At 61.2% G+C, this 57671-nt stretch carries 49 protein-coding genes, 1 tRNA gene and 1 other RNA gene (1 of these 51 running past the window's edge); 25 read left to right on the plus strand and 26 right to left on the minus strand.

Features of this window, described 5'->3' with window-relative positions:
• The first annotated feature begins 269 nt into the window (after window positions 1–269).
• Window positions 270–345 (plus strand) — tRNA-Val (locus RQ865_RS04215).
• A 71-nt stretch (window positions 346–416) separates the two neighbouring features.
• Here the strand turns inward: RQ865_RS04215 and RQ865_RS04220 are convergent.
• Both RQ865_RS04220 and zapE read right to left on the minus strand, forming a co-directional pair.
• A complete protein-coding gene (locus RQ865_RS04220; protein WP_311477810.1) occupies window positions 417–770 on the minus strand; it encodes a hypothetical protein in 354 nt (117 codons plus the stop codon).
• Between the two features lie 106 nt (window positions 771–876).
• On the minus strand, window positions 877–1932 hold the full coding sequence (zapE, locus tag RQ865_RS04225) for a cell division protein ZapE (RefSeq protein ID WP_311477812.1): 1056 nt from the start codon (window positions 1930–1932) through the stop codon (window positions 877–879).
• Window positions 1933–2138: 206 nt separating this feature from the next.
• Between zapE and RQ865_RS04230 the strand changes: the two genes are divergently transcribed.
• From RQ865_RS04230 to RQ865_RS04240, 3 genes are read left to right on the plus strand one after another with little or no spacing between them, the layout of a single operon-like run.
• Window positions 2139–3062 (plus strand): sulfurtransferase, encoded by a 924-nt coding sequence (locus RQ865_RS04230; RefSeq protein ID WP_311477814.1) that lies wholly within the window; start codon window positions 2139–2141, stop codon window positions 3060–3062.
• A gap of 36 nt (window positions 3063–3098) precedes the next feature.
• Window positions 3099–3527, plus strand: a complete 429-nt coding sequence (locus RQ865_RS04235; protein WP_311477816.1) for a SufE family protein — start codon at window positions 3099–3101, stop codon at window positions 3525–3527.
• A complete protein-coding gene (locus RQ865_RS04240) occupies window positions 3524–4270 on the plus strand; it encodes a dihydrofolate reductase family protein (protein ID WP_311477817.1) in 747 nt (248 codons plus the stop codon). Before RQ865_RS04235 ends, RQ865_RS04240 begins: the two co-directional genes overlap by 4 nt.
• Before the next feature lie 16 nt (window positions 4271–4286).
• On the opposite strand, the gene RQ865_RS04245 is transcribed toward RQ865_RS04240, so the two are convergent.
• Window positions 4287–5501, minus strand: coding sequence for an alpha/beta fold hydrolase (locus tag RQ865_RS04245; RefSeq protein WP_311477818.1), 1215 nt, complete (start codon window positions 5499–5501; stop codon window positions 4287–4289).
• Between the two features lie 133 nt (window positions 5502–5634).
• Here RQ865_RS04245 and RQ865_RS04250 point away from each other — a divergent pair, with 133 nt between their 5' ends.
• Genes RQ865_RS04250 through RQ865_RS04265 form a run of 4 tightly spaced genes read left to right on the plus strand, consistent with a single transcriptional unit; the run spans window position 5635 to window position 10913 of the window.
• Window positions 5635–6252, plus strand: a complete 618-nt coding sequence (locus RQ865_RS04250; protein ID WP_311477819.1) for a DUF3000 domain-containing protein — start codon at window positions 5635–5637, stop codon at window positions 6250–6252.
• Window positions 6239–7465, plus strand: coding sequence for a ribonuclease D (locus tag RQ865_RS04255; protein ID WP_311477820.1), 1227 nt, complete (start codon window positions 6239–6241; stop codon window positions 7463–7465). Before RQ865_RS04250 ends, RQ865_RS04255 begins: the two co-directional genes overlap by 14 nt.
• A 58-nt stretch (window positions 7466–7523) precedes the next feature.
• The gene (locus RQ865_RS04260; protein WP_311477821.1) at window positions 7524–8744 is read left to right on the plus strand and encodes a thiolase family protein; all 1221 of its coding nucleotides are present in this window, start codon (window positions 7524–7526) and stop codon (window positions 8742–8744) included.
• Window positions 8745–8750: 6 nt separating this feature from the next.
• Window positions 8751–10913: a 3-hydroxyacyl-CoA dehydrogenase NAD-binding domain-containing protein gene (locus tag RQ865_RS04265; RefSeq protein ID WP_311477823.1), complete on the plus strand. Its 2163-nt coding sequence runs from the start codon at window positions 8751–8753 to the stop codon at window positions 10911–10913.
• Window positions 10914–10989: 76 nt separating this feature from the next.
• On the opposite strand, the gene dxs is transcribed toward RQ865_RS04265, so the two are convergent.
• The 5 genes from dxs to dut all read right to left on the minus strand — a co-directional run bounded on the left by dxs (window position 10990) and on the right by dut (window position 17992).
• The gene (gene dxs, locus RQ865_RS04270) at window positions 10990–12981 is read right to left on the minus strand and encodes a 1-deoxy-D-xylulose-5-phosphate synthase (protein ID WP_311477825.1); all 1992 of its coding nucleotides are present in this window, start codon (window positions 12979–12981) and stop codon (window positions 10990–10992) included.
• Window positions 12982–13140: 159 nt separating this feature from the next.
• Window positions 13141–15849 carry an aconitate hydratase AcnA gene (gene acnA, locus RQ865_RS04275; RefSeq protein WP_311477827.1) on the minus strand — a complete coding sequence of 903 codons (2709 nt, stop codon included), beginning with the start codon at window positions 15847–15849 and terminating at the stop codon, window positions 13141–13143.
• Between the two features lie 43 nt (window positions 15850–15892).
• Window positions 15893–16693: a DUF3159 domain-containing protein gene (locus RQ865_RS04280; RefSeq protein WP_311477829.1), complete on the minus strand. Its 801-nt coding sequence runs from the start codon at window positions 16691–16693 to the stop codon at window positions 15893–15895.
• The gene (locus RQ865_RS04285; RefSeq protein ID WP_311477831.1) at window positions 16693–17505 is read right to left on the minus strand and encodes a DUF3710 domain-containing protein; all 813 of its coding nucleotides are present in this window, start codon (window positions 17503–17505) and stop codon (window positions 16693–16695) included. The genes RQ865_RS04280 and RQ865_RS04285 overlap by 1 nt, the downstream gene beginning before the upstream one ends.
• Before the next feature lie 46 nt (window positions 17506–17551).
• Window positions 17552–17992 carry a dUTP diphosphatase gene (dut, locus tag RQ865_RS04290; RefSeq protein ID WP_311477833.1) on the minus strand — a complete coding sequence of 147 codons (441 nt, stop codon included), beginning with the start codon at window positions 17990–17992 and terminating at the stop codon, window positions 17552–17554.
• Window positions 17993–18082: 90 nt separating this feature from the next.
• On the opposite strand from dut, the gene RQ865_RS04295 reads away from it, so the two are divergent.
• Window positions 18083–18538 (plus strand): DUF3093 domain-containing protein, encoded by a 456-nt coding sequence (locus tag RQ865_RS04295; protein ID WP_311477835.1) that lies wholly within the window; start codon window positions 18083–18085, stop codon window positions 18536–18538.
• A gap of 54 nt (window positions 18539–18592) precedes the next feature.
• On the opposite strand, the gene RQ865_RS04300 is transcribed toward RQ865_RS04295, so the two are convergent.
• Window positions 18593–18889 (minus strand): DUF4193 domain-containing protein, encoded by a 297-nt coding sequence (locus RQ865_RS04300; protein WP_311477837.1) that lies wholly within the window; start codon window positions 18887–18889, stop codon window positions 18593–18595.
• A 246-nt stretch (window positions 18890–19135) separates the two neighbouring features.
• On the opposite strand from RQ865_RS04300, the gene sepH reads away from it, so the two are divergent.
• Complete coding sequence (gene sepH, locus RQ865_RS04305) at window positions 19136–20377, plus strand: septation protein SepH (RefSeq protein WP_311477839.1); 1242 nt, start codon at window positions 19136–19138, stop codon at window positions 20375–20377.
• 43 nt (window positions 20378–20420) lie between these two features.
• On the opposite strand, the gene RQ865_RS04310 is transcribed toward sepH, so the two are convergent.
• A complete protein-coding gene (locus RQ865_RS04310; protein WP_311477840.1) occupies window positions 20421–21551 on the minus strand; it encodes an alkaline phosphatase family protein in 1131 nt (376 codons plus the stop codon).
• Window positions 21552–21610: 59 nt separating this feature from the next.
• Between RQ865_RS04310 and RQ865_RS04315 the strand changes: the two genes are divergently transcribed.
• From RQ865_RS04315 to RQ865_RS04330, 4 genes are all read left to right on the plus strand, one after another.
• The gene (locus tag RQ865_RS04315; RefSeq protein WP_311477842.1) at window positions 21611–24088 is read left to right on the plus strand and encodes a DNA topoisomerase IV subunit A; all 2478 of its coding nucleotides are present in this window, start codon (window positions 21611–21613) and stop codon (window positions 24086–24088) included.
• Between the two features lie 289 nt (window positions 24089–24377).
• The gene (locus RQ865_RS04320; RefSeq protein ID WP_311477844.1) at window positions 24378–25307 is read left to right on the plus strand and encodes an ABC transporter substrate-binding protein; all 930 of its coding nucleotides are present in this window, start codon (window positions 24378–24380) and stop codon (window positions 25305–25307) included.
• Window positions 25294–26283: an amino acid ABC transporter permease gene (locus RQ865_RS04325; RefSeq protein WP_311477846.1), complete on the plus strand. Its 990-nt coding sequence runs from the start codon at window positions 25294–25296 to the stop codon at window positions 26281–26283. Before RQ865_RS04320 ends, RQ865_RS04325 begins: the two co-directional genes overlap by 14 nt.
• Window positions 26280–27062, plus strand: a complete 783-nt coding sequence (locus RQ865_RS04330) for an amino acid ABC transporter ATP-binding protein (protein WP_311477848.1) — start codon at window positions 26280–26282, stop codon at window positions 27060–27062. The genes RQ865_RS04325 and RQ865_RS04330 overlap by 4 nt, the downstream gene beginning before the upstream one ends.
• A gap of 76 nt (window positions 27063–27138) precedes the next feature.
• Here the strand turns inward: RQ865_RS04330 and RQ865_RS04335 are convergent, their stop codons facing one another.
• Together RQ865_RS04335 and RQ865_RS04340 are read right to left on the minus strand one after the other, a co-directional pair.
• Window positions 27139–27654, minus strand: a complete 516-nt coding sequence (locus RQ865_RS04335; RefSeq protein ID WP_311477850.1) for an N-acetyltransferase family protein — start codon at window positions 27652–27654, stop codon at window positions 27139–27141.
• 55 nt (window positions 27655–27709) lie between these two features.
• Window positions 27710–29797 carry a DNA topoisomerase IV subunit B gene (locus RQ865_RS04340; RefSeq protein ID WP_311477852.1) on the minus strand — a complete coding sequence of 696 codons (2088 nt, stop codon included), beginning with the start codon at window positions 29795–29797 and terminating at the stop codon, window positions 27710–27712.
• A gap of 153 nt (window positions 29798–29950) precedes the next feature.
• On the opposite strand from RQ865_RS04340, the gene RQ865_RS04345 reads away from it, so the two are divergent.
• Entirely contained in the window at window positions 29951–30958 is a 1008-nt protein-coding gene (locus tag RQ865_RS04345) for a sugar-transfer associated ATP-grasp domain-containing protein (protein ID WP_311477854.1), read from the plus strand.
• Window positions 30959–31054: 96 nt separating this feature from the next.
• Here the strand turns inward: RQ865_RS04345 and RQ865_RS04350 are convergent, their stop codons facing one another.
• The 5 genes from RQ865_RS04350 to RQ865_RS04370 form a co-directional block, all read right to left on the minus strand.
• Window positions 31055–31774, minus strand: a complete 720-nt coding sequence (locus RQ865_RS04350; protein WP_311477855.1) for a coenzyme F420-0:L-glutamate ligase — start codon at window positions 31772–31774, stop codon at window positions 31055–31057.
• Window positions 31775–31787: 13 nt separating this feature from the next.
• On the minus strand, window positions 31788–33044 hold the full coding sequence (gene ectB / locus RQ865_RS04355; RefSeq protein ID WP_311477857.1) for a diaminobutyrate--2-oxoglutarate transaminase: 1257 nt from the start codon (window positions 33042–33044) through the stop codon (window positions 31788–31790).
• A 32-nt stretch (window positions 33045–33076) separates the two neighbouring features.
• On the minus strand, window positions 33077–34729 hold the full coding sequence (locus RQ865_RS04360) for an RNA polymerase sigma factor (protein WP_399521800.1): 1653 nt from the start codon (window positions 34727–34729) through the stop codon (window positions 33077–33079).
• A 135-nt stretch (window positions 34730–34864) separates the two neighbouring features.
• The gene (locus RQ865_RS04365; protein WP_311477861.1) at window positions 34865–36244 is read right to left on the minus strand and encodes an MFS transporter; all 1380 of its coding nucleotides are present in this window, start codon (window positions 36242–36244) and stop codon (window positions 34865–34867) included.
• Entirely contained in the window at window positions 36241–37152 is a 912-nt protein-coding gene (locus tag RQ865_RS04370; RefSeq protein WP_311477863.1) for a PAC2 family protein, read from the minus strand. Before RQ865_RS04370 ends, RQ865_RS04365 begins: the two co-directional genes overlap by 4 nt.
• Before the next feature lie 145 nt (window positions 37153–37297).
• On the opposite strand from RQ865_RS04370, the gene RQ865_RS04375 reads away from it, so the two are divergent.
• The 3 genes from RQ865_RS04375 (at window position 37298) to sucB (ending at window position 42163) form a co-directional block, all read left to right on the plus strand.
• Window positions 37298–38752, plus strand: a complete 1455-nt coding sequence (locus RQ865_RS04375; RefSeq protein WP_311477865.1) for a leucyl aminopeptidase — start codon at window positions 37298–37300, stop codon at window positions 38750–38752.
• A gap of 221 nt (window positions 38753–38973) precedes the next feature.
• Entirely contained in the window at window positions 38974–40347 is a 1374-nt protein-coding gene (gene lpdA / locus RQ865_RS04380) for a dihydrolipoyl dehydrogenase (RefSeq protein ID WP_311477867.1), read from the plus strand.
• Window positions 40348–40390: 43 nt separating this feature from the next.
• On the plus strand, window positions 40391–42163 hold the full coding sequence (gene sucB / locus RQ865_RS04385) for a 2-oxoglutarate dehydrogenase, E2 component, dihydrolipoamide succinyltransferase (RefSeq protein WP_311477869.1): 1773 nt from the start codon (window positions 40391–40393) through the stop codon (window positions 42161–42163).
• 90 nt (window positions 42164–42253) lie between these two features.
• Here the strand turns inward: sucB and RQ865_RS04390 are convergent, their stop codons facing one another.
• Complete coding sequence (locus RQ865_RS04390; protein ID WP_311477871.1) at window positions 42254–43756, minus strand: hypothetical protein; 1503 nt, start codon at window positions 43754–43756, stop codon at window positions 42254–42256.
• 156 nt (window positions 43757–43912) lie between these two features.
• Here RQ865_RS04390 and RQ865_RS04395 point away from each other — a divergent pair, with 156 nt between their 5' ends.
• On the plus strand, window positions 43913–44620 hold the full coding sequence (locus RQ865_RS04395; RefSeq protein ID WP_311477873.1) for a DUF4191 domain-containing protein: 708 nt from the start codon (window positions 43913–43915) through the stop codon (window positions 44618–44620).
• Between the two features lie 66 nt (window positions 44621–44686).
• Here the strand turns inward: RQ865_RS04395 and RQ865_RS04400 are convergent, their stop codons facing one another.
• On the minus strand, window positions 44687–45103 hold the full coding sequence (locus RQ865_RS04400; RefSeq protein ID WP_311477875.1) for an RDD family protein: 417 nt from the start codon (window positions 45101–45103) through the stop codon (window positions 44687–44689).
• Between the two features lie 156 nt (window positions 45104–45259).
• Here RQ865_RS04400 and glnA (RQ865_RS04405) point away from each other — a divergent pair, with 156 nt between their 5' ends.
• Window positions 45260–46684: a type I glutamate--ammonia ligase gene (gene glnA, locus RQ865_RS04405; RefSeq protein ID WP_311477877.1), complete on the plus strand. Its 1425-nt coding sequence runs from the start codon at window positions 45260–45262 to the stop codon at window positions 46682–46684.
• A 109-nt stretch (window positions 46685–46793) separates the two neighbouring features.
• On the opposite strand, the gene RQ865_RS04410 is transcribed toward glnA (RQ865_RS04405), so the two are convergent.
• Window positions 46794–49760 carry a bifunctional [glutamine synthetase] adenylyltransferase/[glutamine synthetase]-adenylyl-L-tyrosine phosphorylase gene (locus tag RQ865_RS04410; RefSeq protein ID WP_311477878.1) on the minus strand — a complete coding sequence of 989 codons (2967 nt, stop codon included), beginning with the start codon at window positions 49758–49760 and terminating at the stop codon, window positions 46794–46796.
• 14 nt (window positions 49761–49774) lie between these two features.
• Complete coding sequence (gene glnA / locus RQ865_RS04415) at window positions 49775–51109, minus strand: type I glutamate--ammonia ligase (protein WP_311477880.1); 1335 nt, start codon at window positions 51107–51109, stop codon at window positions 49775–49777.
• Between the two features lie 125 nt (window positions 51110–51234).
• On the opposite strand from glnA (RQ865_RS04415), the gene panB reads away from it, so the two are divergent.
• On the plus strand, window positions 51235–52062 hold the full coding sequence (panB, locus tag RQ865_RS04420; protein WP_311477882.1) for a 3-methyl-2-oxobutanoate hydroxymethyltransferase: 828 nt from the start codon (window positions 51235–51237) through the stop codon (window positions 52060–52062).
• A gap of 12 nt (window positions 52063–52074) precedes the next feature.
• Here panB and RQ865_RS04425 read toward each other — a convergent pair whose 3' ends face one another.
• Complete coding sequence (locus RQ865_RS04425) at window positions 52075–52287, minus strand: SPOR domain-containing protein (RefSeq protein WP_311477884.1); 213 nt, start codon at window positions 52285–52287, stop codon at window positions 52075–52077.
• A 95-nt stretch (window positions 52288–52382) separates the two neighbouring features.
• Between RQ865_RS04425 and map the strand changes: the two genes are divergently transcribed.
• Together map and ppgK are read left to right on the plus strand one after the other, a co-directional pair.
• Window positions 52383–53267 (plus strand): type I methionyl aminopeptidase, encoded by an 885-nt coding sequence (gene map, locus RQ865_RS04430; RefSeq protein ID WP_311477886.1) that lies wholly within the window; start codon window positions 52383–52385, stop codon window positions 53265–53267.
• A 10-nt stretch (window positions 53268–53277) separates the two neighbouring features.
• Window positions 53278–54069, plus strand: coding sequence for a polyphosphate--glucose phosphotransferase (gene ppgK / locus RQ865_RS04435; protein ID WP_311477888.1), 792 nt, complete (start codon window positions 53278–53280; stop codon window positions 54067–54069).
• 22 nt (window positions 54070–54091) lie between these two features.
• On the opposite strand, the gene rnpB is transcribed toward ppgK, so the two are convergent.
• From rnpB to RQ865_RS04450, 3 genes are all read right to left on the minus strand, one after another.
• Window positions 54092–54440, minus strand: an RNA gene (gene rnpB, locus RQ865_RS04440) — RNase P RNA component class A.
• Between the two features lie 56 nt (window positions 54441–54496).
• Window positions 54497–55234 carry a hypothetical protein gene (locus tag RQ865_RS04445; protein ID WP_311477890.1) on the minus strand — a complete coding sequence of 246 codons (738 nt, stop codon included), beginning with the start codon at window positions 55232–55234 and terminating at the stop codon, window positions 54497–54499.
• Between the two features lie 34 nt (window positions 55235–55268).
• On the minus strand, window positions 55269–56102 hold the full coding sequence (locus RQ865_RS04450; RefSeq protein ID WP_311477893.1) for a Nif3-like dinuclear metal center hexameric protein: 834 nt from the start codon (window positions 56100–56102) through the stop codon (window positions 55269–55271).
• A gap of 74 nt (window positions 56103–56176) precedes the next feature.
• On the opposite strand from RQ865_RS04450, the gene RQ865_RS04455 reads away from it, so the two are divergent.
• A complete protein-coding gene (locus RQ865_RS04455; RefSeq protein WP_311477895.1) occupies window positions 56177–56686 on the plus strand; it encodes a PH domain-containing protein in 510 nt (169 codons plus the stop codon).
• 78 nt (window positions 56687–56764) lie between these two features.
• Complete coding sequence (locus RQ865_RS04460) at window positions 56765–57295, plus strand: adenine phosphoribosyltransferase (RefSeq protein ID WP_311477898.1); 531 nt, start codon at window positions 56765–56767, stop codon at window positions 57293–57295.
• 81 nt (window positions 57296–57376) lie between these two features.
• Here the strand turns inward: RQ865_RS04460 and RQ865_RS04465 are convergent, their stop codons facing one another.
• Window positions 57377–57671, minus strand: partial view of a cytochrome c oxidase subunit 4 gene (locus tag RQ865_RS04465; protein WP_311477900.1) — the 3' portion only. It continues 125 nt past the right edge of the window; 295 of the gene's 420 nt are visible here — the last part of the coding sequence; its start codon lies off the right edge, out of view — the gene reads right to left on this strand; the stop codon is at window positions 57377–57379.

Below are 57671 nucleotides of genomic sequence, written 5' to 3' on the forward strand. Positions count from 1 at the left end.
CTCGCGACCCTCACCTTGGCAAGGTGATGCGCTACCAACTGCGCTACATCCGCACTGCTCTGCACGACACGTTGTTGCGATGTCGCTCAGCGCGTAGATGACTCTAACGCAACTTTTGCGAGAAACACAAATCCCCCACACCTTCCGGCGCGTTGCGCATGGCGCCAGCGAACACGCCAGCCTTCGAGGCAACCGCGTCGATTCACGCCGTTACGACAGCACGATTTGCACTCGCCCACAATTGTGTGGCAGCATTGCTCCTTGTCTACGGGCGATTGGCGCAGCTGGTAGCGCGCTTCCTTCACACGGAAGAGGCCGTCGGTTCGAGTCCGGCATCGCCCACCAACAAGTTGAGGCGCTGGTGTTCACCAGCGCCTCAACTGCTTTCGAGCGGAACCTACCCAGCGCAGCTGCGGCTAGTTCTTCCCCATGACCTCAGCCAAGCACTTTTCGCTGGCTTCACTGGCTACCTTCTCGGCGAGTTCTTTCTCTTCCTCGCTGCTGTAGGCGGTGCGGCTCTTACCCGCCTCGGCGTCCTTCACCATGTCGCTCAGCGTCTTGTCTGAGATTTCCGACCCGTGAAGCTCCTTCGCAATGCATTCAAACATCTGGTCGAGCGCCTCGGGGTCACCCGCGGCTGAGTCACCTGCTGCTGTGTGGAAAGCCTGCTTGATTTCTTCAACCGAGGGCCGCTGAGCGCCAGCACACGCGGTCAGCGCCAGTGCCGAAATAAGTGCGGGAATAATGGCAACTTTGCGCCACTGTTTCATGAAGATCTCCTCTAGATACGTGAACTACGTAGCCACCCTAGCCTAGTGAAGGTGTTGGTGCTCACGCTCGTTTGCACATCCCAAACAAAACGGGATGCGCCTGTTGCTACTGGTCTGGGTTGGAGTCGACTGCAGCTCCGGTCGACGCGATCAGGCGCGACACCGAACGCAAATATTTCTTGCGGTAGCCACCGTCGATCATGCCGCCACCGAATATGCCATCAAGGGATTCTCCCGAGGCAATGATTGGAATCTGCGCGTCATAGACCCGGTCGATGAAGGCCACAAAGCGCAGTGCTTCCGACTGATCGGTGAGTTCACTCACCGCATCGATAACGAGCGCATCGACACCGTCGATAAGCTTCACATATCGCGAGGGATGCACCTTGGCAAGGTGGTCGATGAGCTCACGGAATCCGTCGCGCGCAACCGTCTGCCCCGCGGCCACGCGCGCTTCGGTGAGTCGCTCAAGCTCAGCGGCTGCGGTGACCGTGGCCCGCCCCTCAACGGCACGACGCCGATAGTCGACCCCGTCAATACGCACGGTGCGAAACACATCCGCGAGCTTGGTAATTTCGCGCAGGAAGTCTTGAGCGGCAAATCGCCCCTCGCCCAGCGCATTCGGTGGGGTGTTCGAGGTAGCGGCAACGCGGGTGCCGGTAGCAACCAGCTCACCCAGCAGCTTCGACATCACCATGGTGTCGCCGGGGTCATCGAGCTCGAACTCGTCAATCGCGATGAGTTTGGTACCGGTAAGTGCCTTCACCGCGTTTTGGTAGCCGAGCGCCCCCACCAGCGAGGTGTATTCGATGAAGGTTCCGAAATACTTCCGTCCGCGAGCTGCGTGCCAGGTGGCTGCCAAAAGGTGAGTCTTCCCCACCCCGAAACCGCCATCGAGATAAACACCCGCCTTAATATGGCCGTCTTTGCGCGGTAATAGTCGCGAGAAAAACCCTCGGCCGGTTTGCTGGCCGCCGATTGTGCCGGCAAAACCACGGCAAATTTCTACGGCTTCGGCCTGTGAGGGATAGCTCTGGTCGGGACGATAGTTATCGAAGCTTGCCGTTGCGAACTGGGGCGGCGGCACCAGTGCCTGCACCATCTGCTCGGCGGTCATGGTGGGCATGCGATCAATCAGATGCACGAGAGTGCCTTCGGCCATGTAACGCTCCTGAACTTGTGTATGACAGATTGGTGCCCGACTTAGACACCCACTCCAGGTTAGCGTCCGCTTGTCACGACCGAGCCCGCGGGAATAACGACCATCAACAAAGCGTTGTCATACTCGTTTACTGAGGGACGGTCACCGATCGCGAACCCCGTCCGCACAACCCCGTTGTCACCGCGAATCGTTTCAAGGAGAGACTCATGGCTGCATCCATCGACCCCAGCGGCAAGTTTGCCGAGTATGCACATCCCGAACGGTTGGTTTCAACGGGATGGCTTGCCGACCGGCTTGATGAGGTAGCAACAGCGGGATCGGGAATCGTGCTCGTTGAATCGGATGAGGATGTGTTGCTTTACGAAACCGGCCACATTCCCGGCGCGGTTAAACTCGACTGGCACACCGACCTTAATGATGCGGTGATGCGCGATTATGTCGATGGCGCCGGCTTTGCCGAGCTGATGTCACAGCGCGGCATTTCACGCGACGACACCGTGATCATCTACGGTGACCGCTCGAACTGGTGGGCCGCCTACGCGCTGTGGGTGTTCACGCTTTTCGGGCACAAAGATGTGCGACTGCTTGATGGAGGCCGCGACAAGTGGCTTGCCGAGGGGCGAGAGATTACTCGCGAACGCCCCGAGCGTCAGCGCAGCGACTACCCGGTGGTAGAACGCAATGATGCTCCAATTCGCGCCACCCGTGACGATGTGTTCGCCGCGCTACGCGAGGGACGCCGTCTAATCGATGTGCGCAGCCCAGAGGAATACTCCGGCGAACGCACTCACATGCCCGACTACCCCCAGGAAGGGGCACTGCGCGCTGGCCATATTCCCACCGCGCAAAGTGTGCCCTGGTCGCGCGCGGCTGCCGAAGACTCAACCTTCCGCTCACGCGCCGAGCTCGAAGACATCTACTTCAGCGGTGCCGGCCTCACCCCTGGCGATGCCGAGGCGATCGCCTACTGCCGAATCGGCGAGCGATCGAGCCACACCTGGTTCGTGCTCACTTTCTTGCTGGGGCTGTCGGATGTGCGCAACTATGACGGTTCGTGGACCGAATGGGGTTCGCTCGTTGGTGCTCCGATTGTGCGCGGCACCGCCCCCGGCGAAGCCCCCGCCCGTTAACGGGCCCGCTCACACTTGCCCACTACGCTTAGCGCTATGACCGACATCGTCTTGCCCGCAGAACTCGCTTCGATTCGTGATGACTTCTTGGCGCTTCCCGCCAGTGAGCGGCTAACTCTACTCCTCGAGCTATCAGACGAGTTACCAGAGGTGCCCGAACGCTATTCCGATGCCGAGTTTGAGCGCGTTATTGAGTGCCAGTCGCCGGTGTTTATTACCGTCGAAGTGAACGATGGCAGGGTGGCGGTGTTTGCAAAGGCTCCCGCTGAGGCCCCTACCACGCGCGGTTTTGCTTCGGTGCTCGTGCAGGGGCTCGCCGGAGCAAGCGTCGAATCGGTGCTCGCCCTGCCGGTAGATTTCCCGTTTTCGCTTGGCATTACCGAGTTGGTATCACCGCTGCGCCTCAACGGCATGGTAGGGATGCTCACTCGAGTCAAGCGGCAGGTCGCGGAGCGCAGCGCGTGAGCGCGATCACCGAATCTATGCCCGACCCGGATTCGCTGCGAATCGTTCCCGGTGACGCAGGCGAGTTCACCATCGACTTGAAAGCGAGCGACACCGACGCCCGACTCGAAGAGCTCTATCGGCCACCGCAGCCCAATTGGATGCGGATGAATATGATCGGTTCGCTCAATGGCCGGGTCACCGGGTCGGATGGCACTTCCGACACCCTCTCAAACCGTGCCGATCGGCGCATCCTCAAACTCATTCGGCGGATGAGCGACGCCGTCATCGTCGGCGCCCAGACAGTGCGCCAAGAACGGCACACCAGCACCGCCCCAACGAAACTGTGCATTGTGACCGCAAGCGGCAATCTTGACGGGCACCGAATCACACCGGCTGAGGCGGCTGCATCGGTGCTCGTATGTTGCCCAGCCGGGGCCAGCAGGCGCGTCCAGGGCAGTATGCCCGGTGCCACGATCATCCCGTTGACGGCACCCGAGCAGCGCATCCAGCTGGCTGATGTGCTGCACGAGCTGCGCGAGCGAGGCTTGCACCAGCTCGTGGTTGAGGGCGGAAATCGGCTCATCAACCAGTTCTTGGATGCGGGACTGCTCGATGAGGTGTGTCTCACCCAGGCACCCGTTTTCGCTCCCGATTCGGCGCCGTCGCTACCCGGTTCGGGGCGAGGCACCGAGTTTCGTCGTGAACTACTCGCCGTCGATTCGGTTGGCTACGTGTACCAGCGACTGTTCGCGAGACACTGAGGCCCCAAACTGCGCGCTACACCACACGGCCGTGAACGAGACTATCGGATGCCTGCGTGGCGAGCCGATCAAACCACTTCCCCACTACCGCCTCCCAGCGATCGGGGTCAGTGTTCCACAGCCGCGTGTGCCGAGCACTCGTGAACTCCTCATAGGTCACGAGGTCTGGCCGAGCCTTCGCCAGCCGCTGACTACCACTCACCGGCACCACGGTGTCGCCCGTTGATGCAAGCACGAGTGTCGGCCAGCGCAACTGCGGTGCGCGAGCAACCACATCCAATTCGGTAAGATCAAGCGGCCCTTCGGTGCCCAATAGCGGCCGTGCAAGTGGCGACCCCAGTAGCCGAATACCAAGCTTCGCGATGCTCGGCGGCACATTCAATCGGCCTGCCTGCCAGATCAACGTTTCATACCAGTCAAGTGCCGGAGACTCGAGCATCAGGCCCACAATCATATCGGCGTGCACCGAACGCAGCGCCGCCTGCACCGCGATTGCCCCGCCCATTGACCACCCCACCAGCACCACGCGGCGCGCCCCGCGTGATTTGGCCCACTCGAGTGCCGCATCCACATCACGCCACTCGGTGAGTCCCAGCGCAGTTTTTCCGTTCTGGCCGGTGGGCGCACCCGGATCATTGCGATACTGCATCACCAACGAATGCCAACCTCGTTCAGCCACCAGCGGCACCGTGCGCAGCGGTTCGGTGAGCGTCGCACCGCGACCGTGAATATGAATACACCAATCGCTACTCTCGGCTGCCGCTGGAATAAACCAGCCTGGTAGCTCTCCCCCTTCGCCTGGAATCGCCACTTCGCTCCAGGGCAAACCGAGATCTTCGACCCCCAGCTGCGGGGCCGAGGCGAGCCGAACCGCCCGCACTCCAGAAAATTCTGTGCCACGCACATCCCGGTACCGTCGCGTCACCGTGCGCTCGGTCGTCTCAAGGCGCTCGAGCAGTCGAGCCCGCCCTCTCCCCTGTGCCCACAGCATCGTAAACTCGCCCAGCGCGTGTGATTCAATCGTGCGCTCCAGCACCACGGTGCCGCCGGTCGCGCCAGCGTCGCGATCGGGGCGAATCTCAACCACCCGAACGGGCTCACGGGGTTTCGACGGCAGCGTCACAACCTGGCGTGCAAGGCTCAGGGCGATGGTACCGACCAGCGCCCCCGCAAACGCGGCGGCTCCCGCCGCAGCTGCGGTAGCGGCTTGAAGGGTTCGCTGCTGTTTCATGTGACGCATCCTGTTCTCTAACAACCAGTACTTTTCACACTGTCTCGCTACCGGCGGCACCGTCTGCTGTGCTTCCACAGTAGTGAGCAAGTTCGACAGTCGGCGGCGTGGCGCTCGGTGCCAAGATGAGCGGGTGTTTAACCTCATCCGTGTGGTGGTAAGTCTGCATCCGGTTCCTGCCGAGTTCGATGCCGCTGTTGAAAGCGTTCGAGGCATTGAGTTCCGCAGCGATCTGCGCGTGCGAGAAATTCGTCCACCAGAAGGGCTTGCACCGAACGCTATCGCACTCGCAGCCGATGTGGCCCCCGAGCACCGGCACGGTGACTCACCGCTGGGAACCGGCCGATTCATTCTGATGCACGATGTGTCTCAGCCGGAGGCCTGGCGCGGTGAGTTCCGCGTGGTGTGTTTTGCGCAGGCACCGCTCGAGACCGATATCGGCGATGATGCCATGCTTCCTGAGGTTGCCTGGTCGTGGCTGGTGGATGCACTCACCGACGCTCATGCCGAATATGACTATCCTGCCGGCACGGTCACCGTCGTAAACTCGCGTGGTTTCGGTGAGCTGTCACCGCAGGGTCAGGGGTCGCAGATTGAGATGCGGGCCTCATGGACACCACGCACCCCCGATATTGGTGCGCATCTTGAGGGCTGGTCGAAGCTGCTGTGCATGTTGGCCGGCCTACCGCCGGTTGACACCCGCGATGTTCCGTCATTGCAGACACTGAGAAAGGCACATGGTCGCGCTTGATGCGAAGCGGCTCGATGAGGGTGAGCTGCAGGTAATCGATACCCCCGAGGCGCTGGATGCGGCGATTGCGCGCATCGCAGCCGGTAGCGGGGCAATTGCCGTCGATACCGAGCGGGCTGCTGGGTATCGATATTCCGACCGCGCCTACCTCGTGCAGCTTTTTCGCCGTGGTTCTGGGACACTGCTCATCGACCCGATTCCGTTTGGCTCGCTGGCGCAGCTGGGTGAGGTCATCAACTCGGAACCGTGGGTGCTGCACGCCGCTACCCAGGATCTACCGAGCCTGCGCGAGATCGGGCTCGACCCACAGGAGATTTTTGATACCGAGTTGGCGTCGCGGTTGCTGGGTAAAGCGCGCGTGGGCCTCGGTGCCGTAGTGGAAGAACTGCTCGGTATTGAACTTGCCAAGGCACACTCGGCATCCGATTGGTCGCTGCGCCCGCTACCTGACAAGTGGCTGGTCTACGCGGCGCTTGATGTTGAGCTGCTGTTGGACGTTAAGGATCGGCTCACCATTGAGCTGCGTGAAACTGGCAAAAGCGAGTGGGCGAGCGAAGAGTTCGCCGATATTCTCAAGCGCGAGCTGCGCCCCAAACGTGAGGAACCCTGGCGACGACTGTCGGGCATCCACACCATTCATCGTCCTCGCCAGCTTGCGGTGGCACGTGAGCTGTGGCTGGCTCGCGATGCTTTTGCGTGCGAAACCGACACTGCGCCGAGCCGTGTTGTTCCCGATCGGGCGCTCATTGAGGCGGTGAAGGCCATGCCGCGAACCAAGCAGCAACTAGCGGCATTGCCATCGTTCACCGGCGCCAAATCACGCGCACAGCTTGACCTTTGGTGGGAAGCGATTGAGCGTGGTCGCACCACCGATTCACTGCCTGAGCGCCAATCACGGCCGAAAGATGCCATGCCCGCACCGCGTGCCTGGGCTCAGAAGCGCCCCGAAGCCGATGCCCGACTCAAAACGGCAAAGCCGGCCGTTGCGGCACGGGCACAGCAGCTCAGCCTGCCCACCGAGAACCTACTCACTCCCGCAATCTTGCGCCGGGTGGCGTGGGAGCCGGCCGGTAACAGCGAAGCAGCGATTGCCGAACAATTGCGGGCACTCGGCGCACGGAATTGGCAGTGTGCCATTACCGCACCAGTCATTTGGGATGCTTTTGTAGCTTCCCGCCAAGATGTTGAGGAATCCGTAGCCCAGGAAAGCTAGGCTGCGAGAGTCCACCTCTGCCGTTCAATCGCACGGCACCGACCTGCAAGGAGGCAGTTTGGCTCAGTACAGCGCGCTTGATGCGTACTTCATTGATGGGGCTCGCACACCGTTTGGTCGTGCCGGCGACAAGGGGATGTATCGACGCACCCGCGCCGATGATCTTGCGGTGAAAGCAATTCGTGCCGTTGTTGATCGCAACGCAACGATCCCGCTGGATCGCTACGACGATGTCGCTATTGCCGCCACCACGCAGCAGGGTGATCAGGGGCTGACCCTCGGTCGCACCACCGCAATCTTGGCGGGTCTGCCCAATACGGTTCCCGGCCTTGCCATCGATCGAATGTGCGCCGGTTCACTCACCTCGGTGACCACTATGGGTTCGGGTATCCGTGCCGGCGCCTACGATGTGATCATCGCTGGTGGTGTCGAACATATGGGTCGTCACCCGATGGGATTCGATGCCGACCCCAACCCGCGGTTTTTGGCCGAGAAGCTCGTAGAACCAGACGCGCTTTACATGGGCAAAACGGCTGAGCGGCTCCACGACCGTTTCCCCGAGCTCACCAAGGAGCGGGCCGACCGCTACGCTCTCAATTCGCAGCGCAAAGCGGCTGCGGCCGTGCAGGGCGGTAAGTTCGATACGGATATCGTGCCGGTTGCGGTCGAATCTGATGCGGGCTGGGGCCTTGCCACTCATGACGAGCAGCTGCGCCCAGACACCTCGATGGAAGCACTCGCCGGGCTCAAGACCCCCTTCCGCCCGCACGGTCGGGTTACCGCGGGCAATGCTTCACCGCTCACCGATGGTGCCACCGCGTCAATTCTCGCCTCGGGTGCTGCGGTGAAAGAGTTCGGACTGACCCCGAAGATGCGTCTGGTCAACTTTGCATTTGCTGGTGTCGAACCCGAGGTTATGGGGCTCGGGCCGGTTCCCGCCACCGAAAAAGCGCTGCGGCGCGCCGACCTCACCATCGACGATATTGGCTTGTTTGAGCTCAATGAGGCGTTTGCAGTGCAGGTGCTGTCGTTCTTGGATGCATTCGGCCTTGCCGATGATGATCCGGCAGTTAACCTCTACGGTGGCGCGATTGCCCTCGGGCACCCCCTGGCGGCCAGCGGGGTGCGGCTGATGATGCAGTTGGCGAACCAGTTTGCTGAGCACCCCGAGGTGCGATACGGCCTGACCGCCCTGTGTGTGGGGCTCGGCCAGGGTGGTGCGGTGATTTGGGAGAACCCGCACTGGAACGGCAAGCGTCACGCTCGAGTGGGAAGGTAAGATCGCATGACGAACGAACTCTTTAACCGCAACCGTTACTCGGCAATTCTGCAGGCTGCCGAGGATGAGGTCATCACCGAATCGAAGGTGCGGGATGTGCCACTGCCCGGAAATCGCACGCTGGCACTCATCACGCTCGACAACAACCAGGACTATAAACGCCCAAACACGCTCGGCCCAAACACGCTCGCACAGCTGGGTGAGCTGCTGGTTACGCTCGCGCAGCGAGCGGGCGCCGGTGAGATTCATGCTGTTGCGGTCACCGGTAAGCGTTTCAACTTCGCCGCCGGTGCCGACCTGTCGCTGGTCGGTCAGATTCCCGACACGGTTGCCGCGCGGCAGATGGCTGAGCTCGGACACGACACGCTCGGCCTGTTCAGCAAGCTCGGGGTGCCGAGCTTTGCGCTGGTCAATGGTATGGCGCTCGGTGGCGGGCTCGAGGTGGCGTTGCACTGCGACTATCGCGTGCTCGATTCTTCCTGCCCGGCGGTGGCTTTTCCCGAGACCTACTTGGGTCTCGTACCCGGCTGGGGTGGTGCCACCATCACACCCAACCTGATTGGTATCGAGAACGCGCTGCGGGTGATTATCGAGAACCCGCTCAAGATGAACCGCATGCTGGGGGCTGAGCAAGCATACGAGCTGGGGCTGTTCGACCGTCTGATTAACCCGGTGAACTTCATCGAAGATTCGCTCAAGTTCATCACTGCGGTGCTTGATGGTGAAAAGGTCAAGCGTCCGAACGAGCCCGGCAAACTCGAACGTGCCGTGAAATGGGATGCGGCGATCAAGATTGCCCGCAAGTCACTCGAACAAAAAATCGGTGAGGTGCCGCAGGCCCCATACCGAGCGCTGGAAATCCTCGCCGCCGTAAAAAAGGGCGACCGCGAGGCCGGCTTCGAGCTCGAGAATCAGGCGCTGGGCGATCTTGTTGCCAGCGACCAGTTCATGGCATCAATGTACGGTTTTAACCTGGTGCAGAAGCGCGCGAAACGCCCAGTGGGTGCCCCCGATAGCGCGCTCGCCCGACCGATCACCAAGGTTGGCGTAATCGGTGCCGGACTGATGGCCAGTCAGTTCGCGTTGCTGTTTGCCCGGCGCCTGCAAGTGCCGGTGGTGATGACCGATCTCGATCAGGAGCGTGTCGACCGCGGTGTGGCCTCGGTGCAGGCCGAAATCGACAAGCTGCTCGACAAGAACCGCATCAGTACCGATACCCATGCGCGACTCAAGGGCCTGGTCACCGGAACGACCGATCGTCAGCAGTTTGCTGATTGCGATTGGGTAATCGAGGCGGTGTTTGAAGAGCTCAGCGTCAAACAGCAGGTGTTCAGCGAGTTTGAAGAGATTGTTCCCGAAGACGCCATCATGGCGACGAACACCTCCTCGCTTTCAGTGGCCGAGATTGGCGAGCCGCTCAAGCATCCCGAGCGGCTCATCGGTTTCCACTTCTTCAACCCCGTGGCGGTCATGCCGCTGGTTGAGGTGGTGAAGGTGGATTCCACCAGCGATGAGACACTGGCAACGGCAATGGCTGTCGCCAAACAGCTGAAGAAGAATGCGGTCATCGTCCGTGATCGACCGGGCTTCGTCGTGAATCGACTCTTGGCACGCATGCTCGGTGAGGTGATGCACGCGGTCGACACCGGCACCAGTGCCGAGGTAGCCGACACGGCGCTGGAACCGATGGGACTGCCCATGTCACCGTTCACGTTGCTCGAATTGATCGGCCTGAAAGTTGGTGCGCATGTGCTGCGCTCGCACCACGAGCCGTACCCCGACCGGTTCTTCGACTCGGCCAGTCTGCACGATCTGGCCGATCGTGATGCGAAGCTGCTCAAGCGTGACGGCAAGGGAAGTGTCACTGGCTACACACGCGAACTGCAAGCCGTGGTGGGATCGGAGGGGAACTCTCCCCTCACTGCCGAGCAACTACTCGAACGCACGCAGAACGCGCTCGCTGATGAGGTGAAGATCATGCTCGATGAGCAGGTGGTCACCGCCGCTGAAGATCTCGACCTCTGCCTAATTTTGGGGGCCGGGTTCCCGCTCATCAACGGTGGGCTCACCCCCTATCTCGACCGCATCGGCGCATCCGAGCGTGTGTTTGGGGGCACATTCCACACCCCAAAGATTCTCGGTGCCGCAACCCGCGAGGCTGCCAGCTAGCGCAGCAGTGGTAACACGGCGGGGCCGAACTCATAGTGGTTGTGGGTTCGGCCCCGCCGTATTGTTGTTTGAGCGGTCAGCGGTCACGAAAACGCGAGGGCTCGGGTGAGCTGAGCTGCTGCACCACAGTTTCGATCGCCTGGGTCTCGGTTTGGGCTGGTTCGGGACGCGCGTGTGGCACGCGTGAGCCGAGCACTTGCGCCACTATGTTCATGGCAATCTGGTGGGGCGCAAGCCCCACATCGGCAAGAATCTCATCGCGGCTGGCGTGATCAATGAACTCGTCGGGCAGCCCAAGTTCGGTGACCGTGGCTTCAACCTCGGCGGCGCGTAGATCTTGCCTGATGCGCGTGCCGATACCTCCGACCACAATGCCGTCCTCGATCGATACCACCAGTCGGTGGTGTCGAGCCAGCGCGATGACGCTTTCGGGCACCGGAACCACCCAGCGGGGATCAATCACGGTGACGCCGATTCCCTGTTGTTCGACCAGGTTGGCGACTGCCAGGGCGAGTTTCGCCATCGGCCCAACCGCGACGATCAGCACATCCGGTCGACTGCCGCGTCGCAGCAGATCAACGCCGTCGACGAAGCGCAGTTCAGCCTCTATTTCGTCGCCAACTTTGCCCTTCGAATACCGCACCACGGTGGGCGCGTCTGCCACCGCAACTGCTTCGCGCAGCTCTTCCCGCAGACGAGTGGCGTCACGTGGTGCGGCGATGCGGATACCTGGCACCAGCTGTAGTAGCGACAGGTCCCAAACGCCGTGGTGACTGGGGCCATCCGGGCCGGTCACACCGGCGCGGTCGAGTGCGAATGTCACCCCGGCCCGGTGCAGCCCAACATCCATCAGCACCTGGTCAAGTGCCCGGTTCATAAATGTCGCATAGAGCGCCACCACCGGGTGGAGTCCCCCGAACGCCATACCGGCGGCCGAGGTGACCGCGTGCTGTTCGGCAATTCCCACATCAAAAACGCGGTTGGGAAAAGCTTCTGCGAAGGGCGCAAGCCCGACCGGGCGAAGCATAGCCGCGGTCACGGCCACGATATCGTCTCGTTCGGCCCCGAGTTTGACCATCTCGTCGCCGAAGACACCCGTCCACGACTGTCCCGACGATTCCGAAACCGGTTCGCCGGTGATCGGGTCAATTTGCCCCACTGCGTGAAACTGGTCGTTCTTGTCGCTGGTGGCCGGCTCGTAGCCGTGGCCTTTCTCGGTGATGGCGTGCACGATCACCGGTTTGCCATAGTCACGGGCCAATCGCAGTGCCTCTTCCATCGCCCGCTGATCGTGCCCGTCAATGGGTCCCAGGTATTTGATGTCGAGATCAGAATACAGCCCGGCAGTGTTCCCCAGCTGGGATGCAAACCCGTGCAGGGCGCCGCGAGTAGCGCGGAAGATACCGCGACCAAACTTACCGAACAGTCTCGAGAACAGGTTCTTCGACCTTGATTGCAGACTCGTGTAGACGCGGTCGGTGCGCACCCGGTTGAGAAAGCGCGCAATACCCCCGATTGTCGGGGCATAGGAGCGGCCATTATCGTTCACGACGATCACCAGCCGTCGATCATTGTCGTCGGTGATATTGTTCAGCGCTTCCCACGTCATCCCGCCGGTGAGCGCACCGTCGCCCACCACGGCGACAACCGTGCGGTCGTCCTGTCCCGAAGCTTTCCATGCACGTGAGATGCCATCGGCCCAGCTGAGCGAGCTCGAGGCGTGCGATGACTCAACGACGTCATGCTCCGATTCGGAGCGCTGTGGATATCCGGCGATCCCGCCACGCTCACGCAGCTTCGAAAAGTCTTGTCGCCCCGTTAGCAGCTTATGCACATACGACTGGTGACCAGTGTCGAAAATAATCGCGTCGCTTGGCGAGTCGAAGACGCGGTGGATGGCGAGCGTCAGTTCAACCACACCCAGGTTCGGGCCGAGATGCCCGCCACTGCGCGACACGTTTTCAACCAGGAAGGTGCGGATCTCTTGGGCGAGCTCCTGCATCTGCTTCGAGTTGAGCTCCCGCAAATCTCGCGGGCTGTCGATGCGCGGAAGTAGCGAATCACTCATGATGACGTCTCCTTCCTGCGGTGCTTACGCAACAAAAATACTCGCGAGCGACGCAACATCTTTGATGCGTGGTCGTCGCACGGCAAGAGTTCATTGTATGCGCAATGGGCGCAACCAATCTGGTTGCGCCCATTGCGGCGTGCGACTGCGATAGTGTCGCTATTTTTGAACTAGCGAACGCAGCACGTACTGCAGGATGCCACCGTTACGGTAGTAGTCGGCTTCACCGGGCGTGTCGATGCGCACTACTGCGTCGAACTCGACCGGTTCCTTACCCTCGGGCGAGTCGGCGGTGGGTGTTGCCACCACGCGCACCGTCTTCGGGGTCACGCCCTCGTTCAGCTGCGTGAGACCGCTGATCGCAAATTCCTCGGTGCCGTCAAGCCCCAGCGATTCAGCCGACTGCCCTTCGGGGAATTGCAGCGGCACAACACCCATCCCGATCAGGTTCGAGCGGTGAATACGCTCAAAACTTTCGGTGATTACGGCCTTGACGCCGAGCAGACGGGTGCCCTTAGCGGCCCAGTCACGCGAAGAACCGGTTCCGTATTCCTTGCCTGCAAGCACCACCAGCGGGGTGTTCTGGGCGGCATAGTTCTGGGCGGCATCGTAGATGAACGCCTGCGGCCCGCCGGCCTGAGTGAAGTCACGGGTATAGCCACCCTCGACACCGTCCAGCAGCAGGTTCTTCAGGCGAATATTGCCGAACGTACCGCGAATCATCACCTCGTGGTTACCGCGGCGCGAACCGTACGAGTTGAAGTCTTTACGTTCCACACCGTTGTCGGCCAGATAGCGACCTGCGGGCGAATCCGCCTTGATCGAACCTGCGGGCGAGATGTGGTCGGTGGTGGTCGAGTCGCCGAGTTTGGCGAGCACCCGGGCACCGGAAATGTCGGTAACCGGTGCGGGCTCGAGTGCCATGCCCTCGAAGTAGGGGGGCTTGCGCACATAGGTCGACTCTGCATCCCATTCGAAGGTGGCGCCGGTGGGAGTCGGCAGCGAACGCCAGCGCTCGTCACCCTCAAACACCGAACCGTACTCGCTGGTGTACATTTCGGTGTCGATTGCCGACTCAATGGTCTGCTGCACCTCGGCAGCGTCTGGCCAAATGTCACGCAGGTAGACGTCGTTGCCGTCGCGATCTTGACCGAGCGGTTCATTCTCGAAGTCGAAGTCCATCGTGCCGGCCAGCGCGTAAGCAACCACCAGCGGCGGCGAAGCCAGGTAGTTCATCTTCACGTCGGGGTTGATGCGACCTTCAAAGTTGCGGTTGCCCGAAAGCACCGCGGTAATGGCGAGGTCGTTCTCATTGATGGCATCCGAGATGGGTGCATCGAGCGGTCCCGAGTTACCGATACAGGTGGTGCAGCCGTAGCCGACGAGGTAGAAGCCGAGCTGATCGAGGCACTGCGTGAGCCCCGCTTTCTGGTAGTACTCGGTCACGACCTTCGACCCGGGAGCGAGGGTGGTTTTCACCCAGGGTTTACGCTGTAGCCCCTTTTCGGCAGCGTTACGCGCGAGCAGGCCAGCAGCCATCATCACCGATGGGTTCGAGGTGTTGGTGCACGAGGTGATCGCGGCGATGCCGACATGTCCGTGGTCGAGCACGAAAGTATCGTCGCCGTTGTTTACTTCAACAGGCTTCGAGGGGATACCGTCAACCTTGGCATCGTCGGTAAACTTCGGCAGGGTCTCGCGGAACACATCCTTGGCCTCGCTGAGCAGGATGCGGTCTTGCGGACGCGATGGGCCGGCGATCGAGGGCACCACGGTCGACAGGTCAAGTTCGAGGTACTCCGAATAGTTGGGTTCGTTGGCAGGGTTGTGCCACAGGCCCTGTTCCTTGGCGTAGGCCTCGACCAGGCGCACCTGAGCTTCGTCACGGCCTGTGAAACGCAGGTAGTTGAGCGTCTCGTCATCGATCGGGAACATGGCCGCGGTCGACCCGAACTCGGGCGACATGTTGCCAATAGTGGCGCGGTTGGCAAGCGGCACCTGTGAAACGCCCTCACCGTAGAACTCAACGAACTTGCCCACCACACCGTGCTGGCGCAGCATGTCAGTGATGGTCAGCACCACGTCGGTAGCGGTGACGCCCGATGGGATCGTACCGCTGAGTTTGAAGCCCACTACCTTGGGAATGAGCATTGAAACCGGCTGACCGAGCATGGCGGCCTCAGCTTCGATACCACCAACGCCCCAGCCGAGCACACCGAGACCGTTGACCATAGTGGTGTGCGAGTCGGTGCCGACAAGGGTGTCGGGATAGGCCTGGTTAACACCGTCTTTCTCGCGCACGAAGGTGACGCGCGCCAGGTACTCGATATTGACCTGGTGCACGATACCGGTGCCCGGCGGCACAACCTTGAAGTCATCGAATGCGGTCTGTCCCCAGCGCAAGAACTGGTACCGCTCACCATTGCGCTGGTATTCGATTTCGACGTTGCGTTCGAACGCGGCTGAGCTGCCGAAGAGTTCGGCGATCACCGAGTGGTCAATAACCAGTTCGGCCGGAGCAAGTGGGTTGATCACCTCGGGGTTACCGCCCAGATCGGCAACTGCCTCACGCATGGTAGCCAGGTCGACGATGCAGGGAACGCCAGTGAAGTCCTGCATAACCACGCGAGCCGGAGTGAACTGAATCTCGGTGTTGGGCTCGGCCGAAGCGTCCCACTCGCCAAGCGCCTTAATCTGCTCGGCGGTGACGTTCGCGCCGTCTTCGGTGCGCAGCAGGTTTTCAAGCAGCACCTTGAGGCTGAAGGGCAGCTTGTCGTGACCGGCGACCTTGTCGATGCGATAGATCTCGTAATCGGTGCCGTCAACGTTGAGTACGTCTTTGGCACCGAAGGTGTTCACTGCACTCATGCGGATACTCCTTCGATCTCATTTATCTCGATATCAAGATATCTTACTTGGTGTTGATGTTGGCTGATGGGGTTTTTCCAGAATCAGCGACGCGGCGCGCACACACCCGCGCCAATATGACACTGAGAATGACGGCGAGCGCATACAGCGGCACACCCATGACGATGCGCGCAGTACCAAGCGCCTCAACCGCACCCGCCTGATAGAGCGGCACCTGCACCAGCAGTCGAAGGACAAACACGCCCATCCACATGAGTGTTAGGCCGTGCATCCACAGCCGCTGCCGACGTGATCGACGCCAGTGTTCAAGTTCGGGCCACAGCAGCCCAACCACCACACCGGCAAGCGGCCAACCGAAAGCGATCGAGACCGCGAGCCCGACACTCCACAGCGCGTTAATCCACAGACCGAGCACAAAATAGTCGACACCCTGACCGGTAACGATGGCGATGAAACCGCTCACGACCATCCCAAACAGGCCCGCAACCGCGCCACCAACCGGTTGCTTCAGCGCCAAGCGCACGATGATGGCCAGCACACCAAGCGCTGCCGGAACGGCAACGGCCAGGCTCAACTCACCGACGAACCGGAAAAGCAACACGAATGTCAGGCTCGGAACAATAGCCTCAACGATGCCGAACCAGCCGCCGAAGGTTTCGAGCACCTGTTTTCCGCTCAGTTCCCCCTCGGCGGCCCTTCCAATGGCGCTGCCACGGGCCGCGTCAGTGAGTTTGTCGCGCAGCTCGTTGCGGCTTGCATCAGCCGTCGACTTCGACTCCGACTCAGTAGCGCCAGATTTTGGCGCAGTGGCTGCCGAGTCGAGCGGCTGCGGACCGGTCGACACTACCGTTCGCCACCGTTTTGTTGTTTGCGCAGTTGGTCGCGAACCTTCTGCTGCGCGCGCTTTTCGACCTGTTGCTCGGGGGTGAGCGCTGCGTCCTGCTGCGCATGAGCTGCGGCTTGCGCCGCGGCCATCTGTTGCGCCATCACTTCTGGCACCTTCAGTGGCAGTAGGTCACGCGGCGGCACCGGATGCGCGCCGCGCACCACGGTCAGGCCACGGAAGATCTCGTAGAGCTTTCGATGCGCCTCATCATCTACAGTTGCCTGCCCGGTGATCACCCCGCGCAGGAACCAGCGCGGCCCGTCCACCCCAATGAACTCAACTCGACGTTCGGGTTTCCCACCGGCAACCACCGGCACCTTAGCGTATAGCGCAGTGCCCAGTTCGGTGTCGCGTTCGACAACTGTGCCGCCTTGTTTGCTGAGCTGTTCGACGAGCTGTTCGCGCACCGATGCCCACAGCCCCGACGAACGCGGGGCCGCAAAAGCTTGCACCTGCACGCTCGAGCCGGCGTGATCAAGTGCGATCGCTACCAGGCGCTTGGTCTGTTCTTGCACTTCGAGCCGTAGGCCGAGCCCCTCAACCATGGGAATCCGAAGCGATCCGAAGTCGATCACATTACCGACGTTCTGGTCATCATCTTCGTCAAAGGGGCCGTTTTCTTCACGGTCTTCGGGTGCCTCTTTGTCGCGAAGCAGTTCTTCTTCTTCTTCGAGTTCTTCGTCAACCTCGGTCGTGTCTTCATCTTCGATGACGAGACGGTCGGCCTTTGCCGTAGGTTCTTCGCGCTTGAAGATGTCAAAAAGTCCCATGAAACCTCTCCTGCACACTCACTGTGTCTAAACTACTCCGCCCCGGTTACGCGCGCTGCCCGTAACCGCTTGAGCCAAAACCAGATTCGCCGCGCACACCGCTTGGTAGCTGCGCTACTTCCCGGTAGGTAATGTGCGGAATGGGTAGCACCAGCAGTTGGGCAATTCGGTCGCCAGCAGCAATCTCATATGCCTCATCGCGGTCGGTATTGAGCAGACACACCTTGATTTCTCCGCGGTAACCGGCATCGATCACGCCCGGGGCATTCACGATGGTGATGCCGTGTTTTGCCGCCAATCCCGAACGCGGCGCCACCAGCCCAACTGTGCCGTCTGGCAGCGCGACACTCGTGCCGGTGGGCACCAGTGCGCGCTCCCCCGGCGCGAGTCGCAGCGAGATTGCCGACACCAGATCGGCCCCCGCATCGCCCGGATGCGCCTGAACCGGCCGAGGGCCAATAACGGGGATATCGAATGATTCGGTCATAGCTTGAGGTTACCGTGTCTGCCACGACACGGCTTCGAGCGGCAGTCACCATTCAGCATCCGCACGGATGCAGCCACAGACAATAGAAGTGTGCGATTTCGAGAACGAGTAACCCCAACAGCTTTCACCTTTCTAGTGAGTGCATTGGTGATACCGGCAATCCTTGTCGTGTTCTGGCCGATTAACGTCACCGTCGGAATTATCCTGGCAATCGCCTGCTATCTGGGGATCTGCCTCATGCTGTGGCTCTCGTCGCCAATCATCGAGATCGACTCGACCACGCTGCGCGTCGGCTCGGCGCGAGTTCCACTTCGCTATGTCGGAGAGGTCACCGCTTATCTCGACCCCGGGCTCGCCCGCCTGGCAGCCGGCCCCGAACTGGATGCACGCGCCTGGATTTGCCTGCGCGGCTGGACGCCGCTTTCGGCACGGGTCGAGATTACCGACCCGCGCGACCCGGTGCCCTACTGGCTGTTCTCGACCCGCCGCCCCGCAGAGTTGCAGCGCGAACTCGAACGCGCGGCCAAAGCCATGCAGCAGGGGTAGCCACTACCACCCACATCCGCTCGCGAGCGGATGTTTGCCGGTTGCGCAGCGCATTTAGAAAGCGCAGTCGTTACAGATCGGGTTCCCCTCGGTCGATTGTGCTGACAGTTGTGAGCGGTGCTTGATCAGAAAACACTCCATGCAGGTGAACTCGTCGACCTGCGGCGGGATCACCACTGTCTCTAGCTCAACATCTGACAGGTCGGCGTCAGAGAGGTCGAAGCCGTGCACGCCATCGCCCTGATCGATGTCAACGTTGGGAGAGCTCGACTGCGGCACTCGCTCCTTGAGCGCCTCGATCGAGTCGTTATCTTCTTCGCCTTTGCGGGGCGCGTCGTAGTCGGTTGCCATTACCATCCAAAGTTCGGTTACCCGGGAAATCATTCCCCCGTCGGCGCGCTATTTTGCACGAACCTAAATGATTGCGCAAGTGCCGACACACGGCGCGCCGAACGAGAAACTCTCAAGTACTACTTCAACCTGATTCCAACGCGATTTTTCGGCGCGCTGCAGTCATGTCGCCATACCGTGCGCGCGAGGCGAGAACATCACTGCAGTGGCATCCGAATGGCTGCGGCTTGAGAACCAGGAGGCACAGTGCAAGAGCTCCGTTTTGTGGGCGTCGAGCAGGGCGCCGTAATTGCAACAAACGCTGATGGTGAGCGCTTCCGGCTCGTCATCGATGAGGCGCTACGAAATGCGCTTCGTCCGCAGCCTGAACATCGGCAGGCCACCGCAAAAACAGTGCCACCGCGGCTCATCCAGCAGCTCATCCGCGCCGGCCGCACCGTTGCTGAAGTGGTCGACCAAACCGGCGCCGACGAGGAAATCGTCGAACGCTTCGAGGGGCCGATTCTTGCCGAGCGCGGCTACCTCGTCGAACAGGCTCGCGCGGTGCCAGTGCGGCTCCAACAGGCAATCGATCCGCTCAGCGGCGAAGGCGCAACCTTCGGTAGCACCATTGATGAGCGACTCGAGCAGCTCGGTGCCGAACGCGTGCGCTGGGATGCATGGAAAGACCCCGATGAGGGCTGGCGCATCGGAATTGACTTCACCACCGACGATGTTGAACGCAACGCGCTGTGGGCATTTGATCCCAAGAGCCAGTCACTCGACCCGCTCACGCCTGCCGCCACTAATCTTTCCCAGCAGGATGGTGTTGATCATGCCGGGGCACCGCATTTGCGGGTGGTCGATCACGGTAATTCGGTGATTCCGATCACGCCCGATGACCAGTCGCCCGACACCGCCAAACCCGACACCACGACCCAGCACCACAACACCCAGTTCGACACCGCCGATCTGCTCAATGCGCTGCGTCGCCGCCGTGGCGAACGTGCGAGCGACCCGTATGACGAAGAGGCTGAATACGTTGAGGACGAGTTCGACGACAGTTTCGGTAACCGACTCTCAGAAGCGACGGCAACCCGCGACGAACACAGCGCCACGGTGACGCCCTTCCGTCCCGGATCAACGAACACCCCACGCGTGGTGGATATTCCACTTGCTGGTCTGGATGAAGACGGCGATCTGGATGCGGGTGGTGACGCCGGCAGTCACGCTGCGGTAGACGCCACCGAAGCTACCGAACACCGCGACAAGCGCTCCGGCAAGACCGACCGCGCACACGGAGCGTCAGCCAGAGACAGTTCAAACTCGCACGCCGATTTGTCGACGGCTGTGCGCGAGATGACCGAGGGCGAACTCGCCGAGTCACGCCGACGCTCGCAGACGAACAGGCCGGGTGAAACCGGGCCACTGGGCCGACGCGGAAAGTCTGGCCGAGCGCAAATGCCATCCTGGGACGAAATCGTGTTCGGCACCCGCAGCGACGACTGATCGGTTCGATCAGCCACCGGGAGCCCACGCCACTGTCACACGCCTAGTGAAAGGCGCCGTGCCGCAGCAGTGGCACCAGAGTTTCGGCGTCGGTGATCGACCCGTGCTGGCCGATCATCCGCCGTGTCGATTCGGGTGTACCGGGCGCGTGATACGTCAGTTCGGCAGTGGCTGCCACGAGCACATCACCAATGCGTGCTTCGGCACGCGGGTCGATCGCGGGGCCGAACCAGCCCGCGGCGATCGCCTCGGCACGAGTGCACACCACCGCATCCTCGGCAGTGACCTCACCGATCCGATGAGAAAGCTCGCGGGCAGCACGCTCTGACGAATCAGCGAGATACAGGTGACGCAGTCGCGGCTCGCCCGCTATAGCCGCCACCCCGTCAAGCCGATCGGCAGCAAGTTCGCGGTAGTTTTCGCGGGGGATATCAACCATGCCGTGGTCGGCGGTAACCAGCACACCGATATCGTCTGGCAGTTGCTGCAGCATCTGCGCGAAGGCCGAATCGAGTTCTTCGAGCTGCTCGAGCCAAGCTTCGCTGTCGCAGCCGTGGCGGTGCCCCGCTTCATCGAGTTCGGCGTGGTAGAGATACACGAGCTGGTTCCCTCTCTCACGACATACGCTTGCGGCAAGCTCGCAGCGCTCACCTATCGATGCCCCGGCAAGAAACCGAGCACCCCGCAGCGATGCCTTCGTGAGCCCCGAATCGGCGTATTCGGCCACCGAGATCACTGTCGGCTGTACCCTGCTACCGCGCAATTGCTCAAACACCGTGGGGCGCAGCTGCCATTTGGTGGGTTCCATCCCCGGCCCCCAGCCGTGAAGCTGATTGCGCAGCACACCACCGGCGCGGTCCCACACTTCATAACCGACCATGCCGTTTTCTCCGGCGGTGCTGGCGGTGGTGAGCTGGGTTATTCCGGCAGCGGTTGTGGAGGGGAATGAGAACGCTGTCGAGGCTGCGTCCCAGCCAGCGAGCAGTCGTCGCGCGTGACCGGCTCTGGCGGTCAGCGGCGCCACCCCCAACCCGTCAACGAGCATCACGATCGCGCCGCGCACAGCCGGAAGCCCCAACGAACCGGGCTCGCCGCGTATCGCCGCGAGGCAATTCGGCATGACAGCGGCGAGTGCGGGCCGAGATTCGGCGCTGGTTAATACGATGGAGTTCACTTGGGCTAGTTTCCCACAGCCCCATCAGCCCCGTTTCAGTTATCGAGGATTCGCAGTAGATGAGTAAGAGCATTGCCAAATTCGAGAGCCGGATTGACGATGTTGATGTCTCGGCCGAGATGCGCAGCTCGTTTCTCGAGTACTCCTACTCGGTGATTTATTCGCGGGCGTTGCCGGATGCGCGCGACGGTCTCAAGCCTGTGCAGCGGCGCATCCTGTACCAGATGGCCGAGATGGGCTTGCGCCCCGACCGCGGTCACGTCAAGTCGGCCCGTGTTGTCGGCGATGTGATGGGTAAGCTCCACCCGCACGGTGACAGCGCCATCTATGACGCGCTTGTGCGCCTGGCGCAGCCGTTTGTACAGCGGGTGCCGCTGGTGGATGGTCACGGTAACTTCGGTTCGCTCGATGACGGCCCGGCAGCAGCCCGCTACACCGAGGCGCGGCTCACGGCCGCGGCGCTCGCACTCACCGAGTCGCTCGACGAAGATGTCGTCGACTTTGTGCCGAACTATGACAACTCGCTGCAGCAGCCCTCGGTGCTGCCGTCGGCGTGGCCGAGCCTGCTCGTCAATGGCGCCAGTGGCATTGCGGTGGGCATGGCAACCAATATGGCACCGCACAATCTCGGTGAAGTGGTGGCGGCCGCTTGTCACCTGCTCGAGTTTCCTGATGCCTCGCTGGATGAGTTGATGGGGTTCCTGCCCGGGCCCGACCTTCCTGGCGGCGCCCAGATTGTCGGGCTCGAGGGCATCCGGGATGCGTACAAGACCGGTCGCGGATCATTCAAGATGCGTGCCGCGGCCACTGTGGAACAAATTACGGCGCGCCGACGCGGCATTGTCGTCACCGAGCTTCCCTACGGTGTCGGACCCGAAAAGGTCATTGAAAAGATCAAACAGGGTGTGCAGTCGAAGAAACTCGCCGGTATTTCGAACGTCGATGATCTCACCGGACGCGACCATGGCCTGCGCCTGGTAATCGAAGTGAAGACCGGGTTTGCACCCGAAGCGGTGCTCGAGCAGCTGTACCGTCACACTCCGCTGGAAGATTCGTTCCACATCAACAATGTCGCGCTCGTGAATGGTGGGCCGCGCACGCTCGGGCTGATTGAGCTGCTGCAGGTGTATCTCGACCACCGCATTGATGTGGTGCGTCGCCGCAGCCAGTTCCGCCTCGACCGTAGACGTGAGCGTCTCCACCTGGTGGAGGGGCTGCTGATCGCTATTGTCGATATCGACGAGGTGATCCAGATCATCCGTTCGTCCGACGACGCACCGCAAGCGGGTGAACGACTCAAACTGGTGTTCGATCTTTCGGATGCCCAGGCCGAGTACATTCTTGAGTTGCGGTTGCGTCGGCTCACGAAGTTCTCGCGCATTGAGCTCGAAGCCGAGCGCGACCAGCTCGCTCGCGAGATCGCCGAACTCGAAGCACTGCTCGGTGACAAGCAGCTGCTGCACGCGCAGGTGTCGAGTGAGCTCGAGGCGGTTGCCGATCAGTTCACAACACCGCGACGCACGGTGCTGCTCAGCGAGGATGCGGTTGCCACGGCGCCCCGCTCGAAGAAGGCCGTGAGTGCCGAGGCACTGCAGGTGAAGAACGAACCCACTCGCGTGCTGTTGTCGGCTTCGGGCAAAGTTTTGCGCGTCGACCTCGGCGAGCACAACCACTTCCCCACTCCCAAACGGCGCTCGAAACATGACGCGATTCTGGCGCAGGTGTCGTGTTCATCACTCGATGAGATCGCCGCGGTGACCAGTGCCGGTCGCGTCTACAAGATGGTGGCATCATCGCTGCCGATCGCGCCGGCCGCATCCACCATCATGTCGGCGGGGGTCAACGCGCGCGATTATTTCGGCATTAGTGATCGGGGTGAGCGCGTGGTGGGGCTGGTTGCCCTCGGTAGTGACACTCCCCTCGCACTGGGCACCAAAAACGGCGTCGTCAAGCGGGTTAACCCGGCCGAGTGGGGAAAGCACACCGATCTGCCGGTGATCACCCTCAAACCTGGAGACGAGGTCGTGGGTGCGGCACGTGCCGACGATGAGTCGCAGCTGGTGTTTATCACTTCGAACGCGCAGTTACTGCGCTACTCGGCATCGCTGGTGCGTCCCCAGGGGACCACTGCCGCAGGTATGGCAGGCATCAAACTTGCTCAAAACGCGCGGGTGATCGCTTTCGCCGTGATCGATGCCGAGGAGGCTGGCCGGGCGCGCGTGGTCACCGTAGCCGCGCCGATTGCTAATGACGATGGGCTCTTCAGTGCCGATGCCTACGGCACCGCCAAGATCAGCATGCTGGATGATTTTCCGTCAAAGGGCCGAGCTACCGGCGGTGTGCGCGCCCAGCGCTTCCTTACCGGTGAAACTGAGCTGGCGACCGCCTGGGCTGGTGGCACGTTACCGCGGGCCAATGCTCGAGATGGTGCAATTCGAAAACTGCCCGAAGAGCTTGCCCGGCGCGATGGTTCGGGAGTGCCACTCGATGGCGCGGTGAAATGGCTCGGTGGCGCGATGGGCGATTTATCTGTCTAGGCAAAAGGTTCAAGCCGCCAATTGTTCAGTTTGATGCGGCACGCCTCACCGACGCTGGCACAGTGTCAGGCACGAGGCGGCTCTGGCAATATTTTCGTCGCTCCGCGAGCGAGTGTGTCGGTTCTTCGCTAACGCTCTTTGTGAATGGCATACAGAACCGTCGAAAACGTGGCAATATGTCAGTCAAGCGTTGTACGACTGCACCGACGCGGTCGCACTTCGCTGTGGCTGGGTGTCGTCTCGGCACACAGACCATTTGAGTTCCTGTGAACACGACAAAGGAGTTGCAATGGTGCAACCTACCCAAAAACCGCGTACCCCCCGCCGTCTCATGTCACTCGTGGCTGCAGCGGCCAGCGCATCCCTGCTGCTCACCGGCTGTGTGAATAACGAAGCCGCAGAGGGTGGTAGCGGCACCGCCGCATCACCAGAGGGCAAGATCGAGGTCACGAAATCTGAAGCTGCCGCGGCGCTGGTGCCCGAAGATGTGCGCAGCAGCGGTGTGCTCAAGGTCGGCACCGACGCCACCTATGCCCCCAACCAGTATGCCGATGAAAATGGCCAGCCCACCGGCTGGGAGGTTGAGCTCGTTGAAGCAGTGGCCGCCAAGCTCGATCTGAAGGTTGAGTGGTCGAAGCTCGGTTTCGACCAGATCATTCCCCAGGTTAACGGTGGCACCCTTAACATGGGCTCGTCGAGCTTCAGCGACACGCTTGAACGCCAGAAGTCGGTTGACTTTGTTGATTTCTACAGCGCCGGTCTGCAGTTCGTGCGCGGGGCTGATGAAGACCCGCTACCCGAGTCGCTGTGCGGTCTCACCATCGGCGCGCAGGCCACGACCACCTCGGATGACTACCTCAAGGCCGCGAGCGAAGAGTGCGCCAAGGCTGGTAAGGAGCCCATCCAGATCCTGAAGAAAGACCGCCAGGATGAGGCCACCAACGATGTGGTGCTCGGCAACACCCCCTACATGCTTGCCGACTCGCCCATCTCGCAGAACAGTGTCAAGGTTGCCGGTGACGCCGTCACCCTCGAGGGTGAGGTGTTCGATGCTGCCCCCTACGGTCTGGTGCTCGCCAAAGACTCCGAACTCACCGAAGCAGTTCGAGTAGCGATGCAAGAGCTCATGGATGACGGCACCTACACGAAGATTCTCGAAAAGTGGGGCGTTGAAGACGGTGCCTTCACCGAAGCAAAGGTAAACAGTGTCACTGAATAAAACCACTGCCAACGATACCGCGGCGATTGCGGGTGAGCCCATCACCGCGGTGCCGTTGCGCCACCCCTGGCGAGTTATTCTCGCCGTGGTTCTCCTACTCGCACTGGCGTTGTTCGTCTACGACGCCGCCACCCGCGAACAGTACCGCTGGCCGACCGTCGGAAAATACCTATTCGATGAGCGCATCTGGCAAGCCGCCGGCATCACGCTCGCACTCACCGTGCTGTCGATGCTGCTGGCCGTGATTATGGGGCTGATCTTGGCCGTTATGCGACTGAGTGAAAACCCCGTGCTGAAATCACTTTCATGGCTGTTCCTGTGGTTGTTCCGCGGCACCCCGGTGTATGTCCAGCTGGTGTTCTGGGGGCTGCTCGGCACGATCTACAAGACCGTGACCGTCGGCGTGCCGTTCACCGATATCGAGTTCTTTACTGTCTCGCCCTTTGAGGGGTTCAGCCTGTTCTGGCTCGCCGTGCTGGGGCTCGCGTTTAACGAGGCCGCCTATATGGCAGAGATTATCCGCTCGGGGATCCTCTCGGTCGACCGCGGTCAAGAAGAAGCAGCGAAAGCGCTCGGTATGACCTGGCGGCACACGATGCTGCGCATCGTGATTCCGCAGTCGATGCGAGTCATCATCCCGCCCACTGGTAATGAGTTGATTTCGATGCTCAAAACCACTTCGCTCGTCACCGCGCTTGGCTACACGCTCGACCTCTATGCGCGCTCGCGCGAGATTGCTGCCCAGCTGTACGAGCCGGTGCCGCTGCTGATTGTGGCGAGCATCTGGTACCTCGCAGTGACGAGCATCCTGATGGTTGGCCAGCACTACCTCGAAGCCTACTTCGCCCGAGGTATTGCGCCCGAGAAGCAGCGCCCCGATAACCGCACGGCCGAGCAGCTCGCCACCGGCGCTGTCGGCACCCTTGAAGACCCGACCAACACCAACACGACCGCACCGAAGGGAGACGGCGCATGAGCACGAACGCTACCGCAGCCACGCCAATGGTGCGTGCCGAACACATCGTGAAACGGTTTGGTTCGAACACGGTGCTGAAAGACATCTCACTGACCGTCGACCGTGGTCAGGTGCTGTGCCTGGTTGGGCCCTCGGGCTCGGGTAAGTCGACCTTCCTGCGCTGCATCAACCACCTCGAGACAATCGACGGTGGCCGGATGTGGGTGGAAGATGAGCTGATGGGTTACCGCCAGCGTGGCGACAAGCTCTACGAGCTCGCACCCCAGGAAGTTGCTCAGCAGCGTGCCGATATCGGCATGGTGTTCCAGCGGTTCAATCTCTTCCCGCATATGACGGTGCTTGAAAACATCATCGAGGCGCCGACGCGGGTGAAGAAGGTGCCGCGCAAGCAAGCCATCGACGAGGCCCACGCACTGTTGCGTCAGGTGGGGCTCGAACACAAGGCCAAGTCGTATCCCGCCCACCTGTCGGGTGGCCAGCAGCAGCGTGTGGCGATCGCACGTGCGCTGGCGATGAAGCCCAAGCTGATGCTCTTTGACGAGCCCACTTCGGCGCTCGACCCCGAGCTGGTAGACGAGGTGCTGCAAGTGATGAAGCAGCTCGCCGAGGACGGTATGACCATGGTCGTGGTGACCCACGAGATGGCGTTTGCCCGCGATGTGGGCGACCACCTGGTGTTCATGGCCTCGGGCGTGGTTGTCGAAGAGGGCGACCCCAAGGAGGTGCTCAGCAACCCTCAGCGTGAGCGCACCCGCGCTTTCCTGCGCCGCGTGCTCTGAGTTTCGGTGCACGAAGCAAGCGGGGCGGTGTCGCAATTGCGGCGCCGCCCCGCGGCCGTTGCGCAAGCCGTCGCCGCTACTGAGGCTGGTCTTGGTCGAGCTTTTTGAGGTCGTATAGCAAGAAGTCGGCGTCGAGGATACCCGACGGTTTCTTCCCCACCCCGTTCATACGACCGATATCTTCAAACCCAAACTTACGGTGCAACCGCAGGCTCGGCTCGTTCGCGCTGTCGATCACCGCCGCCACATGAGTGAAGCCCGCAGCCGCAATCGCGCGCATGAGTTCGGGAAGCAGCCGCTTACCAAGGCCCAGACCCTGTGCGTCTCGGTGCAGGTAGATCGAGTGTTCGACCACACCTGCCCAGGCATCAAACGGCCGGAATGGGCCGCAGGAAGCAAACCCGAGCACGCGGCCAGCTTCTTCGGCCACTAGCACCGGGTGGCCACTGGCATGACGCGACGCAAGCCAACTTTCACGATCAGCTTCAGTTTCGGGTTCGATTCGCCAGCTTGAGGGGTTCGTCAGGGTATCAGCGTTGAGAATCGCCACAATTTCGGGAATATCCGCTGCATTCGCTTCTCGAATTAGCACCCGATGACGTTAGCCAAGTGGCGTTCAAACCGCAAGCCCATGCCGAAGCGTTGGCCTAGGTGTCGATGAGCTCTGGCACCACATCGTCGGCACCGGCAATGATGAAGTCCTTGCGCGGGGCAACCTCGTTACCCATCAGCAGTTCAAACACCGTCTCGGCCGCGGCAGCGTCTTTCATGGTCATCCGTCGCAGCAAGCGATGTTCGGGGTTCATTGTGGTGTCCCACAGCTGGTCTTCATCCATCTCACCGAGACCCTTGTAGCGCTGAATTGGTTCTTGGTAGCGACGGCCGCTCCGCTCGAGTTTCGCGAGCAGCTGCTGCAACTCCTGTTCGCTATAGGTGTAGATGGTCTCGTTCGGTTTTTTGCCGGGATGCACCACCACGACCCGGTGCAGCGGAGGTACTGCCGCATAAACCCGCCCCGCTTCGAGCATCGGCCGCATATAGCGAAAGAAGAGGGTGAGCAGCAGCGTGCGAATATGAGCGCCGTCGACGTCAGCATCCGACATGATGATGACCTTGCCATACCGGGCCTGATCGAGATCGAAAGTGCGCCCCGAACCCGCACCAATCACCTGAATAATGTTGGCGCACTCGGCGTTTTTCAGCATGTCTGCCAGCGATGCTTTTTGCACGTTGAGAATCTTGCCGCGGATCGGGAAAAGCGCCTGCACTTCGCTGTCGCGCGCGGGTTTTGCGGTGCCGAGTGCCGAGTCACCCTCGACGATGAACAGCTCGCTGCGTTCCACATCGTTTGAGCGGCAATCAACGAGTTTCGCCGGGAGTGACGAGTTTTCGAGCGCGTTCTTGCGGCGCTGCGTCTCTTTGTGAGCGCGCGCCGAGATTCGGCTCTTCATCTCGGTGACGACCTTCTCGAGCAGCATCGAGGTTTCGGTCTTGTCTTGCCGTTTGGTTGAGCCGAACCGTTCTTTCATTCCGGCGGTAACCGCTTTCGACACGATCTGCCGAGCCTGCGGGGTGCCGAGCACCTCCTTAGTTTGGCCCTCGAATTGCGGTTCGGGGATGCGCACGGTCACCACGGCAGTCAACCCGGCGAGCACATCATCTTTTTCAAGCTTGTCGTTACCAACCTTCAGGCGACGCGCATTCTTCGTGATCTCATCACGCACCACTTTCACCAGAGCCTGCTCAAAACCAGCCAGGTGAGTACCGCCCTTGGGGGTTGCGATGATGTTCACAAAGCTGCGCAGCGTGGTTTCATAGCCGATCCCCCAGCGCAGCGCCACATCCACCTGCATCTCGCGCTCAACCTCACGCGAAACCATATGCCCGGAAGCCTCATCGAGTACCGGCACAGTTTCGATGTACTCCCCCGACCCCTGAATACGCCAGGTTTCAGTGACGGATGCATCCGGCGCCAAATAGTCGACGAATTCTGAAATTCCGCCCTGGTAGTGGTAGGTTTCAATCTCGGGTTCTTCGGGATCTCGTCGATCATCGATGGTGATTGCCAGCCCCGGCACCAAGAAGGCAGTCTGGCGGGCTCGTTCTTGCAGTTTTTCAAGATCAAACTCGGCATCCCGCACGAACACCTGCGGGTCGGCCCAGTAGCGCACGCGAGTTCCGGTAACGCCGCGTTTCACCCTGCCAAGCTCGCGTAGTGGCGCCGACCCGGGCTGCTCGGTGAACTCGGCCTCTGGGCTCGGTTCGCCATTACCATCGGCAAACTCGCCGGCCACACCGCGGCGGAAGCTCATCGCACGGGTCACCCCGCCACGGTCAACTTCTACATCTAGTCGCGCCGAGAGCGCATTCACCACCGAGGCGCCCACACCGTGCAGGCCGCCCGCCGCACCATAGTTGCTGCTGCCAAACTTACCCCCGGCGTGAAGTTTCGTGTACACCACCTGCACGCCGGTCATACCGGTGCGCGGTTCAATATCGGTGGGAATACCGCGCCCGTGATCGTGCACCTCAACCGATCCGTCGGGGTTGAGCCGCACCAGAATCTCTTGCCCAAAGCCGCCGAGCGCCTCGTCGACGGCGTTGTCGATAATCTCCCAAAGGCAGTGCATCAGGCCGCGCGAGTCGGTCGAACCGATATACATGCCCGGCCGTTTCCGCACCGCCTCGAGCCCGTCGAGCACCTGCAGCTGTGCGGCTGAGTAGTCGTTGGCCAATGCGCCTCCGGTAGCGGTGAAAGAACGGATCGGTACAGCAAGAATGTATTGCGCTTGGCTAATTTACTCCCTCAGGCGCACCGGTGTTCACCAAACGAATCGCTAGAATTGTCGCCAGCCAAATCGACCCCGACCGAAAAGTGAGCTTCGTCCGTGGCAAATCTGCGTTTTTCGTACTTCATTGAGCGCGCCAAGGCTGCAAACCTGCCGCGCGTATGGAAGATGGCCGGTGATATCGGCCGACAGTTCCGGAAACCACGGCTGAACGTGTTCTGCGACATGCTCTGGTCGGCAGCGCGTTTTGACTGCGCCTTCCAAGACTTCCAAGACTGGGATTTCGCGATCCTGTCGCGTGCTGAACGGCGCACCTATATCACGCACCCGATGTCGAACCGGTACGCCCTACAGCTCAACACCGATAAGCACGCCAACCGTGACCTCAGCGACAAATCGCGCTTCAACGTGCGCTTTGGTGATGTAATCGGGCGCCAGTGGCTGGATGTGCGTGAGGCAAGCGAGAACGAACTCGAAGCGTTCCTGGCACGGTTCACCGATGTGATGGTGAAAGTTCCAGACTCGCTCGGCGGGAAGGGGATCGAACGGATCCGCACGAAGGACGTCGCCGATGTGGCTCGATTCCGGGCCGAGCGGATGCGAAACCGGCAGTTCCTTGTCGAGGAGTTCTTGCAACAGCATCCGCACATGGCCGAGCTGAACTCATCCAGTGTCAACACCATGCGAATCGCCTCGTATAACGATGGCACGCGGGTGCACATCCTATGTCGGGCGCTGCGCATCGGCGCCGGTGGTGACGTCGATAACTTCTCGGGCGGTGGTATGTACACGATGCTCTCACCCGAGGGTACTGCGCTCTACCCCGCATTCGATGACGCCAACGCCACCCACGGCATCCATCCGCTGAGCGGTGTGCCGATCGTTGGTTTTGAAGTGCCGCTTTTTGCCGAGGCTATCGAAGCGGTCAAAGCTGCCGCACAGCGCATCCCCGAGGTGCCCTATGTGGGCTGGGATGTGGCCATCGCCCCAGATCGGCCCGTGCTCATCGAGGGCAACTACAACACCGGTGTTTTCCAGGCCAAGCCCTCAGTTTCGGGCCTTCGCCGCGGGTTGCTGCCGGTGTACCGAGCCGCGATCGGGCACTAGCACCGGCCCGGGGGGGGCGTTAAAACGTGGGGGGGGGGCGATTTTCGATGCGACGCCCCCCCCCCACTCGCTGTGTTACCGAGCCGCTTGGCCGCGCTACTTGTTGTCGGTTCGCGGTCGAATAATGCCCATCGGTGTCGACTGTGTGCCCTGACCGAGCGGGTTGTCGGCAAGCACCTGAGCCCAATGCTCGTTGCGCTTGTGGTCGAGCGTCGACCCGAGGATATTGCCGCCAATGTCGTTAATGTCGACGATCAGCACTTCCACCCGGTTACCGAGCAGCGCTTTGAGATCGGTGGCGACCCGATTCGGGTTCTCAGGGCCAAGCACCACCGAGCGGTCGTAGGGCGCGATAGTTCCCTCAGTGGGACCATCAATTGCGCGAGCTTTCTCACCGGCAACCCGATAGAAGTCACCCGAACGGCGCAACAGCTTCTTCGACACCACCGAAACAGCGGCCGCAAACAGGATTCGCGGCGTCCCGCACTCCCGCAGCGCCATCTCCATGGTTTCGGGCATACCAAGACCGATTCCATAAGGGGTGCGGGTCACATACTTCGACAGCTTGGTGGCGAGCTTACGCGGTTTGATCTCTTCGAGCAGCATCGAACGCCCCTGGGTGATCGCCACGATTTTCTCGGTGACAAACAGAATGTCGCCATCCTGCACCACCGGCTCGGCGTAGGTGCGCACCACCTGGTGGAGATCATCGTCGGGCATGACCACGTGGGTCTTGATCGGCAGCCGCTCGTAGGTCACGCCGTCGGCCGTGTTGGTGAGGGCTTTACCCTCGTTTGCCTGCAATTGTGATGACACTGAACTAGACCCCCTAGGCGCGTGCCGCCGTAACCGCATCACGCAGGATGCTCAGCCCAGCCTTGAGAGTTTCTAGGTCGCCATTGAGCGTCGGCATGATCTTGACCACCTCGTCGTGGGCGCCCGCCGTCTCAACAACCAGGCCACGCTCGAACGCGGCACGTGAGATGCGGCCGGCGAGCTCACGGTCTTGCTCACAAACAAGCCCCTGCAGCAGTCCACGGCCACGCACCGAGAACTCGCCGGGGTACTGCTCGGCAATCTCGTTGAGTGTGTTCACCACTTCAGCCGAACGTTCGGCAATGGTCTTCTCAAGCTGGTCGTCACTCCAGAACTTCTCGATCGCTTTCGCAGCGCCCACAAAGGCGATCGAATTACCCCGGAAGGTGCCGGTGTGCATTGCCGGCTGCCACTTGTCGAGCTCGGGTTTGATCAGCAGCAGCGACATCGGGAAGCCATAACCCGAGAGCGATTTCGACAGGGTCACCATATCGGGAACGATGCCCGACTCTTCGAAACCAAAGAACTTACCCGAGCGGCCAATACCGATCTGGATTTCATCGCAAATGAGCACGATTCCGTGTTCGTCACACAGCGCACGCAGGTCACGCAGCCACTGCGCGCTCGCCACGTTCACACCGCCCTCACCCTGCACCGTCTCAACTATGACTGCCGCGGGCAGGTCGAGACCACTGGACGGGTCTTCGATGTGTTTGCGTAGCAGCGCCACAGTGTCGATGTTGTCGCCGTAGTAGCCGTCATACGGGTGGAAGGTGACATCGTTCAGGGTCGTGCCGGCAGCCTGGCGAAACCAGTGGTTCGCGGTGGCAGCAAGCGCTCCCAGCGAAAGACCGTGGTAACCGTGTGTGAAGGCCACCACACCCGTGCGGCCGGTAGCCATGCGCGCCAGTTTCAGCGCGGCTTCGACGGTGTTGGCACCGGTCGGGCCGGTGAACTGCACGCGGTAGTCGAGACCGCGCGGCGCCAAGATGCGATCACGAAACAGTTCGAGGAGGCGGCGCTTGCTAGTGGTGGCCATGTCGAGGGCGTGCTGCAGCTGGTCGCTGCGCAGGAACTCGATGACCTCTTCTTGAATGTCAGGGTCGTTGTGACCGTAGTTCACCGCACCGGCCCCACAGAAGAAGTCGATGTACTCCCGTCCGTCTTCGTCGGTGAGCTTCGATCCTTTCGCGGTGGTGAACACCGTGGGGAACGAACGAATATAGCTACGAACTTCCGATTCGGTCTGGTCGAAAACCGACAGGTTCATGTGAGGTCCTTCCTATGCTCGAAGCAGAAATGCTACTCCAGGTAATCGCGCAACGACTGCGAGCGAGATGGGTGACGCAGTTTCGCCATCGTCTTCGACTCGATCTGCCGGATACGCTCACGCGTAACGCCGAAAGTCTCACCGATTTGGTCGAGCGTTTTGGGCATCCCGTCGCCGATACCGAAGCGCATCCGAATCACACCGGCCTCGCGCTCTGATAGCGAATCAAGCAGTGACTCGAGCTGGCGCTGCAGCATCGTGAAGCTCACCGCGTCGGCGGGCACCACAGCCTCGGTGTCTTCAATCAGGTCACCAAACTCCGAATCACCGTCTTCACCAAGCGGTGTGTGCAGCGAAATCGGTTCGCGACCGTATTTCTGCACCTCGACCACCTTTTCGGGCGTCATATCGAGTTCGTGTGCGAGCTCTTCGGGCGTGGGTTCGCGACCAAGATCCTGCAGCATTTGACGCTGCACGCGGGCGAGCTTGTTGATGACTTCAACCATGTGCACGGGGATACGAATGGTGCGCGCCTGGTCGGCCATGGCACGCGTGATTGCCTGGCGAATCCACCAGGTGGCATAGGTTGAGAACTTAAAGCCCTTGGTGTAGTCGAACTTTTCAACCGCTCGGATTAGACCAAGGTTTCCCTCCTGGATCAGGTCGAGAAACTGCATTCCGCGGCCCGTGTAGCGCTTAGCGAGCGACACCACCAGGCGCAGGTTCGCCCCCAGCAGGTGGCTTTTAGCACGGCGACCGTCACGCACAATCCACTTGAGTTCGCGCACATACTTCGGGTCGAGTCCCTGTTCACGCAGCAGCTTGTCTTCAGCATACAGCCCCGCTTCGATCCGCATGGCCAGGTCGACCTCTTCAGCGGCGTTGAGCAGCGGCACCTTACCGATCTGCTTGAGGTAGTCCTTCACCGGGTCGGCAGTGGCACCGGTGATCGCTGTCGAGTAGACGGGCTGGTCATCATCGTCTTTATTGCTCAGCACCAGGGCGCCGGCGGCACGAACAGCGGTCTCTGCCTTGGCGACATCCTCTTCGGGGTCTTCCGACTTTTCGTCGCGCTCCCCCAGATCCGGATCGTCGTCGGCCTCGGCATCGTCTTCAACATCGGCCGACTCTTCCATATCGGCCTCGTCGACTTCGTGATCTTCGTCGAGGTCGATAACTTCGTTTTCAGCCGTGCGCTTGGCCGGCTTGGCGGCCGACTTACGTGCCGAGCCCTTGTTGGCGAGAGCTGCATCCTGTTTCTCAGCAGCCGAACCGCCAGCTGCGATGATGGCTTCAATCAGCTCTGCTTTGCGCATTGAGCTGAGGCCTTCGACACCGGCTTCTTTCGCGATTTTGCGCAGCTCGGCAACCACTTTGCCGCGCAGCTGTGCCGCAGTAAACCCGCCCTCACCGGCCGCGACCGACTGCTTCGCCTTCGTCGCTTTTGCTGCTGGCTTTGCCTGCGAAGCCTTTGCCTTTGCTGCCGGCTTCGCCTTCGAGGCCGGCTTCTTGGTTTTTGCGGAGCTGTCGGCCGCCGCAATGATGGTGGCCACCAAGTCAGCCTTCCGCATACCGGAAGCGCCGGTGATGCCGGCCTTCTTGGCGATTTCGCGCAGCTCGGTAACGCGCTTACTTGAAAGTTCGGTCTCGGTGTACGAAGCGACCTGCTTGGATGCACTGGCCATGTTGTATCCCCTCTCACCGCAGGCAAAATGAAACCCCAAGTCAAGTCGTGCCAAACGATTGACCGGGTTAGGCATTCGATACTACAGTGTGCGACCGGTTTCTATTCCCAGACGCGTTCAGCATCCATTCACCAGCTAGTTGTCGTGCTTGCGCCGCATTTGACGTGCAACCGCCAGCCACAGCGGTGCCACTGTGACACCTTCTTCGGCCGCCAGCTGTGAGCGAGCGCGGCGCCGTTCGGCAAGCAACCCGCCAACCCCCACGACGATCATCAGCGGAATTGCCCAAAGTGCAATCTGGTAGGCCTCCCAGGTCGGCACTCCCCCGGCTGTTTGGGGCCCGAAGTCGAGCCCCAGACCGATCAACAGCATGGTGATGGCACTCGCCGTGAACCCACCGATATTGACAATTCCCGAAGCCGAGCCGTAACTGGAGGCAGGGTTGAAAGTGCGTGCGAAATCGAAGCCGATTGTCGAACCGGGCCCACACACGCCGGTGGTGATCAGCACGATTAGGAAGTACCACAGCGGCGGCACCCCCGGCCACAGAATTAAACCAATCCAAGATGCGGTCATAAAACTCGCCAGCAGGATCACAATATTCGAGCGCCGCAGCGGCCAGCGTGCGGTTGCCAGGCCGATCCAGGGTCCGGCGATCATCCCCACCGCCATCGGCACAATCAACAGCACCGCAGCGAGTTCCTTCGGTATCCCCAGCCCCTGCACCATGATCGGGTAACCCCATAGCAACGCAAACACAGTGCCCACAAACTGTGACGAAAAGTGTGCCCAAAACCCCATGCGGGTGCCGGGTCGCACAAATGCGTCGCCGAGCTTCACAAACGCGCCGCGTAGTGACACGCGACTACCTGCCGTGCGCTTCCAGGGGGTATCGGCAAGCACCACTGCCACCACAATTGTGACGATGACCGACAGCGCAGCGGTCGATAAGAACGCCACAGTCCAGTCGCTCCAGTGCAGCAGCAATGCGAATGGTACCGCCGAAAGAAACTGCCCGATCTGACCCAGATTGCTGAACCACTGCTGCATCAACGGTACCCGGCGCTGCGGGAACCAGGCCGCGATGATGCGCAATCCAGAAACGAATGTGGTCGCATCACCGATACCCACCAGGATGCGGCCAATCACAGCGATCTCGAGCATTGGCGCAAAGGCCACAACCCCCTGTCCGAGTGCCATTCCGATGGCCCCGGCCAAAATTAGCTTCCGCGGACCGAAGCGATCAAGCAGCATCCCAACTGGAATCTGCATCAGTGCGTACACCGCCATCTGCATCACTCCGAGTGATGACAGCGCGGCACCACCGGCATCAAATCGCTCGGCCGCGTCCACCCCGGCGACGCCGAGTGACGAACGCTGTGTCACCGCAATGAGATAGGCAAATAGCGCGATAGTGAACATCACCATCGGCAGTCGTCGCGGAATAAGCTGCAGTGCCGCGGTGGTTGGATTCGTAAATTCGTCGGGTTCGTTCGCGGCGTTGTCGGTACTCAATTTGTATCGTCCGACCTTGACTTCAAGTAGCGCTCCAACTCAGCCGCGATTTTTTCGGCATCGGGAAGCTCTCCATCGGCGTTGGCAAACGGGTTTTCGAGTGGTGTGCCTTTGAGAAAACCGTCGTATTGCTGTTCGAGCACCTCGACAAGCTTGGCAGCTTCTTCGTTGTCGGTGAGCGTCTCCTCAAAAGTGGCACGGAACTCACGATCACGTTCGCGCAGCGACTCGGTGGGCACCAGGATGCCGTCGACTGTGCCGAGCGCCTCGAGCAGTCGCATCGCCGCTGCCGGGAAGGTGCCGTCAGCCAAGTAGTGTGGCGTGAGCACGACGATGCTCACCACGTCAAGTTCTTGCTGCATCCGCTGGTGTTCGAGCATGTGCAGCGCGTGCGCCGGGGCCTCGACGTGTGCTTTCCACACCGACAGCTGTTCGATTGTCTCTTCGCGATTGCCAGTTACGGCCACCCGAATGGGGCGAGTGTGTGGCACTGGCATGGGGATGCTGTGGGCCCATGTCACGCCCGATACTGCGAAATGCGTGGTGATCTCATCGAGGGCTCGGGTGAACGCCTCCCAGCGAAAGTCGGGTTCAAACCCCGATAGCAGCAGGAAAGGTTGGCCGATCGAGTCGCGCAGCAACCGCAGATCGAGACGTCCGCTGCGGAAGTCACTGATGTGGTTTCCCTCGACTTTCACCAGCGGCCGCCGCGCGCGATAGTCGAGTAGTGAGTCGGTGTCGAATACCGCCACCAGTTGACCAGCATCGTCGCCGAGCATTGTTTCAACGCTCAGCGCAACGGTTCGGCCGGCATCACGGTACCCATCAAGCAGCGCCACCATCGGCAGGCCCTGTGGAACCTCGCCCCAGTGCGCCGCGGGTTCAAAAAGTGAGTCGCGACCAATCATGATGGTCATGGTACGCGGCTCGGCGAAAAAATCGGGCTGGTTCGCTGATGGCGTGACAGCTCGCGCGGCACCAACCGGATGCTGGCAGCCGCTTGGTCACGCGGGTACGGCGCTCTTTCAGCCCGGGGCGCTTAAAGTCTGCACTATGCAGATTCCTAGCTTTTCGTTGATTGATTCGACCGCGGGCACCGCTGGCATCATCGTCATCCCGGTGCTCGGTTCTGAAACCCCGCAGTTGCTGGCTGCGAACGACTATGGCATCACCGCCGAGCGCCTAGTGGCGCTCGATTTCACCGGTAAGGCTGAGGCAACCCTTCGCGTGTTGATCACCGATGGTGAAACCGAGCGCCCCGCCCTGCTGGTGGGTATCGGTGGCGAGCGTGAGCTTGAGCCGATTCGCCGTGCCGCTGGTGTCGCCGCCCGCGCGCTTGCCGAGGCCGAGCAGGTCATCGTCGATTTTGCTGGCAGCGCCGACGAGGTTGAGGCGTTTGCCACCGGTTTTGCGCTGGGTGCGCACAAGCTCGACCGCTTCCTCAGCCAGGCTGATGAGCACGACCGTGAGGTGGCATTCGTCGCCAGTGGTGAAGAGTTTGCCTCAGCCCTACTCCAGGCGAGCGTGTTGGCCGAGTCGGTTGCGCTTGCCCGCGACCTGGCCGACACTCCCCCGAGTGAGCTCGTTCCCGAAGACTTCGCCGCACTCGCGCGGGACGTGCTTGACGAGTACGAGGTTGAGGTTGAAGTTTGGGATGAGGCAGCGCTCGAAGAAGCCGGCTGCGGCGGCATCCTCGGGGTCGGCCGTGGTTCAGACAACCCGCCGCGACTCGTGCAGCTGCGCTACAACCCCGAAAACGCCGCCAAGCACATTGCGCTGGTTGGTAAGGGCATCACGTTCGACACCGGTGGCCTCTCGCTCAAGCCCGCCGGTTCGATGCTCGGCATGAAATTCGATATGTCTGGTGCCGCGTCGGTGCTTGCCACCCTGCTCGCGGTGGCAAAGCTCGGGCTGCACGTGCAGGTGACCGGCTACTGCTGTCTCGCCGAAAACATGCCTTCGGGCTCGGCGATCAAGCCCGATGATGTACTCACAATGCGCAATGGCACGACTGTAGAGGTCACCAACACCGACGCCGAGGGCCGACTGGTTTTGGCCGATGGCCTGTGCCTGGCCTCGGAGCAGCGTCCCGACCTCATCATTGATATCGCCACGCTCACCGGTGCCCAGGTAGTTGCGCTCGGTAGCCGCACCACCGGCCTGATGGGGAATACCGATGACTGGCGTGATGCCGCTGTCGCTGCCGCGAAGCAGACGGGCGAACCGCTGTGGCCGATGCCGATTCCGGAAGAGCTCGACGACGCGCTGAAGTCGAATGTCGCCGACATTCTCAATTCAAAGCCCGGCTTCCGTAAGGCCGGCATGCTCTTTGCTGGTGCGTTCCTCGAGCGATTTGTCGGTGAAGATGCTGACGGGCAGCCGCTGCCGTGGCTGCACTTTGATATCGCCGGCCCGGCCAATAGTGATAGCGCCTATGGCTACATCAACAAGGGTGCCACCGGCAACCCGGTGCGCACGCTCGTTGAGCTGATCGCTGCGGCACAGTAGCGATTACTCACACGCGCTCATAATTTGCGGCTGGTTTGGGATGCACCCGGGCCAGCCGCAGATCTTTTCTGGACTCATAATCAAGGTTGCGCAAGGTTGCGCGGTGTAGGCTGACGCGAGGTATCGGCTGAGCGCGAATTCGTGGCAGTAATCCTGCTGGCGACAAGCATTCTGCATGAGTACAGAACTTCCACAACACCCACCGAGAGGGAGCTCCAGGAGTGTCAGAACACAACTTTGATCTGGTCGTACTTGGCGGCGGAAGCGCCGGCTACGCCGCAGCCATCCGCGGTGTCCAGCTGGGCATGTCAGCTGTGGTCATTGAAAAAGACAAGCTCGGAGGCACCTGTCTGCACCGTGGTTGTGTGCCCACCAAGGCGATGCTGCACAGCGCCGAGGTGGCGGATGCAGTGGCCGATGGTGCCCGAGTGGGCGTAAATCTCAGCCTCGAAAGCGTAGACGGCGAGAAGATCGCCGCATTCCGCGAGGGCATCGTATCGGCGAAGTACAAGGGCCTGCAGGGGCTGCTGAAGATGCGGGGCGTCGAGGTTGTCGAGGGGGTCGGTCGCCTCGTTGATGAAAAGACCGTTGAGGTTGACGGTGAGCGCTATGTCGGCAAGAACATTGTGCTGGCAACTGGTTCGTTCTCGAAAACTATCCCTGGCCTTGAGATCACCGGCAATGTCATCACTTCCGACCAGGCGCTGCAGATGAACTGGGTTCCGCGCCGTGCTGTGGTGCTCGGCGGCGGTGTCATCGGTCTCGAGTTCGCGAGCCTGTGGCGCTCGCTCGGTGCTGAGGTCACCATCATTGAGGGGCTCGACCGGCTTGCTGCTGCCGAAGATGTGGCGCTCTCGAAGCAGCTCGAACGTGCCTTCCGCAAGCGTGGCATTACCTTCCACACGAACACCAAGTTCGATTCGGTCACACAGGACGAATATGGCGTACATGTGAAGACTGACAAGGGCGAGAGCATCGATGGTGATGTGCTGATGGTTGCCGTTGGTCGCGGCCCGGTAACCTCCGATCTTGGCTTCGAGCGCGTTGGGGTCAAGATGGAGCGCGGTTTCGTCACCGTCGACGAGAACCTGCAGACTTCGGTTCCCGGCATCTATGCGATCGGTGACATCACGCCCGGTCTGCAGCTTGCGCACCGCAGCTATGCTCACGGCGTCTTCGTCGCCGAGCACATTGCTGGCCTCAATCCGCAGCTGGTGAGCGACGCTAACATTCCAAAGGTCACCTACTGCGAACCGCAGCTGGCTTCGGTTGGCCTAACCGAAGCTAAGGCTCGTGAAACCCACGGCGACGATGCCGTCGTCTCCTACGAGTACAACCTCGCCGGTAACGCCAAGAGTTCGATTCTTGGCACTGCCGGTATTGCCAAGGTTGTCCGGGTAAAGGACGGCCCGGTGGTCGGCATCCACCTCATCGGCGCTCGGGTTGGTGAACTTGTTGGTGAGGCCCAGCTGATCGTCAACTGGGATGCGTATCCCGAAGATGTGGCCCCGTTGATCCACGCCCACCCCACCCAGAATGAAGTGCTTGGCGAGGCCATGATGGCCCTCGCGGGTCAGCCGCTGCACGCGGTGTAGACACTTGCTCGAGCTTGAATTTAACAATTAGGAGCGATTCCAGATGACTCAGGATGTAACACTCCCCGCGCTCGGTGAGAGCGTTACCGAAGGAACGGTAACTCGCTGGCTCAAGCAGGTCGGCGACACCGTCGAGGTAGACGAGCCACTGCTCGAAGTCTCGACCGACAAGGTCGACACCGAGGTGCCCTCACCCGTTGCCGGCACTGTCGAAGAAATCCTCGTTGGTGAAGACGAAACTGCCCAGGTTGGCGCTGTGCTGGCTCGTGTTGGTGATGGCAGCGCCCAGTCGGCACCCGCTGCTGAGTCGACACCTGCTGCAGCAGTTTCACCCGAACCCGAGGCTGAGGCTAAACCAGAAGCCGCACCCGAAGGTGCCGCCACTGAGGCGGCCACGCCCGAGGCCCAGTCATCGTCGGGCGATGCTCAGGATGTAACACTCCCCGCGCTCGGTGAGAGCGTTACCGAAGGAACGGTAACTCGCTGGCTCAAGCAGGTCGGCGACACCGTCGAGGTAGACGAGCCACTGCTCGAAGTCTCGACCGACAAGGTCGACACCGAGGTGCCCTCACCCGTTGCCGGCACTGTCGAAGAAATCCTCGTTGGTGAAGACGAAACTGCCCAGGTTGGCGCCGTCCTAGCCCGAGTTGGTTCGGGCTCGGGTACATCAGAACAGTCGGCCGAATCGGCACCGGAATCTGCTCCTACCGAAGATGCCGCACCGGCCCAGGATGCCGCACCGGTCGACGACTCAGCACCGACCCAGGAAGAACCTGCAGCATCCGCCGCTTCCCCGCAGGAACCGGAAGCCCCAGCCACAACCGCAGTACCCGCAACATCAGCGCCGGCAGCACCGGCAGCACCCAAGGCTCCCGCTGCGCCAAAGGCGCCGGTCGGTGACATCCGCTACGTCACTCCGATCGTGCGCAAGCTTGCGCAGCAACGCGGCGTTGACCTCAGCAAGATCGTCGGCACCGGCGTTGGTGGTCGCATCCGCAAGGAAGACGTCCTCAATGCCGCCGTTGAAGCGCCGGCGCCCGCCGCTCCTGCTGCAGCCGCTGGTTCGGCCGAAACCCCGACCCCGTTTGAAGTTTCGCAACTGCGTGGCACCACGCAGAAGATGTCGCGTTTGCGCAAGGTTATTTCGCAGCGAGCCGTCGAGTCGATGACGCAAACCGCGCAGCTGACTACTGTGGTTGAGGTGGACGTCACTCGGGTTGCCGAGCTTCGCAATCGCCGCAAGGCAGAGTTCGTCGAGAAGACCGGTTCGAAGCTCTCATACCTACCCTTCTTCACCCTCGCAGCCGTCGAGGCGCTGCAGACCTACCCGATCATTAACTCGTCTGTCCAGGGCGATGAGATCGTCTACCCCGGCTACGAGAACATCTCGATGGCGGTTGACACCGAGCGCGGCCTGCTCACCCCGGTCATCAAAAATGCCGCGGGCATGAGCATTGCCGACCTCGCCAAGTCGATCGATGATTTGGCAACCCGCACCCGCGAAAACAAGCTGCTGCCTGACGAACTGGCTGGTGGTACGTTCACAGTCACCAACACCGGTTCGCGCGGCGCGTTGTTCGATACTCCGGTCGTGTTCCTGCCGCAAGAAGCAATTCTCGGTACCGGTGCGGTTGTGAAGCGTCCAGCTGTCGTTCCCACTGCCGACGGTGGCGAAGCAATCGCGGTTCGATCGATGGTGTATCTGGCGCTCAGCTACGACCACCGCATCATCGACGGTGCCGATGCCGCTCGATTCCTCGCCCAGGTGAAGCACCGCCTTGAAGAGGGGGCATTCGAGGGGAACCTCGGTATTTAACGTCAGCTGCGTACCGCCGCCCAGAAGTTGTGGGTGGATCACCCCGGTGGTCCACCCACAACCGTTTTCGGCACGTCGACCGGGCCGGGTTCATTCAGCGTGAAGCCACACCTCACGCAACCGCCACCCGTGATCGAGGTCACGCATCACCGCCACTGCAGCATGCCCATCCGCGCTGCGATAGAGCTCAATATCTCCCAGATCCGTGCTTTTGTGCCACTGTCCGACAGTGATCATGCGTTCGTGCTGCTGACCGGCGCCGATCGCTTCAACGTCAATCTCGAGCCCGGGCGCAGCGGCCGCGTACACCTCGTTAAGGCACTCAGCATCCCCCGCTTCCAGGCAGGCGTTGCGCCGCTGAACGAGCTCTTCTACAGCTGCGGCCGAATCATCGGCAAAATGCGTTGCACCGTCACCGCCAGCAGCATGCTCGTCGGTGGGAGGTGCTACTGCCGAGGTGCCAGCTGTTTCCACTGACATCACCCGACCACCCGTGTCGAATTCGACAGCTCCTACCGCGCTGGCACCCGGGTCTGCTGCATCCGCGCTGGCGCCGGCGGTTTGTAGCGCCACGCTCGCCATCACCGTGGCTGCACCAATTGCAGCCACCACCAGCCAGATCGCCGGCCGAATTGGTGCGGCCAGCCGTCTACAGCGCTCGACAAACGGCTCGACCGCAGCAAAGCGCCTACGCGAAGTTTTCGCCACCAGCGGCTCATCATCAACTCCCCCGGTCGCCAACGTGCCTTTACAACCGCCAAACTGCTCTTGCAGGGCCGCGGTTTCACCCCGAGGCTGCTCTCGTGTGAGTGGTGGTATAGCCGTGGCTGGTGTCCAGCGAAACAGCGCGTCAAGCAGTGCGGCAGCCGCCTGGTCGTCAGCGACACCGCTGCGCAGTCGATCAACTGCCTGGCGCAGTGTCGATCCGGCAGCGGTCGAACACTGCGCCAGCAATGCGTCGGCGATCTGTCCGAGCGCCCGCAGATCGGCCCCAACCTGCAGATCGCGGCGCAGATTCGACAGTTTTGTCAGATCGGTAGCGGCATGCCAATCGCCCAGCTGAGGCCGGCCCGACTCATCAACGTAGCAGCAGCGCAAACTGAGTTCGCCATGAGCTAGCCCGCTGCGATGCGCCAGCGACACGGTCTCGGCAATCGGCACCAGCATGGTGACAATACTGCCGGCATCGAGCCGAACGCCATTGGCCACATACTCTGCGTAGTTTGTCAGATAGTGCAGCGGATAAATCGCAATGCGCCATTGTTCAGTGGCGGGCACCTCTTCGGCTCGGCAGACGAAATCGGCCGCGAGTCGGCTACGAACCTCGCACTCGGTCAGGAGCGCTGCCGACTCAGCTACGGGCACCACCACCGCACGGCGTTCGAGATAGCTGATCGTTGTGGGATCCACGGTGATAAATGCACCCCAGTGCCCGCTTGCAACCGGAGCCGCATCACCGCGCTCCCCCACAACCGCAAACTGGGCACGTCCGCCCGCATCATCACTCAGCCTGCGCACCAACCGCCAGCCAGCGATTACCTCGCCCAGCTGCGGCTCGGCTGCCTGCCGGTGTCGTGTAGTAGTGCTCGTCATGGCAGCCAAGTGTCGTCGATGATCCCGCGGCGCCGCCGCGACAATGAGGTCGCTGTGGAAACTCGAGTTGCCGCTGGGCTGTGGAAACTGCGATCTCGCTCACAGCGCACGTGAGGTTTCTACCGACGTGACTGATCCCACCTAGAATTGAGAACTATGGCGAAAACATCGAGCGCACAGACGCAGAAGCAGCCCGGACGCATCCGGCAAATTATCGACATCGTCAAGATGACAGCCAAATACGACAAGGTCGCGGTGGTGTTGATGATCGCGGCCGTGGTGCTCCCGATCGCTGCCGGTGCACTACTGGTTGTGTTTGTGTACCACAACAACTGGGTCATGTGGATCCTGATGATGCTGCTGTCACTGCTGGTGGCGCTGCTGCTGTTCATGATGACCCTCAACCGTCGAGCCGAGCGCGTTGCCTACAGCCAGCTCGAGGGCCAAAAAGGAGCCTCGGGTGCGGTGCTCTCGTCGGGGCTTCGGGGCCAGTGGAAGACCAGCGAGACCCCGGTAGCCATGAACCCACGCACCCAGGACGTTGTGTTCCGGGCAGTAGGTAAACCCGGCGTCGTGCTTGTTACCGAGTCGGATAGCGCCGCGTCGAAGAAGCTACTGGCTGATGAACGCCGCAAACTGCAGCGGATATTGCCGAACGTGCCGGTGCACCACATCCTCGTGGGCCAGGGCGGGATCAAACTCGGTCAGCTGCGCCGTGAACTGAGAAAACTCCCGAAAAAACTGAACCGGGCCGAAATCCTCGCCGTCGACAAGCGACTCGCATCGCTGCAACAGTCGTCGCTGCCAATTCCGAAGGGCATCGACCCGAACCGGGTTCGCCCCTCGCGTTCGCAAATGCGCTAGTCGCAGCCAATGGTTCGGTGGTGGTCACTTGTCTGGCCACCACCATTTTCGTCAACCGACTCTTGTCTACTCGGCAATATAGCGACGAAGTACAAGCCCCGAGAGCACGTCATGCGCACCGCGCTGGTCTTGGTCGGTAATCAGCGCGGGAACCACAACCACCACGAGAGTCTGTCGGATCCAGGGACGCCACCACCCCGGGGCCTTACCTGCGATCGTGTTCAAACGCATCCCGCACAGCAGATGCCCGATCGAGCCGCCAAAGAGGGTGATGGTCAGGGCCGTAATGACCACGAACAAGACCATGATGGCTGCCGGGTGATAGTCGAAAAACTGCCAGGACAGCAGGCAGGCAAGCCCCCAATCGATCATCAGCCCAACTATTCGCCTTCCGTAGCTGGCGATCGATCCCGGCCCTTCTTCGGGCAGCCCCAAGCGCTGCCCCGGGTAGGCGGATTCTGGTGCGGTGGAGGAGTTCGACATGACTTGAAGTGTATTGCTCAGCAAGATTTCCTGCATCGGGCTGAACGTCATTGAAATGACGACCCGTATCATTGATTCATGCAAGGCGGGCCACAGGTGTTGTGGCACCGGGCTCGTTTCGGCATTACGCCCAACCCGCACAACGACTGGAGAACAATGTTCACCACGCCCGCAGAATTGATGACGTTTATTAAAGAGAATGCGATCGTCTTCGTCGACGTTCGGTTCTGTGACTTGCACGGGGTGCAGCAGCACTTCACCATCCCGGCAGACTCTGTGGACGATGAGTTCTTCTCGGTAGGGCAGCTATTTGACGGCTCTTCAATCGCCGGCTTTGCGCAGATCAACGAATCAGATTTGCAGCTGATCCCCGATGTGTCCACCGCATACGTTGATCCCTTCCGTGCCGAACCCACACTCATCGTAATTTTCGACATCTACGATCCGCGCACCGGCGAGATCTTCCACCGCGACCCCCGCCAGGTGGCCAAGAAAGCTGAACAGTACCTCGCTTCAACCGGTATTGCCGACACCGCGTTTTTCGCTCCCGAAGCCGAGTTCTACCTGTTCGACAGCGTTCGTCATGACGTCAGTGCCCACCGCAGCTTCTACGAGGTCGACTCCGACGAGGGGTACTGGAACTCGGCTGCCGAAGAGGACGGCAACAACCTTGGCAATAAGATTCCACTGAAGCGCGGCTACTTCCCCGTGTCACCCACCGACAAGCAGGCCGACATCCGCGACGCGATCTCGGTGACCCTCATGGAGGCTGGTCTGCACCTTGAGCGCGCCCACCACGAGGTGGGTACCGGTGGCCAGGCAGAGATCAACTACCGTTTCGACACTATGGTTCGCGCAGCTGACGATCTGCTCAAGTTCAAGTACCTCGTCAAGGGCGTAGCGCACGACTGGGGCAAGGTCGCCACCTTCATGCCCAAACCGCTCGCCCACGATAACGGTTCGGGAATGCACACCCACCAATCGCTGTGGAAAGACGGCACTCCGCTGTTCTACGACGAGGCCGGCTATGCATCGCTTTCCGACACCGCCCGCTGGTATATCGGTGGCGTCCTCAAGCACGCGAACGCCTTGGCCGCTTTCACCAACCCGTCGTCGAACTCGTACCGCCGCCTGGTGAAGGGTTACGAGGCCCCGATCAGCCTGGTGTACTCGCAGGGCAACCGTTCGGCCGCCGTTCGCATCCCCATCACCGGCGCCAATCCGAAGGCCAAGCGCATCGAGTTCCGCGTTCCTGACGGTTCGGCCAACCCCTACCTCGCGTTTGCCGCGCAGCTGATGGCAGGCCTTGACGGTATCGACAACCGCATCGAGCCGATCGCACCGGTCGATAAGGATCTTTACGAGTTGCCGCCCGAAGAAGCGGCCGACATCCCCCAGCTATCGACCTCGTTGATCCACTCGCTGCGCGCGCTCGAGGCCGACCACGAGTTCTTGCTCAAGGGTGGCGTGTTTACCGAAGACCTCATCCGCACCTGGATCGATCTGAAGATCAACTCGGATGTGGCGCCCCTGGCCGCACTTCCCCACCCCTTCGAGTTCGAGACCACTTTCGGTTGCTAGTGACTGACCGAATGCGGTAACAGCTCACACAATATGACCGCTGTGGCACAGCTTTAGCTTGTCCACAGCGGTCATGTTGTTGCCACACCAACTACGCTTTGCTGCGGAGCTATTCGTCTCCGTAAAACAGCCGTTCGAACACCTGCCGCGAACGCCGCGTTGCCTCGAGATAGTCGTTCTCGAGATCGAGACCGCTACCCGCCGAATATCCCAGAAGTCGCGCAACGCCCTCGAGTTCAACCGGGTCGGATGGCAGCACATCGGTCTGGGTGTTGGCAAACAGGTACACGGCCGAGCGGATACGTGACGCCAACAACCAGGCTCGCCTCAGCACCTGCGCATCTTCGGGGGTGACCAGCTCAGCGTCTTCCGCCACCGCGAGCGCGGTGAGCGTCGACGTGGTGCGCAGTCCGGGAATATCGTGGGCCCGGTTGATCTGCCAGGTTTGTACGAGCCATTCCACGTCGCTGAGTGATCCGCGACCGAGTTTGAGGTGGCGGCGCGGGTCGGCGCCGCGTGGCAGGCGTTCTGATTCGACTCGGGCTTTGATGCGGCGAATCTCACGCAGATCGGTTGTGGCAAGCCCATCGGCACGGTAGCGGATTGGTTCGGCCACGGCAGTGAAATCGTCGCCGAGCGGCACGCTGCCAGCTACCGGGGCGGCCCGCAACAGTGCCTGAGCTTCCCAGCTGAGTGACCAGCGCTCGTAGTAGCTGCGGTAGGCGTCCAGCGAACGAGCCAGTGGCCCGGCCTTACCTTCGGGGCGCAGTGCTGCGTCAAGGTCGAGCGGTAGTCGTGGATCGCTGGTGAGTTCCATCATTCGCTGAATATGCTGCTGCGCCCAGCGCTGTTCATCGCCGTACTCATTGCCTCGGTACACGAATATGACGTCGAGATCCGATCCGAATCCGAGTTCGGCACCGCCGTAGCGGCCCATCCCGATAATGGCGAACTCGGTATCGGGGTGTGGGTTGTCGTCGAGCAGTCGGGCGCTGGCGTCGGCAGCGCGAATGGTGGCGGTGGCGATATCGGTGAGTCCCTGAGCGGTCTGGTCGATGTCGTTGATGCCGAGGATGAACCCGATCGCCAATCGGAGCACCTCCCGCCGCCGCATAGTGCGGATGATTCGCGCGAGGTCGTTCGTTTGTCGATGTCGTTTGAGTGCGCCCGCGAACTCGATTTCGAGTGCTTCAAGGCCGGTGGGTTGCAGTCGGTCATCCGAATCGAGCCACCGAACCGCTTCGGGAAAGAGTTCGAAAAACGCCGCACAGAATCTGCTCGATGACAGCAGCGCGCACAACCTTCGGGCGGCAAGGTTGGAGTCGCGCAGTAGCCGCAGATACCAGGATGCTTCGCCGTTTTGTTCCGAGAGTTTGCGAAACGCCAGAAGCCCCTGGTCGGGGTTGGCACCACGGCCCAGCCATTCGATAAACACCGGCAGCAGGTGCCGCTGCATTGTTGCGCGTCGTGACACACCCCGCACAAGGGCATTGATGTGGTTGAGCGCGCCCTGCGGGTCACGATAGCCGCTGGCACGCAACCGCATTTCTGCCTGTGCACTGGTGAGCTGGAACGATTCGCTGGGTAGGGCGGCTACGGCGCTCAGTAGTGGCCGATAGAACACCTGCTGGTGTAGACCCCGCACGCGTCGGCGCACCTCATTGAGTTCTGTTTGCAATTGAGCTGCCGTGCCGAGACGGGCGCCGCGGGCAATGATGCGTAGTTCGGCTTCTGAAACCGGCAACAGGTGGGTGCGACGCAGTTGGCGCAGCTGGATGCGGTGTTCGAGCAGCCGAAGGAAACGATAGTCGTTGATGAAGTTGGCACCGTCATCGCGGCCGATGAACCCCTGTGCAACAAGAGCGCTGAGCGCGTCGAGTGTGGAGCGAACCCGCAGTGAGGTGTCGGTGTGTCCGTGCACCAGCTGTAGTAGCTGCACTGTGAACTCGATATCGCGCAGGCCGCCGGGCCCGAGTTTGAGTTCGCGCTGCACCTGGTCGGTGGGAATGTTCGCGATCACGCGTTCGCGCATTGCTTGCACCTGCAGTACGAAGTCGTCGCGTTCACTGGCCTGCCATACGAGTGGTTCGATGGTCTCGATGAACGCGGCGCCAAGTTCGTTGTCACCGGCCATCGGGCGCGCTTTAAGCAGGGCTTGAAACTCCCAGTTCTCGGCCCAGCTTTCGTAGTAGCGACGGTAGGCGTCGAGCGTGCGCACGAGGGCGCCCTGGCGTCCTTCGGGACGCAGGTTGGGGTCGATCTCCCACAGGCCGGGTTCGATGGCTGGCGCTTCTATGATGCGCATCATGCGTCGCGCAATTGCCGTGGCGATTTCTGTGGCCTGGGTGTTGCTGAGTTCGCTTTCGGGCTGCGCTTCGGCAACGTACAGGACGTCGACATCCGACACATAGTTGAGTTCTTGGGCGCCGCATTTGCCCATTGCGATCACCGCGAGTCGAACCTGCGCCACCTGCGAGGCTGGGAATTTTCCGAACCCGGGGGTTTCACACGACACCTCGGCGCGGGCAAGTTGCAGCGCGGTTTCAACGGTCGCATCGGCCAAGTCGGCAAGCACGCCAGCGATGCGGTGCAGTGATACTGCCGGATCGTCGAGGCGTAGGTCGTAGAGCGCGATCCAGGCCAGCACTGAGCGGTAAGCGATGCGTAAGGCGCTCACCGCGGCTTCGCCGCTGGTGTCGGCCACCGCGTCCTGCATGGCGCTAAAAACCTGGGCCCGGTTGGGCAGCTCGTGTCTGCGAGCATGAATCCATTCGAGCCGATCGGGATGCCGGCGCAAAAACTCACCAAAAGCTACAGATGCCCCCGTGAGTGTTGCCGCGCTACGCAGCATCCGCAACTCCGAATGCCAGGCCTCGTGCAGCTGCGGGTTACGTTCGAGGATGCGCCGCAGCGCCGCGACCGCGCCGTCGGGGTTTGCTGTGGTGTTGCCGATGACTGCCAGCACTGCCTCGCTGTCGATGCTCAGCAGTTCGGCGATTGCCGCGATGTCTTCGAGTGCCGCAGTCGGATTGGAATAACCGAGGCGGATGAGTTCGGTTCGGGTTGCGGTGCGCACGGCCACCTCCGTGACTAATACTTCGCGAGCCCGGTGCGCAGCTCGTAATCGGTGATCTGTGCTCGGTATTGGCGCCACTCATCGTGTTTGTTGTCGAGGAAATAGCTGAATAGCTGCTCGCCGAGGGTTTGTGCAACGAGCTCCGATTCTTGGGTGAGTTCGAGGGCGCTGTCGAGGTTGGATGGCAGCGTTGTAAAGCCCAGCACGCGACGTTCGCGTTCGCTGAGGTCGCTCAGATCGCCATCGATTTCTTCGGGCAGTTCGTATTCTTCGGCGATGCCCTTGAGCCCAGCTTCGAGCATGACCGCGAATGCCAGGTAGGGGTTGGCTGCCGAGTCGATTGCCCGGTATTCCACGCGTGCTGAATTGCCTTTATTGGGTTTGTAGGTGGGCACGCGCACCAGGGCCGATGAGTTGTTGTGCCCCCAGCAAACGTGGCTTGGGGCCTCATCACCGCCCCAGATGCGCTTATACGAGTTCACTGATTGGCAGGTGAGGGCGGTGATCTCGGGGGCGTGACGCAGCAGCCCCGCAATGAATCGGCGCCCAGTCTGCGAGAGCTGGTGACGCGCGCCCGGCTCGTAGAACACATTCGTGTCGCCTTCGAAAAGCGATAGATGGCAGTGCATCCCCGAACCTGGCCAACCGCTTACCGGCTTCGGCATGAATGAGGCGAACACACCCTGTTCGACGGCAACTTCTTTCACTACGGTGCGGAAGGTCATGATGTTGTCGGCCATGGTGAGGGCGTCGGCGTAGCGCAGGTCGATTTCGTTCTGTCCGGGGCCGCCCTCGTGGTGGCTGTATTCCACCGGGATGCCGAGTTCTTCGAGCAGGCGCACGGCGCGGCGGCGGAACTCGTGAGTGGTGCCGCCGGCGACATTGTCGAAATAGCCCGCTTCATCTACCGGGATCAGGCCCTCAGGGCCGGGTTTACCCGATTCGAACAGGTAAAACTCGATTTCTGGATGCACGAAGAATCCGAATCCCATCTCGGCGGCGTGGTCGAGAGCCCGGCGTAGCACGCCACGCGGGTCGGCGGCTGCGGGCTGCCCGTCGGGGGTGGTGAGATCGCAGAACATGCGGGCGGTGGGGTCAACATGCCGCCACGGCAGCACCTGGAAGGTAGACGGGTCGGGTCGCAGCAGCATGTCGGATTCGGTGCGCCGGGTGAGCCCTTCAATTGATGAACCGTCAAAGCCCACCCCCTCGGAAAAGGCGCCCTCAACCTCGGCGGGGGCCAGCGCCACCGACTTGAGCGAGCCGTTCACATCGGTAAACCACAGCCGCACGAAGCGAATATCGCGTTCTTCGATGGCTTGGAGCACGTAGTCTTGCTGCCGACTCATAGGTGCACACCTTCCGAGAATATCGTCGCATTCCAGCTGCTGCGGATATGTTCCAGGCTACCGTCACGGCATTTGTGCCCGCTGCATTGCCGGTTGGTGCCACTGGCGCGGCTTAGACTGTCGACATGAATCAGCCAGAACCTCGCAAGCGTATTCGCACCCGGCATTTTGCCCAGGCGAAAGCTGCCGGCCACAAGATCACCGCACTGACCAGCTATGACGCGCTCACGGCCGCGATCTTCGATGCTGCCGATGTAGACCTGCTGCTGGTTGGTGACTCGGCAGCAAACGTTGTGCTCGGCTACCAGACGACCCTACCCATCACCGCGGATGAGCTCATTCCCATGGCGCGCGCGGTTTCTGGTGCGGCACAGCGCGCCCTGGTGGTGGCCGACCTGCCCTTCGGTTCGTATGAAAACTCGCCCGAGCAGGCGTGGCAGACCGCGTCGCGGTTCATGAAAGAAGCCAATATTGCGGCCGTCAAGCTCGAGGGTGGTGAGCGCATGGCGGCGCAGATCCGCCGGCTCACCGAGTCGGGTATCCCCGTGTGCGGGCATGTCGGGTTCACTCCGCAGTCAGAGCACGGTCTCGGTGGACACGTAGTGCAGGGGCGCGGCGCGGCCGAGGCACAGCTGCTTGCCGATGCGCTGGCCGTTGAACGTGCCGGTGCCTTCGCCGTGGTGCTCGAGATGGTGCCGGCGGATGTAGCGAGCCGGGTTACCGAACAATTACAGATCCCAACGATCGGGATTGGTGCCGGGGCCGGCTGCGACGGTCAGATTCTTGTGTGGCAGGATGCGTTCGGGCTGACCACCGGTCGCGCACCCCGTTTTGTTCGCCGCTACGCCGATCTGGCTGGGGTGCTCGGCGAGGCGACCCGCAACTACGTCAACGATGTTCGTTCGGGCGCCTACCCTTCCGATGCGGAAATCTACGAGAACACCACACAATAGCGGCGCGGCGGCCTAGTCGTACTGTTCGCCGTTTCGCTCCGCCTCTTCGCGAGCGTCTTCTTCCGCCCACGCCGCCGCGTTGGCCCGCAGCCGGTCATAGGCGTGCAGCGCTTGATCAGCAGTTTCAAAGGGCCCGAGCAGCTCGTTCGCGGGCGATTGCTTGCCGCGTTCAACTTCGCCGGTGCGGGTGTTGTACCAGTACTGGATCTTTTTCTTTCCAAACATGTCCCCATGCTGGCATGCCGAGCCGAATAGCTGCCGCAGGCGCGGTGGTGTAACAGCACCAACGCGCTTAAGGTTCGGCGCACTAGGATCAAACCATGCCGAAAGATTCACAGGGTTTGCTCATCCCAGGCGTAATTTCTCCGCGCCGCACCGTTCCCAACCATATCCCTCGCCCCGAATATGTGGATCGTGCGGAACCAAACGAACCCGATGGCACCGGCGACTTTTACAGCGCAGAAGAGCTCGAGCGGGTGCGCGCGGCCTCGCAGATCGCAGCCGACTGCCTCGAGTATCTCGAGCAATTCGTTGTGCCCGGTGTCACCACCGATCGGCTCGACGAACTCGCCCATAGCTTCCTGATTGAACGCGACGCCTATCCCTCGACCCTCGGCTATCGCGGATTCATGAAGTCGTGTTGCACCTCGCTCAACGAGTGCATCTGCCACGGCATCCCCGACAACACTGTGCTCGAAGCCGGGGATATCCTCAACATTGATGTCACCGCTTATTTCAATGGAATGCACGGTGACACCAATCGGATGTATACCGTCGGCACGGTCGATGCCGAATCACAACAGCTCGTCGATGTCGCTCATGAGGCCATGATGCGCGGTATTCGCGCGGCAAAGCCTGGCCGTCAGGTAAACGTCATCGGTCGGGTGATCGAAAAATACGCGGGCCGTTTCGGTTACGAGTCGGTGCGCGACTACACCGGCCATGGCGTGGGCCGCGCCTTCCACAGTGGTCTGATCATTCCGCATTACGACACCGATCGCTTCACCGATGTGATTGAACCCGGCATGGTGTTCACCGTTGAGCCGATGCTGGTAACCGGCTCGCAAGACTGGCGCTCGTGGGATGACGGCTGGACAATCGTCACCCGCGACGGTTCGCGTTGCGCGCAGTTCGAACACACGATCTTCATTGGCGAGGATGGTCCCGAAATCCTCACGCTTCCGGCATCACAGCGAAACGGATAGTGGCAGCACCATGGCGAAAACGGCACGCTACGCAATTGGGATTGATATTGGCGGCACCGGCATCAAGGGTGGTGTCGTCGACTGTAAAAAAGGCAAACTGCTCGGCAAACGGTGCAAAGAACCCACGCCACCGGGTGCCACCATCGCGGATGTGCGTGCCGCGGTGTGCACGCTGATGGGCCACATCCGCGCCCAGCTGCTCGATGCGAAAGTTCCGGCCCTCGACACGCTCCCGATCGGCATCTGTATGCCCGCGGTAATCCGTCACGGCCACTCGACAAGCGCCGCAAATATCGCGCCAGAGTGGGTGGGGTTCGATGCCCGCTCCATGTTCGGTGAGGCGCTGGGCGCGCAGGTTTCACTCGTGAACGATGCGGATGCTGCCGGAGTTGCCGAGGTGAGGTTTGGGAATGCGGATGCCGCAAAGGGTTCGGTGCTCGTGCTGACACTCGGCACCGGGATCGGTTCAGCGCTGGTTTACCGCGGCAAGCTTTTCCCAAACGCCGAACTCGGCCATATGGACCTCGCCTGCCACGCCGATTACGAAAAGTTTGCCTCAGCGAAAGTGCGCGAGCGTGAGGGTCTCGACGACGCCACCTGGTGTGCCCGGCTCTCCCCCTATTTTCGCAAGCTTGAGGAGCTCTTCTCTCCGGATGTGTTCGTAATCTCGGGCGGAGTTTCAAAGCGCGCGGACGAATTCATCCCGCTCATCGAGGTGAACACCCCGGTCGTGGCCGCAAAGTTACGGAATAATGCCGGGATTATTGGGGCTGCGCTCTTGGGAGCTTCGGGCTGGGAATAGCAGCTTGTAGCTATGCAAGTTACGAACGGGCCGGCCGATACGCCGGGTTCTGTACGGGTTCCCCCGTGGCGACCATCTATCTCGACGACACGTTACCGTGCCGCTCTAGCAGCTCACCCGGGAACTCGGCGAGCCGCGTCAACGTTCCCTATTGGCCTTGCTCCAGACGAGGTTTACCGTGCGATGCACGTCACCGCGCACCCGGTGCGCTCTTACCGCACCTTTTCACCCTTACCCGTTCTCGGGGCGGTATATTTTCTGTGGCACTAGCTCGCGGGTTACCCCGGGTGGGTGTTACCCACCGTCCTGCTCTGCGGAGCCCGGACGTTCCTCGATTCACCGGAGTGAATCGCGATCGCCTGGCCGACCCTATTCGCAAGGAACAAGTGTAGCCGTATCCGCAGCAAGTCAGCAGCGTGGCCGCACGCTATTGCAGGTCTGATCGTGCAGTGCGCACGAGCACCGCCCCAGTAACCGGGCAGTAGGCGAGCTCATCGGCCGCGAGGCTGCGAATCTGTGCCAGCTCGGTTTGCCCGAGTTCGAGGTTGGAAGCCGTCGAAACGGTGCCCACCAGTTCGGCCGCGCCGACACCGGAGGTCTTGCGTGCCCGCTCATACTCCTGCAACAGTTCGGCGGGGATGCTGTCAACGATTGCTTTGCGACGCAGCTCCAAATCGCGCGCCTGTTCACGGATGTGGTCGCGAGCCTGTTCCCGCCGCTGCAGCAGGTCAGCTGCGAGCTGTTCGATCTCGTCGAGTGAGGCGCGCGCAGTGTCGAGCTTCTGCTGTAGTGCCGCCACAGCTTCTTCTTGCTCAAGTTCGGTAGCGGCGAGCTCGTCCCCGCGTTTGGTGAGGGTTGCGAGCTCTGCCTGCAGCCCGGCAATGTCTTTCGTCGAGGTCGATTCAGCAAGCAGCTGTTCATCGCGAGCCCGACGCTCTGCAACCACGCGCGCATCATCACGGGTGCGGACCAACTCTGCCTGTGCCGCATCGAGCGCGCCGTGTGCCTGCGCCGCTGCCTGACGACGGCTGCGACGGTCGCTTTCGATCGACAGCAGATGCTCGTGTTCAGGCATGTGCTTGGCAAGGTGCTGCAACCGAGCGTGCCCGCTATCGATCTCAGCGAGTTTCAGCAATTGCAGCTGGTGTACGGTGCTGGCCCTCATCGTGCCGGTGTTCCTCTCGAAGTAACGGCGGTCACTACTGCTGTGCCACCGTGAATGTCCACGGGTCGGTGTTGTGCGTTGACACTCGCACCTCAATATCGGGATGTGCCTGTCGGATGCGTGCGGCCGCGCCATCGAGCCACAGCCACTCACTGGCGAAGTGCGCGGTATCAACGAGTGCCGGCCCACCGGTCAGCATTGCCTGCTCGCGTGCTTCGGATGCCGGATGGTGACGCAGATCGCTCGTGAGATACACATCTGCGCCGCGCACCAGCGGGTGCGAAAGCAGCGAATCTCCGGCACCCGAACAGCAGGCCACCCGACGCACCTGTAGCTCGGGGTCACCGGCAACACGAACTCCGCCGGCGGTGGGTGGAAAAATCTCAGCGACCCGCTCGGCGAACTCGCGGAGCGTAATCGCTTGTGGTAGCTCTCCCACCAGCCCGACCCCGCGCGCCGGGTTATTCGGTAGCGGCTCAATCGGGGTACGTGCCTGCGCACCAACAGGAATGCCGAGCCGGTCAAAAATAGTACCGGTGGGCCCCGATTCCACAACGTCAGCGTTCGTGTGTGCCGACTCGAGTGCGCATCCACCGCGAATCAACTGTGCCAGAAGGGCGCCCTTATAGCGGTCTTCAGCGATCGTGGTGACCCCGCGCAGCAGCAGCGGATGGTGGGTGAACAGCAGCTGTGCCCGCCATTCGAGCGCTTCAGACACTGTGGCGGCTACCGGGTCAACTGCGAAAAGCACTCGCTCGACCACCACATCTGGGTCACCGCTGACAAGCCCAACCGCATCCCACGACTGGGCATCGGCTGCGGGATACAACCCATCAATAGTGGCTCGAAGTTCACGCAGAGTGGTCATACCGTCAGCGTACCGAACTCCAATCTGAAGCCCCGCATATGCGCTATTCACCGATGCGCAATAAGCTCTCAGTTATGGGAATCCCGAAGCGCCTGCTCGGCACCGATGAGCAGATCATCTACCACCTCCGCACACATATCAAACGCATCCTGGGCTGGTTGCTGCTCGGTCTATTGCTCATCATTGCCGGTGTGGTTGGCGCGGTCGTGCTGCCTGCTGATTGGCAGCCAATTGGCTCGTGGGTGATCCTTGGGCTGGTGATCGTTCTGCTCATCCCAGTGGCGATCGTGCCGCTTTTGAAGTGGGCGACCACCACCTATACCGTCACCAATCGCCGCATCATTACCCGGTCGGGCATCTTCAACAAAACCGGGCACGATATCCCGCTCAGCCGTATCTCGAATGTCTCGTACGACCGTTCGTTTGTCGACCGAATTTTCCGTTGCGGCACGCTGATTCTCGAAACCTCGGCGGATAATCCGCTGCTGCTTGACGATATTCCGCGGGTTGAGAGGGTGCACGTGCGCATCACCGAGTTGTTGTTCCGGCTCGACCGTGAACAGCAACTCGCTCAAGATTTCTAGTTCGGCTGCCGCATCAGCTGCGCTCCGGAAGAGTCCCCCGGATACCTGCGGGCCACGTGCGCAAACTAGGCTGGAGGCATGCTCAGTTCTGAACTTGAACGCGCAAAGTCGCTGATCGTTTCGATTCCCGACTATCCGGCACCGGGCGTCATCTTCCGCGACATCATGCCGCTGCTCGCTGATGCCGAGGCGCTACGTGCGGTGACCGCAGAGATGCTGCGCCCTTTCACCGGACAGTTTGATGTGGTGGCGGGGGTTGAGGCGCGAGGGTTCTTGTTTGCGGGAGCTGCCGCCGCTTATTCGGGTGTCGGCCTCGCTCCGATTCGTAAGGCTGGGAAGCTTCCCCGACCCGCTGCCTCGGTTGAATATGCGCTGGAATATGGCAGGGCCGTAATCGAGATGCACGATGACCTGCCTCGCGGCACTCGGGTGCTGCTACTTGATGATGTGCTCGCAACCGGCGGAACGCTGTTGGCCGCACAGCAGCTCATCCGCGAGATTGGCTGCGAGGTGGTCGGCACCAGTGTTTTGGTTGAGCTAGAGGAACTCGGTGGTGGCCAGACGCTTTCCCGCGGCGGTGCTGCCGTGCACCGCGTGTTCAGTTATTAGGCGCTCGCGGGAAGCCCACGGCGGCAGAATGAAGATGCCGGTGCTGGTCAACAACCAGCACCGGCATTTTCGTGTGAGTTTCTAGTGACCGTAATGGCCGCGGTAAAACTCGTACGACCATCCGATCACGCCGATGATCGCGATTGGGGCCAGGAAGAAGGCGGGCCACCAACCGAAGGCGATGCTGGCGAACACGAGGCCAATACCGGTCGCGGTGAAGACGGGCCACAGCGAGTGGGGTGCGAAAAAGCCGAGTTCTGAGTCTGCCTCATCAATTTCGGCGTCTTCCCGGTCTTCGGGCAGGCGATTGCGGCGGAAGGGTTTGTCTTCAATGTCAAGGTAGAACGCGATGAACACTGAGAAAGCGATCATCAGC

Source organism: uncultured Gulosibacter sp., from assembly GCF_963509965.1.
In the GTDB taxonomy this organism is placed as follows: Bacteria; Actinomycetota; Actinomycetes; order Actinomycetales; family Microbacteriaceae; genus Gulosibacter.

Coding starts and splice junctions, on each gene's coding strand:
- RQ865_RS04220 (WP_311477810.1), bottom strand. CDS start 770: ATGAAACAGTGGCGCAAAGTTGCCATTATTCCCGCACTTATTTCGGCA.
- zapE (WP_311477812.1), bottom strand. CDS start 1,932: ATGGCCGAAGGCACTCTCGTGCATCTGATTGATCGCATGCCCACCATG.
- RQ865_RS04230 (WP_311477814.1), top strand. CDS start 2,139: ATGGCTGCATCCATCGACCCCAGCGGCAAGTTTGCCGAGTATGCACAT.
- RQ865_RS04235 (WP_311477816.1), top strand. CDS start 3,099: ATGACCGACATCGTCTTGCCCGCAGAACTCGCTTCGATTCGTGATGAC.
- RQ865_RS04245 (WP_311477818.1), bottom strand. CDS start 5,501: ATGAAACAGCAGCGAACCCTTCAAGCCGCTACCGCAGCTGCGGCGGGA.
- RQ865_RS04255 (WP_311477820.1), top strand. CDS start 6,239: ATGGTCGCGCTTGATGCGAAGCGGCTCGATGAGGGTGAGCTGCAGGTA.
- RQ865_RS04265 (WP_311477823.1), top strand. CDS start 8,751: ATGACGAACGAACTCTTTAACCGCAACCGTTACTCGGCAATTCTGCAG.
- dxs (WP_311477825.1), bottom strand. CDS start 12,981: ATGAGTGATTCGCTACTTCCGCGCATCGACAGCCCGCGAGATTTGCGG.
- acnA (WP_311477827.1), bottom strand. CDS start 15,849: ATGAGTGCAGTGAACACCTTCGGTGCCAAAGACGTACTCAACGTTGAC.
- RQ865_RS04285 (WP_311477831.1), bottom strand. CDS start 17,505: ATGGGACTTTTTGACATCTTCAAGCGCGAAGAACCTACGGCAAAGGCC.
- dut (WP_311477833.1), bottom strand. CDS start 17,992: ATGACCGAATCATTCGATATCCCCGTTATTGGCCCTCGGCCGGTTCAG.
- RQ865_RS04300 (WP_311477837.1), bottom strand. CDS start 18,889: ATGGCAACCGACTACGACGCGCCCCGCAAAGGCGAAGAAGATAACGAC.
- RQ865_RS04315 (WP_311477842.1), top strand. CDS start 21,611: ATGAGTAAGAGCATTGCCAAATTCGAGAGCCGGATTGACGATGTTGAT.
- RQ865_RS04320 (WP_311477844.1), top strand. CDS start 24,378: ATGGTGCAACCTACCCAAAAACCGCGTACCCCCCGCCGTCTCATGTCA.
- RQ865_RS04330 (WP_311477848.1), top strand. CDS start 26,280: ATGAGCACGAACGCTACCGCAGCCACGCCAATGGTGCGTGCCGAACAC.
- ectB (WP_311477857.1), bottom strand. CDS start 33,044: ATGAACCTGTCGGTTTTCGACCAGACCGAATCGGAAGTTCGTAGCTAT.
- RQ865_RS04360 (WP_399521800.1), bottom strand. CDS start 34,729: ATGGCCAGTGCATCCAAGCAGGTCGCTTCGTACACCGAGACCGAACTT.
- RQ865_RS04370 (WP_311477863.1), bottom strand. CDS start 37,152: ATGATTGGTCGCGACTCACTTTTTGAACCCGCGGCGCACTGGGGCGAG.
- RQ865_RS04375 (WP_311477865.1), top strand. CDS start 37,298: ATGCAGATTCCTAGCTTTTCGTTGATTGATTCGACCGCGGGCACCGCT.
- sucB (WP_311477869.1), top strand. CDS start 40,391: ATGACTCAGGATGTAACACTCCCCGCGCTCGGTGAGAGCGTTACCGAA.
- RQ865_RS04390 (WP_311477871.1), bottom strand. CDS start 43,756: ATGACGAGCACTACTACACGACACCGGCAGGCAGCCGAGCCGCAGCTG.
- RQ865_RS04395 (WP_311477873.1), top strand. CDS start 43,913: ATGGCGAAAACATCGAGCGCACAGACGCAGAAGCAGCCCGGACGCATC.
- RQ865_RS04400 (WP_311477875.1), bottom strand. CDS start 45,103: ATGTCGAACTCCTCCACCGCACCAGAATCCGCCTACCCGGGGCAGCGC.
- glnA (WP_311477877.1), top strand. CDS start 45,260: ATGTTCACCACGCCCGCAGAATTGATGACGTTTATTAAAGAGAATGCG.
- glnA (WP_311477880.1), bottom strand. CDS start 51,109: ATGAGTCGGCAGCAAGACTACGTGCTCCAAGCCATCGAAGAACGCGAT.
- panB (WP_311477882.1), top strand. CDS start 51,235: ATGAATCAGCCAGAACCTCGCAAGCGTATTCGCACCCGGCATTTTGCC.
- RQ865_RS04425 (WP_311477884.1), bottom strand. CDS start 52,287: ATGTTTGGAAAGAAAAAGATCCAGTACTGGTACAACACCCGCACCGGC.
- map (WP_311477886.1), top strand. CDS start 52,383: ATGCCGAAAGATTCACAGGGTTTGCTCATCCCAGGCGTAATTTCTCCG.
- ppgK (WP_311477888.1), top strand. CDS start 53,278: ATGGCGAAAACGGCACGCTACGCAATTGGGATTGATATTGGCGGCACC.
- RQ865_RS04445 (WP_311477890.1), bottom strand. CDS start 55,234: ATGAGGGCCAGCACCGTACACCAGCTGCAATTGCTGAAACTCGCTGAG.
- RQ865_RS04450 (WP_311477893.1), bottom strand. CDS start 56,102: ATGACCACTCTGCGTGAACTTCGAGCCACTATTGATGGGTTGTATCCC.
- RQ865_RS04455 (WP_311477895.1), top strand. CDS start 56,177: ATGGGAATCCCGAAGCGCCTGCTCGGCACCGATGAGCAGATCATCTAC.
- RQ865_RS04460 (WP_311477898.1), top strand. CDS start 56,765: ATGCTCAGTTCTGAACTTGAACGCGCAAAGTCGCTGATCGTTTCGATT.